Genomic DNA, 57671 nt, shown 5'->3' on the forward strand with positions numbered 1-57671 from the left:
TGCGTGCTGGGGACGGGCTCTTACCTCCCCGATCGCGTGGTGACCAACGAGGAGCTGGCCGCTCGTGTTCCGGGCGTCTCGGCGGACTGGCTCGCCGACCGCACCGCGATCCTCGAGCGGCGGTACGCCGCGCCCGGCGAAGCGGCGTCGGACCTGGCGGTCCACGCCGCCCGGCGAGCACTCGGCCAGGCCGGGATGACCGCCGAAGAGCTGGACTTCGTCATCGTGTCGACCACGACCGGTGACGCGCCGATCCCGTCGACCGCGTCCTTGGTCCAGCACGCGCTCGGTGCGCGGCGGGCCGCCTGCTTCGACATCAACATCGCCTGCACGGGCTTCGTCACCGCGTTGTCGATCGTCGAGGCGTACGGGGCGCTTCGCGCGGACGTCAAGGCGCTGGTGATCGGCACCGACGTCTGGACGCGGTTCCTCGACTTCGAGGACCGTGCGACCAGCGTGCTGTTCGGGGACGGGGCCGGGGCGGTGGTGCTCGGCGTCGTGCCCGAGCCGCACCGGAACGCGGGATACGGACTGCTCGGCGCGGACCTGGTCAGCCGCGGCGATTGCCACGAGCTGATCAGCCTGCCCGCGGGCGGAAGCCGGCAGCCGTCCTCGGCGGCCACGGTGGCGGCGGGCGGGCACCACCTCCGGATGCAGGGCCGCGCGGTACGGGACTTCGTGCTGGACAACGTGCCCGCGCTGCTTTCCAACCTGGTCAAGCGGTGCGGTTACGAGCTGTCGGACGTCGGCCACTTCGTTTCCCACCAGGCGAACGGGAGGCTGGTCGAGCAGCTCGCGGACGCGAGCGGACTCGGCCGGGCGCGGACGCACCTGCCCCTGACGCACTCCGGCAACATCGGGTCCGCGTCGGTACCCGTCGCGCTCGACGCCGCCCGGCGCTCGGGAACCCTGCGCGACGGCGACTTGGTCCTGCTCACCGGTTTCGGCGCGGGAATGGCCGCCGGGGCCGCGCTGATGCGCTGGTTTCCCGGTTCATGACGCCATTTCGCGCCCATTCACCGAGCCCGTGCGAAAGGTCCTGTCCGGGCGTGGGAAAACCGGTTCCACGATGACCTGAACGGGTGATGGTGGGGCGCGGTAATGTGCGGGGGAAAGGTGATCATCGGCGGTGCCGGGCTTTCGCGCGCGGCGCGGTTTCGGTCCCGCGAACCGAGAGGGGTGGAGAAATCAGCGAGGAGCGCGAGACAACCCGGTCCGTGGTGGGAAAGCCCTGGTACACCGTCGCGGTCCTCTGCGTCTGTGTCCTGATCCTGAACCTGGACATCACCATCATCAACGTCGCGCTGGGCACGCTGGCGCAGTCGTTGAACGCGACGACGACGGACCTGCAGTGGATCACGGCGGTCTACCTGCTGGCCGCGTCGGCGTTCATCGTCGTCACGGGCATCGTCGCCGACCGGCTCGGCCGGAAGCTGTTGCTCCTGCTGGGGCTTGCCGTGTTCACGATCTCGTCGGCGATGGCGGCGTGGGCGAGCTCCGTCGCGCTGCTCGTCGCCGGCCGGGCGTTGATGGGGCTGGGGAGCGCGGCCATCCTGACCGCCAGCGTCTCGATCATCACGACGATGTTCACCGGCGCCGCCATGCGGCGCGCGCTGGCCTCGTGGTCGACGGCGGCGGCGCTGGGCCTGCCGCTGGGGCCGGTGATCGGCGGATACCTGCTCGACACGTTCTGGTGGGGTTCGATCTTCCTGATCAACGTCTTCATCTGCGCGGCCGCCGCGGTGTGCGTGTGGTTCCTCGTTCCCGAGACCCGCCGGGGAACCGGCGCGAAAGTGGATGCTCTGAGCGTCGGGCTGCTTTCGCTGGCTTCCCTGCTGCTCACCTATGCGTTGATCGGGCTCGACGGCAGCCGCGTCGACGTGCTCGACCTGGTGGTGCTGGTGGTCAGCGTCGTGCTGTTCGCGTTGTTCTTCTTTCGGCAGCGCGGCCTCGCGCATCCGTTGCTCGACCTCGCGGTCGTCCGGAAGCTCAGCTTCGCGGCGCCGATGCTGACCCTGGTCACCATCTTCTTCGCGATGGCGGGTGTGCTGTTCATCGTTCCCGTGTACCTGCAATACGCCCAGCGGCTGGACGTGCTGGCGGTGGGCCTCCGGATCGTGCCGCTCGCGGCCGGTGTCGCGGTGGCGTCGCTGCTCAACGAGCGGCTGCTGAAGATCGCCACTCCGGTCAAGCTGATGGCCGCCGGGCTGGTCTGCCTGGCCGGCGGGTTGCTGCTGCTCACCGGGATGGATCCGGACGTGTCCGTCGTCCGGCTCGGCGCGGCGTTGATGCTGATCGGCTTGGGGATCGGGCTCGCCCAGCCGAGCGCGCTGGGCAGCTGCATCCGGTCGTTCCCCGTCGAACAGCACGGGGTGGCCTCCGGTGTCGTCAACTCGTTCCGGCTGCTGGCCGGGACCCTGGGAGTCGCCGTCACCGCGACGGTCGTGTCCGCGCTCTACGCCCGCAGCATCGCCGCCACCGGCAACGCCGCGGCGGTCTCCGCGGTCGACCGCAACGACCTCACGGCCGGCGCGGGCATCGCCTGCGGCGCCGGCCGGGGTGGCGCGGACCGGCAGGACGTCTCCCACCTGGTGTGCGGCTCGTACACCGAAAGCGTGGGCTGGGTGTTCGGTGGCTGCGCGGTGGTCGCGCTGCTCGCCGTCGGGCTGATCGCGCTCTCGAGCCGCAAGCGCAAGGACGCGTACGTCTGAGGAACCGGGTCGCCGGCATGGTGAGGAGCTTTCGTGGAGCACCACAACTTCCTGTACATCGACGGCGCCTGGCAGAGCCCGGACGGCGGTGACCTGATCCCGGTCGAGAACCCGGCGACGGAGGAACGCCTGGCGGCGGTTCCCGCGGGGACGGCGACGGACGTGGCCCGCGCGGTCGCGGCGGCCCGCCGCGCCTTTCCCGGCTGGGCGGCGACCTCCCGTGCCGAGCGCGCGGAGCACCTTCGGCGGCTCGGTGCGGGACTGGCCAAGCGGGCCGATGCGATCGCGCGAACCATCGTCGAAGACGTGGGCACGCCCCTGCGCATCGCGACCCGCATCCAGGCCACGATCCCGCAGACCGACGTCGCGACCGGCGTCGACCTGCTGCGAGCGGAGGCGCCGGAGGAGCGAATCGGCAACTCCCTGGTCGTGCGCGAACCCGCCGGTGTGGTCGCGGCCATCACACCGTGGAACTACCCGCTGCACCAGATCACCTGCAAGGTGGTCCCGGCGCTCGCGGCGGGCTGCACGGTCGTCGTGAAACCGAGTGAGGTCGCGCCGCTCAGCGCCTATTCGCTCTTCGAAGCGATCGACGAGGCCGGGTTCCCGCCGGGCGTGCTCAACCTAGTCACCGGATACGGCCCGGTGGTGGGCGAGGCGCTGGCCACCCACCCGGACGTCGACGTCGTCTCGTTCACCGGTTCCGTGCGGGCCGGGACCCGGGTGGCCGAGCTGGCCGCGCGGTCGGTGAAACGGGTGACCCTGGAGCTCGGTGGCAAGTCCGCGAACGTCGTCCTCGACGACGCGGACCTGGCGACGGCGGTGAAGGTGGGCGTCTCCAACGCCTACCTCAACGGCGGCCAGACGTGCACGGCGTGGACGCGGATGCTGGTCCCGGCCACCCGCCAGGAGGAGGCCGTCGAGCTGGCCCGCGCCTGCGCGGAGGGTTTTGTCCCCGGCGATCCGATGGACCCGAAGACGAAGCTCGGCCCGCTCGTGTCCGAGGCCCAGCGCCGGCGGGTCCGGGCGTTCGTTCGTGCCGGTGTCAAGGAGGGCGCTCGCCTGGTCACCGGCGGCGCCGACGTGCCCGGCGGGTGCGACCGGGGCCACTTCGTCCTGCCGACCGTGTTCGCCGGCGTCGATCCCGGCGCGGCCATCGCCCAGGAGGAGATCTTCGGGCCGGTCTTGTCGATCATCCCGTTCCAGGGCGAAGAAGAGGCGGTGCGCATCGCGAACAACTCCCGGTTCGGCCTGCACGGCGCCGTCTGGTCGGCGGACCGCGACCGTGCGCTGCGCTTCGCGCGCAGGATCCGCACGGGCCAGATCGACATCAACGGCGCCGCCTACAACCCGTTGGCGCCGTTCGGCGGCTACAAACAGTCCGGCAACGGGCGGGAGATGGGGCACCGGGCTCTCGACGAGTTCACCGAGATCAAGTCGATCCAGCTGTAGGCCTTCCGGCGCCGCTCAGAACAGCGTCGCGGGTTCGATCGGCTCCGGTTCGGGCAGCGCTTCGAGGCCGGGTACCAGCGCCCGCACGTCGTCGTGGAAGCGGCGGGCCAGCGCCGGCGCGTCGTTGTTGTCGGGGGTGTGCAGGAAGACCGTCGGCGTCCGGCCTTCGCGCAGCCAGCCGGCGACGACCTCGGTCCACGGCCGCCAGCCCTCGACCGTCTCCTCGACCGAGTCCCGGCCCAGGTAGCGGACGACCGGCTGGCCGGTCAGCGCGCGCGTCCGCCGTGGCAGCCGGGGTTTCTTGCCCCAGGCGTCCTGCTCGGCCTCGCTCACCGCGGGCTTTCCGAAGAACACGGTGGTGTCGAACGGCACCCACTCGGCGTCCGCGGCGGTCAGAGTTCGCTCCAGCAGTGACGTCGCACCGGCGTCGGTGAAGAAGGAAGGGTGCCGCACTTCCACGGCGCGCCGCCGGTCGGCGGGGAGCCGGCGCAGGAAGCGGCCGAGCGCGTCGACGTCCGAGGGGGCGAACGAGCCGGGCAGCTGGGTCCACAGGACGGCCCGGTCCCCGAGCGGTTCGATCGCGTTCAGGAACGCCCGCATCTCGGCCTCGACCCCGGCGAACCGCCGTTCGTGCGTGACAACCTTGGGCACCTTGACGACGAACCGGAAGCCGTCGCCGGTCTGCCGTGCCCAGGTCATGACGGTGTCGCGGGCGGGAGTTGCGTAGAATGTGGTGTTGCCCTCGACGGCGTTGCACCAGCCGGCGTAGGCCCGCAGCCGTTCCCCGGCGGGCAGCGACTGCGGCAGGAACCGCCCGGGCCACACTTTGTGGGTCCACATCGCGCAGCCGACGTGAAGACGTGCCATGGTCAGCTCCCCTCGATCACGAGCGAACCTACTACCTGCGAAGACCTTCGTGCCTGGGCGGGCGCCCGAGAGAGAAGTCGCATGTGATGCCTGCCTCCTGCGCTAAGCTTCGCGGCGCTGAGTAAGGAGCCGGATTGAGCACTTTTCACGTCAAGCAGATCGAAACCCACATCAGGTCGCTGTATCAGGCGACGTTGTGGAAGCCAGGGATCGACGACGTCGCGAATCTCTCCCGTCTCCTCGCCTACCACGCTGTCCAGCTGGTCCTCGGGACGGCGGATGACGCGGAACGTCTGGTCGACATCACCGATGGTGAACTCGACGAGGGGATTGACGCCGTCGGCGTCGACCCGGCCGCGAAAGTCGTTGTCCTCGTTCAGTCGAAGTGGCGACAGGACGGCACCGGCTCGATGAAGCAGGGGGACGTCCTGAAGTTCCTCCAGGGCGTCAAATCGATACTGGGGATGAAGGGGGACGGTAAACCTGCCCATGCGTCGGAGGAAACGCGCGCCGCGGTCGGTGCGCTGCTGACCAAGCCGGGGGCCAAAATCCGCATTGTCACGGCTACCACGGCGAGTGAGCCGCTGGCCGACCCCGTCAAAGCCCCCATCGTCGAGCTGCTCGGGCAACTCGACGACCTCGAGGACACCGAGCCTCTGGCCGCGCACGTCCATCTCGCGCAGGCAGACTTCTTCAGGTCGATCGCCGAGCGGCCACGGACTTCGATCAGCCTCGACGTGCAGATGCTCGACTGGGGCAAGGGCGCGGAGCCGCACCGGATCTTCTACGGCCGGGTCAGTGCCGTCGACATCGCGTCCTGGTTTGCCGACCACGGCAGCGACCTGTTCGCCGACAACATCCGAGTCGTGATCCCCCGATCGGACATCAACGACGGCATTTTGCAGACCGTCAAAGACGCCCCACAGCTGTTCGCGTACTACAACAACGGAATCACCATCCTCGCCGAGACGATCACCGTCGGTCTCGGCGGCACCCTTAACCGCGACGTCGGGTACTTCACGCTGGCCGGCGCGAGCGTCGTCAACGGAGCGCAAACGGTGTCCACCCTCGGCGCGGCCAAGGGAACCGACTTCGAACAGAACCTCGGCCAGGCCTTCGTGCTCGTACGGTGCATCGAGGTTCCGAAGGACCAGGACGGGCTTGCCCAGCAGATCACCCGCTTCGCCAATACGCAAAACGAGGTCTCGAGCCAGGATTTCGCGTTCCTCGACAAGGAACAGCACCGGCTGGTTCGTGAGCTGCACGTTCTGGGCTACGAATATATTCTTCGCTCGGCCGAGATCCCCAGGTCCAAAGCGACGCAGCGCGTCATCGACCTCCGGCAGGCCGCGGTCGCCCTCGCGTGCGCATCGGGAATCGGCCACGCGGTGCTCGCCAAGCGGGAAGTCTCGCGCCTGTTCACCGACCAGTCCGTCTACCGAGCCCTCTTCAACCCGCGAACGGACCCGGTCCGGCTCAGCCATGCTGTGATGATCGTCCGCAGCGTCGACCAGATTCTCGACTACTCGGCCCATGTTTACGAGGGTGTGCGAGCCGGAATTGCGGTGCACGGCCGCCGGGTGATCGCTCACCTGATCATGCGTGATCTCGGTGACAAGGTCCTCAACGATCCGGACACCGACTTTTCCGACGTGCTGAAAGGCGTTCTCGGCCAGGCGAGAGACTATGTCAACGCCTTCGCGCGTGTCTTCCCGTCGAACGCTTACCCGGGCAATGTGTTCAAGAACCAGAAGCGAGTCACGGAACTGGTCACTCTCCTCGCGAAGAGCCAGGTGAAGTGACCATGGGTGTTGCCGGCAGTTGAGCGCCGTGTCGCGTTTCCCGGTCGGGATGCTCAGCAGGGCCAGCGGCGGAACAGGCGTCATGCCGGACCGCGCGGCCAGGGAGCGCACGATCTGATTCCGTCGCCGGGTTCGCACGGCGGCGTTGTGCATGCGAAGGGACCGCAGTTCGCCGATAAGCGAGCCGGAGAACCAGTAGGCGCCTCCCGTGAAAGCGGTTAACGGGTTCAACCGTCGGCGATCCGCCATGCCGGAGCAGGGCCGCGAACGATGTGATTGGTGTCGGATTCATGGGCGGTGTGGCTGCACCGAGTCCGTCTGCGATGGTTTGTCTAGCATATTTGCCCGAAAGTATATTCCCGGCGCAAGTCAGCGGCGGCAAGACCGTTGCCCCGTGAAGGAAAGTCCTGTTGATCTGTGGCCGTGCGAGACGAGCGGCACCGGGCATCGCGTCGAAGAGAGACCACGGTGAAAGGCGAGGCGTCCGACGCCGTCTGGGAAACATCCGCGGCAAGCAACGAGGGTGACCTCGTCATCTGCATTGCTCGTCCCTGTCGAGGACCTGGGGAGGTGATTGGGTTGCCGGATTGGTGTGGCTCGACGGGTTCGTGCGGCGATGACGCGATGCGCAGCTTCGTGCTCATGACACTCCTCCTAGATCCGTGAATGACCTTTACTATTACGGTAGGACGCTTCGGTGGCCGATGCAAGGTAAATGAAAATTCACGGTTGAAGAGTGGTGTGCCTGACATTGCTTAGGAGGTCGGCGCGGTAAAGTGAAAGAAGATTCACTTGAGAAGGGGACCGACGGACGTGCCGAAGATCAGCGCGGAGCGCCGAGAGTCGAACCGCACGGTGATCATCGCTGCCGCGGCCAGGTGCTTCGCGCGCGACGGGTTCCACCAGACTTCGATGCCCGGCATCGCTGCCGAAGCGGGAGTGTCGACCGGCGCTTCTTACCGGTACTTCTCCGGCAAGGAGGACTTGATCGTCGAGGTCGCCGTGCTGGCCTTCGGAGCGCTTTTCCAGCCCCTCGACGAGCTGATGGACCGGCCCGAGCCCCCGACGATCGCGGATCTCGCAGAAACTGTCGCGACTTTCACCCCGTCGGACGTGTCCGCCTCGGAAACGGGAACCGTGTCCGAGGAGGAGCTGCCCCGGTGTGCCGTCCAGTCGTGGGTCGAGCTCCTGCGCAATCCGGATCTCCACGGCCGGGCGATCCGGGGAGTCGAAGGCAGCCTCCAGCGCATCGGTGAAGCACTCCAGCGGTCCCGGATGGCCGGCCTGGTCGGCCCGGGCTACGACACCGCCACGGGGACCCGAATCGTCCTCGCGCTCCTGCACGGATTCATGCTCCAGCGCATCGCGTTCGGGCTCGCCGACGTCGACGGCTTCACTCGCGATGTGCGGGCAGCATTCAACGGCTGAGAACGATGACTGCTTGATTTCCCAGGGAGAAACGATGTTCGCACGTGTGATCACGGCCCAGGCCGGGACCGGCGGAATCGACGACACGATCCGGCTCGCCGAGCGGCAGCTGCCTGGCGCTCGTAAGATGCCCGGATACCAGGGCTACTACCTGCTGACGGACCCCGGATACCGGAAAGGTCCTGATCATCTCGCTGTGGGAGAGCCGCGAGCAGATGGACGCCGTCATGAATGCCGCCGGGACCACCGGCATCCGGGACGAAGGCGTTTCAGCGACCGGCCTTGCGTCCTTGCGGCTGGAGACCTACGAGGTCGCGCTGAAGGACCAAGCCTGACGGCTCGCTCTTCCAGCATGGACGACCGCAACTGCCACTCCCTGGCCTTGCCCGATCCACCGTCGCCTGCCGCAGCTCTTCGTCACGGCTCTGCTGTGCGGACGCGATTGTGGCGTTGAGCCTGCGGTTAGTTCTCGTCGGCATCGGCGTTGATCCTGGTTTCTGTGACGCGCCGTTGGCGTTCCGCGTACCTCGTCAACCGGGAGTCGTCCCCGCGCAACGCGGCCGTCAACGCCGTGGTGAGGGCGTCCTGGATGCCCGCGTTCATGCCGAACCCGCCGATGGGGTTGTTAGAGCGACACGCTTTCACCGGGACATCCGTGCGCTCGAGCAGGCGCCGGAGCCGATCGTTCACCGATGCGGCCGACTCCGGTATCTTCTCCTCGGGCGGTACCCGGAAGACCAGTCGCGCGCGATCCGGGAGGTGCATGGCGACCACCCATTCGCGCGGGTCGAAGACGTAGGCGACCGGCCCCATCCCCGGGAACACCTCCGACGTCCGGGTCTCGGCTCCCACCAGGAGGGATCGGTCGGGATACGTGGTTTCCGAAAGGCGTACGCCCCGCGCCTTCCGCACCGTGCTGTCGCGCCGTCGGTGCCCACAAGGTACCGGCCGCGGATAGTGCCCGCCGAGAGCGCGTAGCTTCGGAAGCAGGATCCGGGTGACCGTGCTTTGCGGACACTGCAGGCGAAACAGCGTAGTGGTGTCCGCGGCGATGAGCTCGTAGGAGAACTCCACCACCAGCCGACGGTCGCGGTGCTCCCAGAACTGGATGCGGTCGGTCACCCGTCCGCGCTCGAGGGCGTCGTCGAGTGCGTCCCATTCCGCCAGCATCTCCAGCGACGGTGGGTGGAACGTGCTCGCCCGCTACTCGGTGCCGAGCTCGTCGAGCTGTTCCAGCAGCAGCAAAGAAATCCCCTGTGCGGACGGCGCCATCGCCAAACACATGCCGACCGGTCCCGCATGCTCCGGCACTCGTCGATCAAGATAGCGGTAGACCTCTACACCAACGTTGCCACGGGAAGTCGCCGACGGCGGTCCCGGAAGGTGGCCGGGGGCGATCCCGCAGAAGGCGTTGCACCCGGCGTGCGCTCTCGGGCTCCCTCGGACCGGCAGAAGACCACAATGGACAGAGAGACAGTGCCGGGATAGGCCGACAAGTTTATGCCCCTGGACGCTTTGCGAGGACTTGCGCAGCTACGACGACCGCGGGCGGTCGGTTATTCTGGTCTGCCGCGCGACGTTGATGTGTCGCTGTTTGGCTGATTCCAATGAAGAGGCGTTCGAGCGCGTGAGTGGCGAGGCCGATCCTGGGATCAGCCTCACCCGTTCGCGACCGCAAGTCCGCTTCGCGAATGCGTTGGGGATGCCTGGGGCCAGTGCCTGCACGGGGACGGCGACGACGCACCGCCGAAGGCCGCGCAGCATGTCCGGGCCGGGCCCGCCTGCGCGGACATGACAAGTCCCAGGTCGAGACGGTTCAGATCGACGCGAGTCCAGTCCCGCTTTGGCGAGGAGGACGGTCACAAAGGCCTGCGGGAGCAGACCGCTACCGGAGCTCGGAAACGTCGCGATTATCGGCGCTGCGGACGACCGACGCATCACGGTCAGAGTTCTTCGGCCTCGAATCGAAGCGCGCGTTCGGCGCTGTCGACCAGGTCGGCGAACGTGATCACCTGGACCCGGCTCAGGTGGGCATTGTACGAGCGGATCGTCTGCTCGACCTGCTCTCGCGTGGTGCCGTCGGTCTCGGCGAGCTCGGGGTGTCCGATGACCACCGTCCCCCGGGCTCGTCGGTAGTCGTACTCCAGTCCGAGCTCGTTGCGGTGGTACGTCTCCATGGCCGCGCCCAGTTCGTCGATGCCGCGGAGGTAGTTCATACATTGTCCTACAGCTTCGTGGACGTCGTTCGAAACGATCAGATGGTTGCGCTGCGCCTTGACCAACCGGTGCCCCGGCCGTTTCAGCTCGATGATGTGGATGCTGCGGTCGGCGCAGACCAGCGGGATGTCGTGCTGGTCGAGAGCGAAGCCGTCGCGCCGTTCCAGGACGCCGGTGTACTGGCCGCCGAAGAGCCAGTATTTCCGGCCGATCATCTTCTGGATTTCCTTCTCCGTCGTGACCGGATTCAGGACCAGGTCGCGGAGTTCGGCGACGGTTCGGCGGCGACGGTGAATGACGTCGAGGTCCACTGCGACACGGCCGGCGTCGGTTGCGCTCAAACCGGCGACGACGACACGCAGATCGTCGCGCTCGGCAAGTTTGCGCCCGAGCTCCGCCGCTTGGACGTTGCCTTGGCTGCGAGCGTTTCGGATGGCTTCGACGCGCTCCGCGATGTGTGTTGCAAAGATCGCGAACGCCATCGTCGGATCCGGCTCACGAACGGTCACGTCGGGAGGCCTCGTCGAAGTCAGGAAGCAGATCGCGTCGTACAACTCGTCGTGTAACAGCCGCCGGAAGAAGTCGCGGAGCATGCGCACGGGGGACTCAGGCGGTCCAGTTGGAGCGAAGGTGCTGAGCGCGCTTTCCCGGGGCTGGACGAGCTTCGTCGTCTCCGGGCGTTCTTCGAGCAGGAACAGGTGTCCGAGTGCGGGCTTCAAAGCCCGCAGGTTCTCCTGGTTGTACGCTCTGGCGACATTGGTGCCCTCGGCCAGCAGGTCTGCCATCCTGTTCCGGATGTTGTTCCTGAAACTTGGTCCCAGCATCTGCTTGACTTCGATCGCGGCTACCGGCATGTCCGCTTCGAGCACAAGGATGTCCCAGCACCTGCCGGTGTTCTGGTACGCACCGGGGATCGGGAGCGGGTGATCGATGTGGATGGTGAGGCGGTCGATGCCGGCGCGGACAAGCTCTGCGACGAGTGCCTCGATCAAGGGTTTGCGGCGGGTCCCCCTCAAGCGCCCGGCGCCACAGCTGGGATCGGCTGCCCTTTCCCAGTGGTCTCGAATGGCGTCCTCCGCAGGATGCGTCGGCACAGGTCCCCCCTTGGCGTAGCCCACGTTGATCGAACCCAGGCAATTTTGCCGGAAACGCGTGGGCTGCTGAGGCTGGGGTCAGCCGGCCCGTCGATGCGGGGTGGTGCGGCGGCTAAGGCGACTGTGCGTGCCGGCTCTGCTCGAGTCGGTCGGCGGCTTGGATGAGCATGGGGTGTGGTCGACTCGGCGGGCGAAGCCGCCGAGCGGCCGCGCATTCCTTGCCGTGGACCGTCTGGTGGACTGGCCGCATGGCGACGACGACGTTGGCCGGTGCTCAGACCTGGCCGATGCCGCCCATGCGATCGAGGGTAAGCAGCACTCGGGGCAGCGGCTGGCGAGCTCGTGCGCGGTACGGCGCCAGCCGGTCCACCAGATGCTCGAACGGGAGGGGCTGGTGGGCATGCGCGGCCAGATCGCTACCGCGTGGGCGGGCCAAGAGCTCGACGAAAGCCAGGTCGCCCGACAAGTTTTTGCACAGTAAGAGATTGGTCACGAAGAAGTCGGCCAGGTCGTCGACCGCCGCTCGATCCGGCCGACACCCAGCGTGCAGAACCCGCCGCGATATCGGCACACACGCACCACGACATTTCTCGCGCTTCTGCGACAAGGTTCGGCAACGTCAGATACCTGGCGTCGGCTGTACTCACTCGTCCGGGCCGCAGGGCTCGACACCGCCAGAGCGCGGCCGGTGTCGCGCGAGATGGGTGCGCCGGCCCACTACGATTTCCAGGCCGCGATGCTGGGCGACGTGACGAACCGGCGCAGCAGCTTCGGATGACTAACGTAGGCGCCAAAGTTGAGCGGGATCACCGGGGTCAGCTTCGGTCAAAGAAGGGCTCGATGAAGATCTCTCCGGAGAGACCGCCGACAGCGGGCATTTTACGTGGAGTCCCGTTTGATCCAAAGACTTCTGATGTGTCTCTGGACAGTTGCCGCTTCGAGCGGATCGTCATTGGTGGCGACGACAGGCGGATGATCCAGCAGGACGTTCAGAAGCACGTCGTGCTCCTGGTAGACGGCCCGCCCGCGGTCGGTCAAAGCGGCGACCAGTTCGCGAGGGGTCTCCTCGGGCAGCGGACCGAGCGGCACCTCGGACGGGGCGGCATTCGCTTTGGTGACTGTGGCGTGGTCCATTGCCAGGATCTTCGCTCCGTACAGCTTTTGCACCTGGACGGCGATGATGAGGCCGTCTCGGTCGATGTCACCCGCGTAGCTCAATCGCACCCCGCAGTCGATCGCGCGGCGCAGGAACGCGTGGTCGACCGCTCGCAGGTGTCCGCTGGTGCACGCGATCGGGCCGGTATACCCCGCGGCCAGCGCCGCTTCGATCACCGATGGATTCTCGACGACCAGGACAGCCTCGTCAGCCAGGGTCGGTGGGTTGACGGTGAGGTCGAACAGCGTCAGCGGCACCGGGCCGCCGCCCAACCTGAGCCGCTCGTCGACGACGCCGTGGCCCGAAGCCTGCAGGTTCAGCACCACGACTGAGGACGACAGCCGGTCCGCGAGCACCCCCGACCGCGCCAGCAGCGCTCGGGATTCGTCGGGCCGGGACACCATCGGCTCGCCGGCCCGCTCGGCGACGGCTTCGACCAGGCGCCGGCCGATGAGCTTGTCCAGATCGAAGCCGTGGGGATCGCCGGTGCAGTCATGAGCCAGTTTGGCCAGCGTCACCGGGGGAGTGTCCGGTCGGCGGAGCCGATCGATCTTTGCCACAGCCGCTGCGAGGTGTCGTGACTCGGTTCGGACCGAGTCGATGTCGGTGTCCGCAACGCCGGCGGCGCGGATCCGCTGCGCGAGCAGCGGCACCGCAGCCAGGGTGCGCTCGACTTCGGTCCAGAGCGCCGCGCGTGCGGCCGCGCCCGCTGCTCGTCCGGCCGCGTGGTTCACCACCGGCCGCCCCGTCGCCAGCTCGGCGATTGCCGGTAGATGTTCGGCGGCAACACCGAGCCTGGCCAGCAGCTCGCGCACCGGTACTTTGGCCACGCCGTTGGCGGGTGAGATCGCCGACTTCCCGCGACGCCGCCGAGCGTTGGTGTCGAGCCAGCTGCGCAGGAACGCGACGCCGGCCGCGGACAGCCCGGTGATCGAGACCGTGGCGAGCTCGGCGGGGTCGTCCACCTGGCACAGCCGCTGGTGGACCGCCTGCCACAGCGGAGCGAGATCCGTGTCTTCGGCCAGAGCGCGTGCGGCTGCCGGGAGTTCCGCCGCGGTCATGGCCGGGCCTGGGCGTTGCCGAAGCGGTCGGCGACGAGGACCGGCTGCCCGGAGCCGGTCCACAGCCAGGGCGTGGACACTCCGACCGAGCCCGACTGGGTGACCTGCGCGATCATCACCCGGCCCGCCTCGGCCTTCAGCAGTGCGCTCATCTCCGGGGCGGTGGAGAGGACGTCGAAGTTCCACTCGCGCAGCAACCCCAGGAGCTTCCGCACGTTCTGCGGGTCGAACGCGGCGTTCATCTCGTCCACGAAGAGCAACCGCGGGCCTGCGTAACCCGGGGCTTCGTACATGGACCACGCTGCCGCCAGCAGCGGCAGCATCGTCGCGAGACGCATTTCCCCGGTGCTGAAGGAGGCGAGCGGGTTCGACCGGGGAGTCAGGGTCCGGAACGTTTCCGTTTTGCCGTCGCCGAACGACGCGTGGGTGACCTTGATGACCCACTCGTGCCACGCCCGGTAGTCGAAGGTGTGCGCGACACGCGCCTCCCAGGTCTCGCCGTTCGCGTCCTCGAGCCGTTGCCGTAGTACCTCGTACATCTGCTCGAACGTTTCGTCGGAGGGCAGCGCCTTCACCAGGTCGATCATGCGTTCCGCGTCGGGGTCTTTCTTGACCTTCCAGTCGACCTCGACGCCGACCCGCGCGACTCCCGTGCGCACGTCATCGAGGGTGGCGCGAATCTGCCGGACGAGGTCTTCCGCGGCGGTCCGCCGCGTAGCGATTTCCCGGCGCAGTGCGGTGAACATGCTGGTCTTGAGTGTGGACTTGACATCGCCGCGGAGATCGTTCTCCAGTTGTTCCGCCGTCTGGCGCAAGGTCAGAACCGTAGTGTGCAGGTCTTCTCCGCTGAGGGCATCCGGTGCGGCGACGACCGCGCGACGCCAGTCGGTGCCGGGAATCGTCTGCACCGTGACCTGCCGGTCGAACCGGGTCAGCGCCGCGCTGACCTTCCTCGCTTCGCCCTCCAGCCGCAGGCGCCGGTTCTCGAGCAGCTTGGTGAGCTCCTCCCGGCTGTGCCCGCGCGGTTCCGCGGCCAGCAGAGCGGATCCCCAGGCGAGCGCGGCCGTGAGGTTCGTCGGCCGGCCGTCGTCGTCGACGGCGATGTTCCCGGCCACGGGCACGACCGATTCGTCGACCAGCCGGTACATGCGGTCGAGGCAGCGTTCCCGCGTGTCTCCGGCCTGCTGACGTTGCGGTGCGACCCCCTCAAGGGTGCTTTTTGCCCCGGCTGCGGCGACTTCGGCCCGCGTGATCTTGTCCTTGATCCGGTCGACCTCCTCCCGCGCACCCTGATGGGCGTGCGCCATCTCTTCGTGAGCTCGGCGAAGTTCTTCATAAGCCGCGCCGTAGAGCTCGCGCAGTCGTTCCACCTCCGCTTTCGCGCTCACCGCGGCCGCTTTGGCTTTCGCTGCCTCGGCTTGGGCCGTGCGGCTTCGGCGGCGCTGGTCGGCCGCGGTCTCCGACGTGCGTCTGGCTTGGGTGCGCAGCCGCTGTGTCCGGTCGACAATTTCCGTCCACGAGCGGATCTGGACGGCCAAGTGGTTCACCTCGTCCGCGAATGCCTCCAGTGCCTGGCGTTCGGCGGGCAAGGACAGGCCGCCACCGAGATCCACCGCCTCGTTCAGGGTCTTCAGTGCTTTCCGGGTCTCCAGCCGGTGGTACTCGAGCTGCTCGGCCGTGCGCACGACGTTCCGCTGAGCGCCTTGCAGCCGGTTCGTGGCTTCGTCTTCGTCGTCCCGTGCGGTGACGAGCGCAGTGAGGGGTGGAAACCCGGCGCGTTGCTCGTCCGCGCTCGCTTGGTCGCGGACCGCGTCCTGCCAGGCGGCCGTGGCTTGTGCCGCGGCCTCGTCGCACTGGGCGAGATGCTCCGCAGCGGCCTCCGCTGCCTCGGACGCCGCCTCGGCTTTCGCCACCGCGGCGGCGACTCCGGCCAGGATGTCGCTCAGCACCCGGTTCCGAGCAGCTTCGTTCTCCCGCAGCCGGTCCAGGACCGCTCGCCGCGCCGATTCCGCCTTGGCGAGCCGATCCGTGGCGTCGCTGTCGGCTCGGCCGGCGTTGAGCCGAGCGGTCTGTGCTCGGGTGCGAGCCTCCCGCCACGGCCGTGATGACGGCAGGCTGTCCCGTTCGTCGACCGCTTCGGCGAGCACGGCTTGCCGGCGCGTGACGTCAAGTTCCGCGGTCTCACGGCGTTGCATCAATTCGGCTTGCTGGGCTTCGAGCCCGGCGACGCGCTCGGCCCGCGCTCGTTCCCGCGCGGTCGCGCCGATGTGGCGGCTGATGTATCCCGCGGGCGGGGCGGCGGTCAGCGCCCCGGTCTGCACAGTGGTGAGGCCGGCGTCTGTCTCGTCGAGCGAAACGCTCCGGAGGAGGGCGTTCAGCTGGCCGGGGGCTACCGGCGACTCCGGCTCCGGAGACAGGACGTCGGCCAGCGTCGGGCCAGTCGGCTGCTCCCGTCCGGACAGGACGACGTCGCCCACGCGTGCCCGGCCGTCGGAGGTGACGACGGCATCGAGCAGCCCCGCCACCAGTAGCGCACCCTCACACGCGTTCCGCCGCTGCGTGCCGACCTCGGGCCGGAAATCGACCAGCGTCCACAATGGATGGCCGTCGACGCGGGTGCGCCAGAGGGGAACCGGTGGTGGCGCCGGTTTCTGCCGCGCCTGCTCGAGTTCGGCGGCGACAGCGCTCAGGTCGTCGTTCAGCGCGGCGACGACGGCCTCTGCCTGGGCTATTTGCCCGTCGATCCGCCTGATTGCGACCTGACCCGCGTCACCCGCCGCCGTCCGCAACGCTTGGTCGTCGAATCCTGTGAGCAGCTCGAGAGCCTGTTCGGACACCTGTACCGGCACCGCGATCCGCGTGAGCTGTTCACCGGTTCGGTCGATGCGCAGCTGTGAGATCGCATCGATCGCGGGCAAGGCGCCCGCCAGTGAAGTCGGGTCGAGGTGCTGCAACGTCGATCGCCACCGGTCGACGCCGGAATGCCAGTCGCGCAGCTCGCCCAGGGCCGACTCGGTCGAGTCGAGCTGGTCGGCGAAGTGCTCGTGACGGTACAGCTGGGCGGCTTCGGCCTTGCGGGCGTGCTCCGCCCGGGCATCCCGGGCGCTCTCGGCATCCTGCGCCGCCGCCACGTCCGACTCCCGCAAATGTGCTGCTTCCCGCGCGCGCTGCGTCTCGACCTCACCCGCAGTACGGTCCAGGATCGAACGCGTGGTTGCCGCGTCCCGGACAGCCTGGTTCCGCAGCTGCTCGGCGGTGATCTTGAGTGTTTCGTGTCCAGCGGCGTCGACCCGCTGCCTGATCGACGAGGCCTGCTGATCGGCCCAGCCCACAAGCCGGTCCGGGACGACCCGGCCGTCGACCGGGTCCGGGTCGAACAACTCATCGGGCACGGCAGGGAAGTGCGTCGCCGACTTCTGCCAAGCGAGGACGGCGGCTTCGAGGCGTCGTTCGGCTTCTTCTCGCGAAGCCGCGCACTCGTTCAGCGTGTCCCGGTGGCCGTCCGCCTCCTCCTCCGCCTTGCGGTGCTGCTCGGCGGCGGCCACTGCGATGCCATTGGCCATCTCGACTCCGGTCAAAGCCGTGGCTACCGCCTTGACCTTCAGCTTCCGGTTTTCCGTCCAGGCCAACGGAGTCTCGGCGAGGGTTTCGGCCGCGACGTCGACCGCGGCGGTCTCCGGATCCAGCTGGCCGGCCTTCGCAAGCTCGACAGCGGCGCCGCCCAGGTTCGTCACGGCGCCCTCCGCCCGGATCTTCGCCGCGGTGGTGGTGAGTTCCTGCGTGATCTTGGTCAAGCTCCGCTGGGCGGCGACGGCGTCCTGTACGGCGGTAGCGGCGTCCTGTACCGCCGCCGCCACGTCCAATGCTGCCTGGCTCGCGCGGTCTTTCGCGGCATCGGCGCTGCCTGCGAGGCTGCGGGCTCGTTCCTCCTTGTGCGGCAGCTCCGCGCCTGCGTGGTCGCGGACCGCGGTTTCCGCGGCCCGGTGGTCGCCTTCGCGCAGCTGCAGGTTGTGGTTGGCTTCGTCGAGCGCCGACTGTGCCTGCTCGATCGCGGCGTTCGCGTCCTCGAGCTTCTTCTCGGCCGCGCGTTCCGACCGGGTGAGGTTGTCGAACTCCGTGTTGGCCGAGCGCAGAGCGGCGGCCACGGCGAGCGCGACCGCTTGCCGGTAGAGCTCGTAGACGCGGTCGGTGTCGGCTAGTTTCTTCGCTTGTTCCCTGGTGTCGGCGAGCTGGGTTTCCAGCGTGGCGATCCGCTGCATCGCCGACGCGATCTCGGTCAACCGCGTCTGGTCGAGCGCCGGCAGCGCGCCGGTGAGCACGGTGAGCATGTCCTTGGCGGAGATCTTTTCCGCGGTCCGGACGCTGCGGAGGGTCCGCAGGACGCTTAGCAGGGCGTCGTACTGGATCTCGTCGAGCGGCGCGAAGATCCGCGTCCGGACCGCCGTCCGGTAGTCGGCTTCGCTGCCGACGGTGCCCAGGTGCGCGGCTGCCTTGGGCTTGAGCCGCGGCGCGTCGGTGAACACCTCACCGTCGTGGGCCGCGAGCTGTTCGGCCACGCTGTCGATGCCTGCCGGGTTGCGGTCGAAGTGCAGGGTGAGCTCGTGCCCGACCCGGCCGGGGACGAGGAAGAACGCGCGCAGCAGTGCCTGGCCGCACGAGCGCAGCCACAAGCCTGTCGTCAGGTACTCCGTCCGGCCGGTCTGCGGCTCGGTCCGGCCGTATTCGAGCCACCAGACCCCGGTCTTGTCCTCGCGGTCTCGGTTGTCGGTGTGCCGGCTCAGCAGCGTGCCGGCGGCTCGCCCGGAGACGCTCAGTGCCGTTTGGGAGGTGTCGCCGTCCAGCAGGACGGTCACCAATTGCGACGCAGTGAGTGACTTGCCTGATCCGTTGCGGCCGATGAACGCGAGCCAGCCGTCGGCGAAGTGGAACTCTTCGTCTGCCCACTTCCAGCTGTTGAGAACGCCGGCGCGGGTCGGCTGCCACCGTCCGGTCACCGCCGGCGCGCCGTGGTCGGTCTGCGGTGCGGTGGGCATCAGGCGGTTCCTTCCAGGACGTCGAAAAGGGTGGGTGTCTCGGTTCTCTGCTCGCGGTTCGCTCCGGCGGTGGCGTGGAGCCTGACCCGCCACATCCGCACTGCCGGAGTGGGCCGCCATCGCGGTTCCGGGACATCGCCGGCCGGCTCGATGACGAGGAAACCCGCGTCGACGAGTCCGTTCGCCGCTGCCTTGGCCAGCGCCCGGAGCTGCCCGCCGTAGGCCGCCGCCCACCGTGGCAAGTCCGCCCTGACCTGTTCGAACAACGCGACGATCTCCTCGATCGCCACGACGCGCTCGCGTCCGTCGAGTGTCGGATCGCGGGTGCTCAGGTGCTGGAGCAGGGCAAGCGCGGCTTGCCGTTCGTTGCGCCTGCCGTACGGGAAGTCGAGCGTGCTGCCCAGCTGGGACGGGTCGCTGACCTGCCACCAGTCATGGCGCACGGTGGCCACCAGGCCGAGGGCGTGCAGCACGGTGAGTGCGCGGTTGCGGCCGGTGGACGACTGCAGGTAGTCGTCGGCCACCGGGTCGGTGCCGGGGTCGTCCACCAGCCGCCGCATCGCCCGCAGCCGACGCCGGGTGGTCTCGCTCCGCGCGGCGCGCCGGGCCTCGGGGCCATCGGCGAGATGGGGTTCGTCCTGGTCGTCGGGGAGTTCGTCGTCTTCGGTGATCCGGTCCGTGGCCAAGGCCGCAGCGTGCCGGTGGGGTGGCAGTTGCGCCAGGTTGAGCAGTGACGGCGAAAGCGAAGAGAATTTTGAGGTCAAGCGGTCCCGGGACGCGGATACCACCGCGTCACCGCCGTCACCGGCCGCCTGGTCGAGCGACCGGTCGACGGCGATGGTCCCGTCGGCCTGCAGCAGGCGCAGCGCATCGACGAGACTGTGCCGGTTGCGGTGTGCCTCCTGCTTGCTCACCCCGTCACCGGGCACGACGGGAAACCGCGGGAGCAGGTTGCTCTCGCAGTCGGTCGCGCAGACCTGCGCGACCGACTGCAGCAGGTCGTTCAGCGTCATCCGGGGACGTCGCCAAAGCTGCTCGCAGGCGAGGGCGGACAGCACCAGCACCAGCTGTGACGCCGGCACCGGGTCCGGTCCCTCGCGGCGGATCCGCAGGCCGCGTGCGCCCGGAACGTCCTCCCGGCGCTTGTGCAGCCGGATCAAGTCCGCGGCCTCGAGCACTTCCAGCGTCCAGCCGAGTTCGGTGTGGAAGAACCTGGCGAGCTCGGCGCGGCCACGGCTCGCGCTCCGGTACAGCTCCGGCTCCCGCTCGGCAAGCAGCCTGCCCCGCGCGATCAGGACCCGCGCGCTCTCGGCGAGATCCGGGTGCAGCAGGGTGTTGTGCCTCATGCGACTCTCCTGGGCCGACCCGTGGCCGGCGGTTCCGGGCTCGGCATCGCGGCCCCGGCCGGGACCACCGTGACGAGCAGGCGCGGCCCGGTCAGATCGCCTTCAGCCAGCGGCACGGTGACCTGTTCGCCTCGGCCGGCCGCCAGTCGCACGCTCACCAGCACCCCGGCCTCGTCCGCTTCGGCCTGCCCGACTCCTGTTCCCGGCTCCACCATGTCCAAGGCGAGCTGGATCGCGTCGAAGAGCACTGCCGCCGTCTCACCGTCGAGGCCGGCGAAGTGCTCGAGCCCGACCTCTCCCGGAGTCAGCAGGGCTGCGGCACAGCGCCGCCGGTGTTCGGCCTGGTCGGCGGCATTCGCCAAGGCCGCTTCCCGCTGCGCACCGGCATCCACGACCTTGCGCGGGCGGCCACCCGCCGGGCCGTGCCGCTCGTGTTCGCGGAGGGTCAGATCCACGCCGAATGGGGCCTGGCCGGCCGCGGCGCTGGTGGCGTGTTCGACGTCCTCCTCGGCCGGACCGGACACCACGTGCCACGCGGGCCAATCCCCGAATGCCGCCGCATACACCTGCCGGGCTGCGTCATCGTCCGGCTGCCGGTGCAAGGACTGGGCGAGCAGCCGGAAGTCCACCGCGAGATCCGAGCCGCGCAACCGCGCGTTGTACCGCCTGTCGACCGCGTTGAGCAGCGTGTTCACCGCCCCGTAGGCCGATTCGACCAGCCGGTGCACACTGCCGCCGGGCACGAACCACGCCTCCAGCGCGGAGAGCAGGGCGACCCGGTCGGTCACCCAATGCTGCTGCGCGGCCGGATCGAGCAGCCCGGCGTGCTTCACGGCGCATTGCACGACGTGCTGGTGGCCGACTTGCCGCAGCGCCTCGAGGGCGGAACCAACGCGTACGAGCGCTCGGTCGTATTCGCGAGCGAACTGCCGCAGCGCTTCCACCACCCGGTCGCGGTTGCCGTCGAAGACGTCGTCCTTCGTCACGTCGGACTGGACGAGCTGACCGAGGGCGTCGTAGAAGTCGGCCGTGACGCGCTGGAGTTCCGCGATGCGGGTCTCGACGTTGCCCAGGTCAGCGTCGAGCAGCCCGTGCTCGTCCTGGTTCCCGGCGTGCCCGAGCAACGTCCGTATCGTGTCTTCGACGCTGTCCAGCAGTCGGCTCGGCAGCTGGAGGGCGCGATCGGCGGACAGCACTGCCGTGCGGACGGCCGCGACGATTGCGCGGCCGCGGCGAGTCAGCGCCCAGGCCTCCTGTCGGCTGATGACGCCATGGAGGTTTCGTAGAGGGGCGGCGAAGTCGCGAAACGGCTTCGCGAACTCCCACTGGGCGAGCTGGTCCAGCAGACCGCGCAGCTCGGCGTCGGTCAGCGGATCGTGGAACCCGACCGCACGCAGCCTCTCCCCGATCTCGCTCAGCGTCGACTGGGGACCGCGGGTGCTCAGCTCCTCGAGCGCGGCGAGCAACGCGGAATACCGCTCACGAACCAGGTCGTTGTGCTGCGAAAAAGCCACCCAATCGCTCGCGGTGACCTGCCGCCACCACTGTGGCGGCCGGTCCGGTGAAGCGTTCGAAATGGTCACAGGGCCTCCCCGCCTGGACAGTCGCCGAGGGTATTCCGGTTGCAACAGTGCCAGTATGGGACCGGCCACCGACAAAAACGGGGCGCTGCCGTCGCTGAAGGAGCATCGGAGCGCCGTGGGCTCCGGCGAATTTCTACTGGTAGGTGCTGCGGTGCTCGGCTAAACGGGTGATCTTGCGAGCGCGGTCGAACGGTTCACTGGACAAAAACACGTCATTTTCCGGGCATCGGTTCCGATCCGGCTCGTGCGCGGCCAGCCTGTGAATCAGGAACCCTGTTGCGGAGCCCTGCAAATGGTTCCGCAGCCTGGGAGGTGGGGGAGTTCGGTGGCCGGCCGGCGTCGCGCGAACCGGGCTGTTGAACCCCGCGACTTCGTTCGCGGCCCGCGTTTCCACTCCGGATAGCGCAGAAGCGGGGGCATGGGCAGAACACCTCCGAAAAAACTTTCGTCCGGATTGAAACACCGCGGAGCCGCCGAGCGATCAGGGGGTGACTGTGGAGGGCCGCAACCCCGCGGCCGCACCGTATGCGGTGATGCGTGCCGCGAACGGTGGCTGATCGAGGGAGTCGTCTTGAGCGCTGGCACCGAGCCCGGCACCGACAAGCAGCTTGCCGAGCGTGGTGCTGTCCTCGCCGAGGACGAGCGGCAAAGCCTCCGGCGGGCTCGGATCGCGAAGTCGGCCGCTGCCGCTGTCAGCCAGGCCGACCTCGTCGGGGAGATCCCGAAGCTCGACAGCCGCCAGACGACCAGCCTCCACCAGCATCTCAAGCTCCGCGCCGGGGCGTCGCTCGCCAACGTGGCCTTGACCGTCCGGTCGACGCTTGCCCGCGCCGATGACGAACACGCGGCGCTGGTTCTCCGCGACTGCTTCCGCCGGCCTGTACTGGCGACCGCCGCAACGGGTGAGCTGTCGGAGAGCCAGCTCGCCGCGATTCTCGGCGCGGATGCAGACGAACTCGGCGAGCTTTTCGGATCCCTCCACAAAAGCAGGCTGTACGAAGATCTGCTCGACCTCGAGCACTTCGGGTCGACACCGACGGTGCGGGCGGCGGCTTGGTCGTCGATGGTCGGGGCCGGGCGCGTCGGGGCAGTGGCCGCCCTGGGATGGCTGCTTGCCGATCCGCCCGTGTTCTGGAACGCGGCCCAGGCCGAAACCGCTCGGCAGGTCTGGCGGACCGTTCGCGAACGGCATCCGCTGCTGCCGGAAGCTCCGGCGCCACTGGCCACCCTCGTCGACGTGGTTTCCGTGCTGGACGAAGAGAACGACCTCGACGCTGTTACTCAGGAAACAACAACTCCGGAGGGCGCCGCAACGCCCCGGGAACGTTCCGGCAGGAGCGGGCCGACTACGCTGGCCGAGCTCGCCACCGAAGTAGAGCGAATCGAGCAGGAACGGCAAGCGATCGCCGACGACGTCCTTCCTGCGTTGGTTCGTGCGGTTGCGGATGGCGTCCCGGCCGACAAGTCCTGCGTGACCCGCGTCGCGGAGTTCTTCTCGAACCTGACCGAGTTGCTCGCGGCTGCGGCGGCCGCCGGTGGTGATGAGCCGGTCACGAGCTTGCGGACTGCCGACCAGGCCTTGCAACGCGCGCGAAAGGCTGCCGCCGAGATGGATGCGGCCTCCTCGCGAATCGGACGAGTCCGGCTGCTCACGACGTTGAACGGGCCGAAGGTCGTCGCAGCCGACATCGCGCGGATTCGATCCCTGGCGAGCGATGTGACCGTGGACAGCGAAGCCGAGACGGTCGCCGGCTTGGCCGCGCTGGTCGAACTGGTCGAACTCGCCGGTAGGGATCCGCAACGGGCCGTTGAACTCGTCCGGACGGTCAGCTCGACGGTCCCGGTGGCGAATCCGCTGTTCATGTTCATCAACGATCCCGGCAGTTTCACGCTCGGCGGCCTGGCCGGGCCCCAGACGACAGATGGTCCGGAGGAGACCGTGGACGTCGTGAGGGTCGTGGCCGACCCCGAATCGGCGCCCATCGACGACAGCGAGAGCGGCGTTTCCGGCGAAGAAGAGGCGACTGTGGAGCAGCAGGCCGCTCAGCGCCCCGACCCGAGGCTCGAAGATGTTCTCGCACAACTGAACCTCACCGTGCCCCTGCCGCGCCCGACCGCCGGTGCTGTCCCGGACGAGTCTGTCGTCTCCGCTGATCCGGTCATGCCGGGCGAGTCCGGTTCAGTCGCGCTCCACAGCGAACTTCTGCGTTGCGGCGAGTTGTCTCTTGCGTACTGGCTGACCGTCGCCGAGAACTTCGGCGCACCGTTGCAGATCGCACACCGGCTCGCCGCACTGGCCGGTGCGATCAAGACGTCCGCCGGATCCAACGCAGCGGCGTTCGCGTCGACGGTGGCCGGCCTCGAACCGAGCGATCTCAAGGACCAACCTGGCGCACAGATGCTCGTGTACGGCGCATCCGTGCGAGCCGGCTTGCTTTCCCCCATCGCAGGTGCGTCCGATCCGCTGCGGGACGCGACCACCAGTGTGGTGCGGTCCGGCGGTGCTGTCGGTGAACTGACCGAGTTGCTGCTGAACGCCATCTACGCCGGGGTCCACCTGACTTCGCACAACGCCGGCAAGGTCGTCGAGGCAGCCGAAGCCGCGTCCGAACACGATGCGCTTGCCCGAGATGCCGCCGCCAGACTGAAAAACGCGCCGAACCGCACCATCAAATACGGCCCGGCAACCGACCTGTGGCAGATGTGGATGGTGCCCGAGGACGGCTACCTGGGCAAACCTTTGAGTATCGTCGCTTCGGGGTCGCGGTCACCGGGCGACCTGACCTTCATCCGCAACCGGATTGCCGAGCTGCGCTCACCCCGCGATCTCGAGCAGAAGCTCGACAGGTCCACGTCGAGCATCCGCAGTGGCAAGCGCGCGGCCAAGCGGATCGAAGCCCGGGCACGGACCACTCTGCTCGACTGGACCGGCGAAGTCACCGAACTGCTTTCGGAGTGGGTCACCGTAACGGAACCGCTGGCCCCTTCCGACGACGGGACGTGGATGAGCGACCCGATCGCCGACCTGCAGGCGAAAGTCGCCGCCGTCCGCGAGCAGGCGCTGCTCGAGCTGGAGCAGCTGCGCGAGAGCGGCGACAAAGTCCGTGATGCCGCGGCTGACGCCGGGCTGGCGCTGCTGAACGACGCGCTGGACCTGCTGATGGGGACTGAGCTGGTCGTCGGGCCGGAGGTCCCGTGCGAACGAGTCCTCGGCGGACCGCTCACCCTCGCCCCTGAGGTCGAGCTCACCCAGTCGATGACGCCGCGCCGCGGGATCGAGGTGGAAAACATTGTGGTCGCGTTCGACGCGCTCCGCGCCGGAGAGGAGGGCTGGAGCAACGCGTTCCACGCGCGCGCCGAGCGGCACGACCAGGTGGGTACTCAACTGCTCATCGAAACGCTGCGACCGCGGAACGCCCGGCTGGCTCAGCGGCTGTCCGCCACGCGTGACAAGGCGATCGACGCCTCTGTCGCCCAACTCGACGACCGCACCGCCGCGCTCACCGCCCAAGTCGACTCCGACCGGCTGTTCGGCCGGTTGACCGTCGATCAGTGGACCGATCTGACGACCAGGGCGAGCGCCTACCAGCCCGGGCGCCGCGGCACTCGTACCGACTTCGACATCATGCTCCACGACCTCGACACAATCGAAGCGGAGCGGGCCGACGCGGTGACCGCGGCCATCGCCGAGGCCCGGGACACGTTCGTCACCACCGGCATGCCCGCCGAGGCTGTCGAACGAATCGGACGGCGGATCGACGACGGTGACCTGACCACCGCGGCGGAGTACGTCGAAACGATCCGTTCGGGTGGCCTGCTGCCCAGTCCACGAGGAGACGTCGATCACCTTTCGCTCTTCTCGAAGTCGTTCCCCGACGCGTTCGCGGCCACTCGCCCTGGGATCGGCGCCGGTGTCCACCCGATGTTGACTCGGCTGCGCCAGGCGCTGGATGCGGGAACGCCGACCGCCGGCATCTCCGCCGGTGAGCTCGCCGAGTCGCTGGCCACCGCCGAGATCAAACTGGAGAACGTCGGCCGGGGAGCGACGTCCGCGGCCCGGATCGAACAGTGGACGCTGCTGGCGGAGGCCCGTTCGTTCGATGCCCGGGTCAGCAGCGTGAAGTCGGTTGTGGAACAGATCGGGTTCGCGTTCGACAAGTCCACCAACCCACCGGCCCGGCGCGGGCACGCCGGCGGCCGCGCTTCATGGCTGGACCTGCACGGTGTCCGGGCCACCTCCGGCAAGGCCCTGGTGCCCGCGTTCGGTTCGGGGATGAGCCCTTCGGGTGATTCGTTGCGGTTGCTGGGTACCTGGCGCGGCCCGACCCCGCGCGAGCTCGTGGAGATGCTGCGCGACGAGCCGAGCGACAACTCCATCGTGGTCCTGTACTTCGGCACACTCGATGCGGTTGCGCGCCGCGAGCTGGCGAGCCTGTTCCGCGGTGACCGGCGGCTGCCGGCGACGATCGTGATCGACGACGCCGCGTTCGCGTACCTGTCGTGTCAGCCGGAACCGAGCCGCGAGATCACCATGTCGACGTTGCTGCCGTTCACGGCGTCTTCACCGTTCACCCCGGACGTACCGGGTGCGAGCATCCGGCAGGAGATGTTCTACGGGCGCAGCGACGAGCGCGCGAAGATCATTGACATGATGGGCCCGTGCATCGTCTACGGCGGTCGGCAGCTTGGCAAGTCGGCGCTGCTGCTGGAGGCGGCGCGGAAGTTCGACGACAAGCACAACCGGCACGCGATCTACGAGTCGATTTTCAAGATCGGCCTCGCCGTCCCGGTCGATGCGGTGTGGACGACCCTGTGGCCCTTGCTGGCCGCGCGGGAGATCGTGCCGCAGGACATCCCGGCGGGCGACGTCGCCGGTGCACTCACCCGGCACGTCGAGAGCTGGATCTCCGCCCGGCCTGGCCGGCAGCTGCTGCTTCTGCTGGACGAGTCCGACAAGTTCCTCGACGGTGACGCCGAAGCGGTGAACGGGATGTTCACACACGTCACGCACTTCAAGGAACTGATGGAGCGAACCGGTCGCGCGGTGAAGGTGGTGTTCGCCGGGCTGCACCAGACGGCCAGGTTCGACCGGCTTGCGAATCACCCGCTGGCGCACTTCGGCGAACCCATCTGCGTCGGTCCGCTCGCCCCGCAGGCCGCTTACGACCTGCTGACCCGGCCACTGCACGCGCTCGGGTACCACTTCGACGACCACGATCACGCCGCGCGGGTGCTTGCGCTGGCGAACAACCAGCCCGCCCTCATCCAGCTGTTCGCGGCTCAGCTGCTGCGCAATCTGCAGGCCGCCAAGATGCCCGCCACCGCGCCACCGCAATCCGTGCACGCCGAGGACATCGAGCGCGTCTGGGCCGATGCCGGCCTGCGGACTTCGTTCCGCAGGCGGTTCGACTGGACCCTCGAACTGGACCCGAGGTACAAGATCATCGCTTACAGCGTCGCACTGCACGCCCACGCCGACGGGATCGAGACGACGATGACCCCGAGCGAGCTGCGGGCCGAGTGCGAGACGTGGTGGCCGGCCGGCTTCTCCGCCGAGGATGTTCGCACCGGTGAGTTCCGGGCGTTGCTCGACGAATGCGTGGATCTCGGCGTGCTTTCCTACACCAACCGCGGGTACCGGCTGCGAACGCCGAACGTGCTCGACCTGCTCGGTACCCAGGAAGAGGTCGAAGCGGTCCTGGACCAGGCAGAGTCGATCGAGCTGCCGGAAAGCTTCGACGGCAGCATGATGCGGCCGGTGTTCGGCGACGGCCCGACCCGGGGGCCCTTGACGTCGCAGCAGATCGCGGATCTGCTCGCGGCACGCAGCCAGGTCCGCCTGGTCGTCGGTTCGCATGCCTTGACCATCGAGCGGTGCCTGAAGGCGCTGCAGGATGAGAACGGGCACGCGGTGTCCGGTCACCGGGAAAGCGTCATGCGGAACGTGACCCCGGCTACGCTGGCCAAAGTGTGCCGGCAGGTGATGCTCACGACCGCCGGCCGCCACGTGATCGTGATGGTGGACCTGAGGAGTGCTACCCCGGGGACGGCTTCGGCGACGTGGAAGCTGGCACGGGAGCTGATCGCGACCCATTCCGGGGGCACTCTCGGGATCGTGCTCGTGTCCGGTCCGGAGCTGGCGGCCACCTGGCCGGTCGCGGCGCGAGAGGCGGACACGTCTTCCGGACTGACCGAGCTGCACCGCTACGATCGCACGGACCTGCGGCTGTGGTTGACCGACACGACTCTGCCTTTCCAGGACAACGCCGCACGTGAGGAGCTGCTCACGATCACCGGCGGCTGGCCGATCCTGCTGAACACGGTCGCCGAAGACCTCACCAGGAACGATTCCGGCTTGCGGTCCGACCCCCTGCGCGCGGTCCGGCCGGACTCGATGGACGTCAGGCGTTCCCGGGAACTTGTCGAAGCGTCCGGTGTACGCAGCGGTACCACGCTTATGCAGGCGTGGAACTTCCTCGTGCGAACCGTTGCGGACGAGGTGACGGACTTGGACACCCTGGCGGATTACCTCACTCTGCACGGAGACAGCGGTGAAGCCGGTTCGGATGCGCTGACCGCGGCTGCGCTGGCTGGCGCCGGATACACCGGCATGGCGGACGTGCTTGAAGTGCTGCGCGTCCTGGGGGTGGTCATCGGGCTGCCCGCCGAAGGCGACTTCAAGCTCGAGCCCGTCATGGTGGCCGCGACCAAGCGTGGGTACGAATGAGCCAGACCCCCGCGCAGCTGCTCGATGCGGTGATCCTGGACGCGGCCCGAGCAGCCGCGGAATCCTCGATGTACGCCGATGGGCAGGTCGACGTACCCAGCCTCGCCAAGGCGAACCGGGACAAGCTGCTGGACCTCATCGCCGGAGTGCCCGCACTGCGAGCGGAGCTTGCGCGGAAGTATCTTGACGAGCTGGCCGGCACCCATCCGCGGCTGGTGGCACTGCTCGGTGCGGATGCGGAGAGCAGTGCCGCAGCGGCGAAGGCGCTGCGGGGCCCGAAGCCGCTTCGAACGCCTCGCGGCCGAACGAAGGCTCGGGTTGGCGGTGGGCTGCCGGCTGATAACGGGGATGGACAGCGGTCACCGGATCCGGTTGCGATTCGGCGGTCTGAACGGTTCGGAAGGCGCCTGGCCGAAGTGCGAGCAGCTCGCGACCAGGCGAGGGCACAACGCGACTACGCCCGGTCGGAAACCGACCGAGTGCGTCGTGTTCTCGAAGCCGCAGAGCAGGATCGAGACGAGTCGCTCGCCATCAGCGAAGCGCTACGGGCGGAGTTGACCGCCGAACGTGCCAGAGCGGAGAACCTGGCCACCGACGTTCTGGCGGCGGCGGCCGTGTTGCGAGCCGCGCTCGTGCCGTCTCCGGCTTCGGTCGTCGATGTGGACATCGACCCGCGCGAACGAGAAGCCGAAAGAGCCGCCGGTGCCACGCAGCCGGCCGAGACCAGCGTTGATCCGCGGATTTCCGCGGCGCTCGCCAAGACCGAAGTGACGTCGGAACTGCTGCTGGAGATCCTGGACGAGGTGCTGGCACCGCCGGCACCGGCCGAGCCGGTCTGGATCGGCGAGCCGCGCGAGATCACGTTGACGCCGCTGGGCGGCGGCACCCACATCGGCGGTTCTTGCATGCTGGTGAGCGCTGGTGACGTCCGGCTCCTCGTGGATGCGGGGATGCGGCCCAAGAACCGCATGGATGACGCCGGACCGGAACACATCGACGTGGCTCTGGCCGGGCGGATCGACGCGATCGTGATCACGCACGCACACAACGACCACGCCGGCTACGTGCCGGCGTTGACTGCGCGTTACCCGGACCTGTCGGTGATCTGCACCCCGGAAACGGCCGCGCTCCTGCCGACGATGTGGAACGACTCGGTACGGGTGTTCGAGCGAGCCCGTGACGACTGCGCTCAACGCGATGAACCCCGCGCGGAGCCTCCCTACGGACAGCCGCACGTGCTCGCCGCCCAGCACCGCATCCGGGAGGTTCGGTGCGGACGGGTCGTCGAGATCGCCGACGGTGTCACGATCACGCTGTTCCCGGCCGGGCACATCCTCGGTGCGGCCGGGGTGGTGGTGTCAGCCGGTCCGAACCGCATCACGGTCACCGGAGATGTGTCGGACCTCGAGCAGGCGAGCGTGCCCGGTCTGGTCGTACCGGCGGTGGCCCGCCGGTCGGACCTGCTGGTGATCGAATCGACGTACTGCGGGCACCAGGGCTCGAACCGCGAGGCCGAGGTCGAGAAGTTCGTGCGGATGGTGGCCGAAACCGTCGGCGACTCGGCGGCGACCGGCGGGCGGGTGCTCGTGCCGGCTTTCGCTCTCGGAAGGGCGCAAGAAGTCGCGTTGACGCTGCGCAACCGCCTGCCGGACGTCCCGGTCCTCATCGACGGGATGGCCAAGGAGATCGCGACGATCTACGAGCAGCAGACCGCCGGGACCGCACGACCGTTGGAGATCTACGGCGATCAGGTGTCGGCGGTGCGGCCGGGTGATCGTCAGCAGCTGCTGCGCACGTTCCGGCGCGGAGTCGTGGTGACGACGTCGGGAATGCTGACGGCCGGTCCCGCGGTGACGTGGGCTCGGTCGGTCCTGCCGGACCCGGATGCGGCGTTGCTGATCGCCGGCTACCAGGACGAGGACTCGCCGGGGTTCGAACTGCTCGAGCTGGCCGAAGGCGACCGGCGGGGCACATTCGCACTCGGCCGCGATGAGCTCGAAGTGAATGCCCGGGTTGCTAAATTCGGGTTGTCTGCACACGCTGACCGGCGCGGCCTTTCGTCGATCATCACTGACGTCAGTGCGCGTGAAGTGATGCTCGTTCACGGAATCGCGCCGAAACAACGTGATTTCGCGGATAATCTGACTCGCCGGGGATTTTCCGTCGTGCCCACACGGCGCTGGCAGCTCAGCGGATGAACCGACCCGACCACGACGGCCGCCGAACGGACTCGCGGCGACGTCGCGGTCGGCTGTGAAGTCAGCCGGCGACGCGGTGCTCGGTGAGCTTGGCCAGCACGACCTGGTTGGCTTCCCAGCCGTCCGGGAACTTCGCCGGCACCGACAGGTGGACGGCGTCCGTCGATGGGTGGCTGTCCAGCAGGTCGATGATTCCTTCGCGGGCGACGACGATGCAGGCCTGCGGGTGGCGGGCACGCACAACCGCACGGTCTCCAGGTGGAACGCGGTCGCGTCCCGGTGGCCCGACAGCGGGTGGACAACGATCGCGAGCTCGAACTCGCGGCCCTGCCGACTGTTGGCGGTGCCGACGGCGACGCCCGCCGCGTGCGGGCGACCCGAGCGCGGTCCGGACGAGAGCGGCCTGGTCGCGGTGGGCGACGCCGATCGCGATGTCGCCGGCGTCCAGGGCCCGGCCGCCGGGGTGGCGTTCGCAGGTGGCGACCGTGCCGCGGTCCAGTGTCCGGACAGCGAGGTTCGCGGCTGTCGGTGTCGGTGCGCGGGACGTGGCGGCGGGGGAGCTCGTGCAACGCCCAGCCGCCGGCGAATGCGAACGCCAGGGTCTCGTCCAAGGCGGTGCGGCCGAATGCCGCGGTGCCGAACTCGATCACGCGGACGCCTTCGCCGGTGCCCGCGCTGAAGCCGGCGAACGGTAGAAGGCCCGGGACACAGTCGGCGCTGCGGTGGCCGGAAGCCGCCAGGACACGGGCGGCCGGTGCACGGGAGTCCCGGGGTTGTGCTTCACCATCACGGTGACGCCGTTGCTGGTCGGGTCGTAAGGAAGCCCGATCAACCGTTCCGCGTCCGTCAGGGTGAAGGGGTCCAGTTGTCCGGGGATCCCGACGAACAGGCCGCGCTCGAACCGGTCGACGATCTGGAACAGCAGGTCCGACCGCATCTGGTACGACTCGTCCAGGATCCCCCACTCGAAGATCTCGTCGCGGACGGTTGCCCACTTGGCGGCGGTGCCGACGACGATCCGGCAGGCGGCCACGGCCGCCACCCGGGTGGCGACGACGGTGTTCGGGAAGGGGTCGACGGTGCGAAGTAGCCGGTCGCGCTCAGCCGGCCGATCGTGGTGTCAGGGTGAGCGGTGGCCAGGCGGATCACCAGGTCGTCGACCTGGTTGTTGGTCGGGGCTCCTGCCGGCGCCGGGCGGCGAGTCGACGACGACCGCTCGGTGGTCGGAGTTCGCGAGGTCGGCCAGGATCACGGTGGTCGCCGCGCCGGCGGCTGCGGCCGGGGCGAAGCCGGTGTGGTCGGCAGTTGTCATCGCCCCACTCCTCGGTGGCGTCCTGGTCGGCTGTGATGGGATCGACTGACTCGGAGTCCTCCGGGGCACCGGCGTGCGTCCACGGGATGTGGTCGTGGTCCGGGAACACCGGGGTCGGACGCCAGCCGAGGTCGAGCAGGTAGGCGATGAGCTGCCCGACCGCGGGTACGTCATGATCAACTTGCCTGTGCGGACCAGCTGGTCACCGAACGAGACTGGACCAGCGGAGCTCGTGTGCTGCGGACTCGAGCAGATCATTGACAACCCAGTTGCGAAAGCCTGCGAGCCACTCCGACCGGCACGACGATCGCCCTCGCCGCCACCCGCGGGCCCAATGGCGACGTACTGCGGACCCAGTATGTTGCCGGTCCGCGCATCGCCGTCGACCGACTCCAACGAAGAGACCTCGTCTTCTTCGGCGCAAGCCCGAGCCACGTCAACCCACGTGGGGCTCGTTCTTTCGGGAAGCTCGATGATCAAAGCGCCGGACTTCGGGAAAGCCGGTTCAAGTTGACAACACAGGAAGCGTGCGGTGTCAGCCGGTCTGCGCGATGAACGATTTACACACACCCGGGTCAGGTCCTTGATTGCCTGAGACTTCGTCTCGGGTCGCCGAGACGACGCCCATCGGAGGTTCGCAGCTTCGGGTGTAACTGAACCAGCAGGCGAAGCGACTCTTCAGCCAGGCTCCCCTGGGGAGGGAGTAGGTGCGCTTCGAGAGGATAAGGATGAAGAAGCTCGTGATACCGGGAATCTTCACGCTCGTTGCCGCCGTGATCGCCGGCATCTTCGGTCTGGTTCAGGCGAACATCAACAAGCCCCCCTCACCCGCGTCGCAGCCGGCCAGCCCAACTCCGCCGGCACCGGTGAATTCCAGTCTCGTTCCGACGCCAGCATGCGTCAAGCAGGTGGCCATCACCACGCCGTCGACCGGAGCGGAGATCGACGGAATCCAGGGTGTCAAGGTCGGAGGAACGGTCTGCGGTCTCGCCACCCAAGAGACGGGCTGGCTGTTCGACTACGATCCATACGACCAGAACTACTACCTCGTATACGACCCTGACGTCGGGCCGCAGCCGGTGGCGAACTCCAACGACTCCGAATTCACCATACTGGATCAACCAATCGGCGATCCCGGAGACCAGCGAAAGACTTCCACCCCTTGCCGCTGGGCTGCGCGATCGCGGACCAACGTCAAATCTTTGAAACTCAGCGGTAATACGGCAATGACTTGCGAACGGCGTTACGTGCACAGGACTGCGGCGAACATGGCCTGCCTTACCTCGTGGCAGAAACAATGGTTGGCGTAGCCGTGGCGTCGACGAGCCGCAAGCTGGCGATCGTTGGCCCCTGCGACGGCAGCGCGTTCGCATCAGCCGACCAAAACACTTATCTCCTGGTCAGAACCGATTCTGGCCTCGCACTCAATGCTGACATGTTCCCCGGCGCGCGTGGCCGCCAGGCCATGCTGGAGAACAGCGCGCCGAAGGTGCTCCGTCTGGGTGACCTGCTGCGAGCGGCGCGTTCTGGTGGGCGACGGCCGCTGCGGTCGCGATTCTGATCGCGGTCTTCGTCCTCCGCCGGCACCTTCGTTCCCACCACCTCCGCTCCGTGTCCGGTTCGAACTCCTGCCGACCGCCGGCTTCGACCCATCGCCTCAGGCGGTGCTCGCCCTCGCGCATCACCCGGGCGCGTGCGGCCCCGTGCACGGATGGGTGCCGAAGTCGGTGGTCAGGGGTGCGGTTGCGGTTCAGCGCGGACCCGCATCTCGGGGAATTGATGATGAGCGTGGAAGCGACGCGAGTCGATGACCGGTGCGCTGAACAAGCTCGTCTACCCCAACGTCGACACCCGGCGTGCGATGTCCGAAGGCGAAGTGTCCTCGGTCGGCGGCGAGGGTGATGCCTCCTCGGCCCCCGCGGGACGGTCGTAGGCCTGTCACCCGGAACTCGAATCCGATGGAAATGCACATGCAGTTGCTCGTGCGTGTCCGATTCTGTTGACACTACGCGTTCTCCGCTACGGGCCGCCGAAGCTGTCAACATTTTGTCCAATCCCGGTAAGCGGCGTCGTAAGCGGTCGAAGAATGCATCACCGACCTGGGTGATCTGTCCACCGAGCAATCTGTCTACCCTCCTTCTGGGTGATCAAGAAAGCGTCGAACGGTCAGGGAAACGCCTGGTTCGCCTGCGCAGGTTGTAATTGATGGGTTACGGTTACCCGTGCGGCTGACTCGTCGGGCCGATCACTCTTGATCAGTCCGACAAGCCGGCTCGGCCGATCGCCGGCTATCGGAAGCGGGCGGTCGAGGGCACGCAGCGCTGAGCGGGAGGGGTTCACGCGGCCGTGGCACAACCACACACAGACACCGATCCGTGGCTGGCGGGTGTCGACGTACAAGTCCAGGACAACACCGGCGCTCATGGAGCGACTGCGTCGGGAGCGGGTTTCAGCTTGTCGCCGGGCGAGGCGAAGACGATTCTTGCGCAGGCACTCAACGCGTGCGAAGAGCTTGAAAAGCTCCGACGGCAGACCCAAAGGTTGAAGCAGGTCAGACCCGCGGCACACGATCCCGCCAGTATCGCCTACAACGCCCGGCTGGCGAGCGGGCACGGCGTCTTCGACGCGGCCGGCGACCACGTCGACGCCGAGGCCAGGTATCTGCACGAACTAATTGCGAAGATCCAGGTTGCCCTGCGCCGGCTCGGCGATCGCGACGGCGAGGCCGCTCGTGAACTCACGCCGCCGAACGGGAGTGTGACGGGATGAATCGCTGGCGATACGGTGTCGTCGCGTTCAGTGTCGCCGGTCTGGCTTGCGGTTGTTCAGTGCCGGACAGCACCGAAGTCGCAGGGAACGCACTTCCGGCACCTGCGGGTCAGAACGCGTCGGCTCCCGGTCTGCCTTTTGCCGGTGCGCCCAGAGTCAGTGATCCTTTGCCGGTGTCGGTGCTTTCCGGCGATCCGTGCGTAGACGCTCTGACCCCGGAGCAAGTCGTCGCGGCCGTCGGAGTCAGCGTCGCGGGAAAACGTGAAGATCTGGCTCAGGTCGGTCCGGCTTGTGCGTGGTCGAATCACGGGACCGGAGGCGCTGTCGGAGTCGCCTACACCGTCAACACCCATGTCGGACTCAGCGGGGTCTACGCCAATACGCAACCTCAATCGGCCGTGTGGCGCGTGCTCCCGGACGTCCAAGGTTTCCCGGCGGTCGCCCACGCGGGAAACAAAGGTGGCGAAATACCCGCGGGTTTCTGTCAGGCGAGCATCGGTCTTGCCGACAGTATTTCGATCGACGTGAGCCTGACGTTGGGCGCGAGCAAGCGCGACACCGAAGACGCATGCAGCCTGATCCCTCAGATCGCTGACATGACAGTCACGACGCTGAGAGCGAAGGCGGGTTCCTGATGTTTCCCTTCGATCAACTGGGGACGGCCGCACACCACGCTTTCCGCGAAGCCGCGGATACAGGCACCGCGCTCGTGCAGAACGTGCAGGATGCCGTCGGATGGGCCGGCGACCTCTTCGCCGGCAACATCGGAGTCCAGGCGATGCCGGTTCCCGCGGTCGTCAGCCACGTCATGGCCGGCAACAGCTCCAGCTGGACCACGAGCGGAATCGGGTCCGGCGACGCCGCCGCGGCACACCACCAGATCGCCGCGGAACTGACCACGATGCTCAACAATCTCGAGCCGACCTGGACCGGCAAGGGCGCCGAAAGCGCGAAGCAACGGACTAAGGCGTTCAGCGATCTGGTCGAGCGCGCGGCGAAGACGCTGGGCTCCAACGGCAGCAACGTCACCGACGCGGCATACGGCTTCGAGCTGGCGAAACGCTCGATGGAACCGATGGGCGAACGTCCGGACAAGTCGTTCTTCGACGTCGCGACCCCCTGGGACACCGACACCGAGGACGCCATCGCGGCCTACAACGCGAAGGCGCAGAAGAACCTCGAGATCTACAACGCCTACGTCTCACATCTGGACGGGCAAGGGCAAGGCTTGTCCGGCGATTACGGCCAGCTCGACCCTGCGACGTCCGCCGTGCCGGAGGACACGACACCGACCGACACGCACCGCGCGACCGCCGCCCAGGACGAACGCCCGGCCGAACAACGGCGGGACGACGGCGATACCACTCCATCGGACCGGCAACTGCCTGTCGATGTCAGTCCGGGAACTACCGAGGAGCGCCGTGGAAGCGACGCCCACGCACCCGCCGGCACATCGGGACCCGAGACGCCACCCAACCCTTCGGAATCCGCAGACGTCACCAGGGCGGCCGGGGTGCGGGATGGGCGGACGCTCAGCGGTCTGCCATCGATGTCGCAGCCGGAACAGGCCGTCGGCAGTCCGCTGTCCGACTCGGACGGTCGGAGACCTGCCGGGTTCTCGTACTCGCCGCTCCCTTCGGCACCGAACGCGGGGACGCCACCACGAGCCGGCACAGGCGAGGTGGGCAGTGCGCCGTCTCGCAGGTCGCCGAGTGCCGGCGGGCGGGTAGCCGGCGCCGGACGGGCGGGCATGGGATCTGCCGGCGTCGGCCCTGCGGGCTACGCACGTCCCGCTGACGAAGACGAGAAACACGAGCGCAAGTACGTTCGGGACGACGGCAGCGTATTCGCCGACGTCGACGACGGGCTTGTCGATCCACGCACCGGCTTCGCGCCGGTCCCTCCGACCATCGGAACCTGACCCACTTCGGGTGGACCGGCATTGGCCTTCCCCGCCTGTCGTCCTGCATCACGGAGTGTGTGTCGTGGCCGTCATCGACCGACCCGTCGTCCTGCCCAAGCTTGCCTTCTTGACCGCGTGGAGCATGGTCGAGACGGGCGAGCTGCCGCCCGCGTTCGGTACCAGCCTGCACAACTGGGTCACCGCGGACGGTCGCCGCGAGCTCGAAATCCGGGCGATGGCGGCGTTGACCGATCTCGGCTTGGCCCGCAACAACCGGCTGAACGGGCTGTGGCGGTCGACGGCGGCCGTTCTCGCCGATGCAGGCCACGAGTACTACGCGTTCAGCAACTTCGCCGGCGGGCGCTCCTGCGCGGTTCTCCTGGCGGCCCGCGACGGCGACGCTCTCCGGGCGATCATTGACGACAACATCGTTTCCCTCGAGCCTGTGCGAAGCAAGTGGCTTGCGACGGCGCTGCTGGACACGTTGCCCGACGTGCCTGCCGCGAAGGTCGTGCCCACAGTTGTGACGAGCTCCGCGCGGAATGGCGACGGCGCACTGCCGGAGCACTCGAACGGCCAAGAAGCCGGCTACCTCGACGAGGTGATGCAGCGGCCGCGGCGTGCGGTCCACCAGATTTATGTCGCCCGCCGTGACTCTGCCGGCGAACGGTCCCGGAGCATGCCGATCACCGCGATCGATCTCGAGGAGCCGGGCCGAGTCCTCGTTTACCCTGACTCCGAAGACAACGTGGTCTTGATCCCGGCGACGGCAAGAGAGTTCGTCTCGACGCTGAACAAGACGTTTGCGGGCCTATGACGACGTCAGCGGCGTAAGGCTGTGAGCACTCCCTCGACGAGCTGCGTCGCCTTGGCGCAGGAAGCGGTGACCGGTTCGCCGTTCGGGCCGTTGTACAGCGTCGCCAAGCCTTGGCCGGGCGCGATATCGACGATCACTTGGCAGGAAGTGAAGCTGCCGTCCTCTCCTTTGCTGAGCACCCATTCCCCGGCCGGGTAGCCGGTCACGGTCGTGAGTTTGACTTGGCTGCCGGGGCCGGTGACGAGAGGTAGCGGGCGCGCTTTGGGGTAGAAGCGGACTTCGGCCGCTGCGGACAGCGGCGGTCCGCTGGACAGACGGCATTCTGATTGATCGCCTGCGCCGACGAGGACGGTCTCATGGGCATCGTTGCGCTGGGGCAGGCCGAGCTGCGTGGTGAGGTCGGTGGGCACCCCTGCGCATGGTTTGTCCAGGTGAGCGGTGACGTCCAGCGGGGTGGCCGTGATCGGAGGCATCGTCGCCGACGACGTCGGAGATGACGTGCCGGGCCCGGTGCAGGCGGTGGCAGTCACGGCGATCGCGACGCCGTACACCGCGGTTCGGCGGATCGTGTCAGCCATCGAGGCGCCTCTGGATCGGAGTGGCCGGGGCCGTAAGACCTGCCGGGCCGTGCTGGTCGATCAGCTTTCGGTGTTCCTGGTCGACTTTGGAGTCGAACTCCACGACCGGCCGGTCGGTGGAGGAGAAGTCTCCGTAGTGGAAGCTCGGTGAGGCCACTGTGATGCTCGGCGGCATCGGCGCGAACAGCTCGTTCTTCTCACCGAGCAGATCTCGTTCGGCGTCCTGCGCCTTGCCCAGCGCGGTGGTGACGATGTCCTGGTAGGTGGTCAGGACCTGGTCTTTGGCTGTTTTGTAGCCGGAGGCGACGTCGGCGAACTTGTCGCCGTCGACCGCCAGCTGCAGGCCTGCGGACGACGCACCGATGATGACGCCGGCGCTGGCGGTGAACCAGGCACCACCGGTGGCGACGCCCAAGACGGCCGAGACGACGCTCGCACCGACGGAGATCGCGATCTTCGTGTCGGCGTCGGCGTGCTGCTGCAGTGCCTTGGCGACGGCGGCGCTGGTGGCGTCGGCGGCCGCGATGTAGTCCCGCCGCGCCTGCACCGACGCGGCGAGCAGGATCGCGAGCGACTCGACGGTTTTGACGAGGTAGCCGGCCTGCTGGCCGAGGAATGCCTGGATCATCGAGACCTGGTGCCGGAAGGCGTTGGCGCCCCCGCCTTCCCAGTCCTGGACCGAATAGTCGATCGTGCGAAAGACGTCGATGATGTCGGTCGAGGTGTCCTGGTCCAGGGCGCGGCCGACCTTCTTCATCCGCTCGAACTCGTCGATGATCTTCTGCGGATCGAGGCTGACGACCTTGTCGGCGTCGTCGAGCAGCCCTCGAAGGAGGACTGCGCCGCCGCCGCTGGGGTAGGCCTCCGGTGAGCCGAGCCACTTGCCGTCGGGTTGCTCGTCATCGAAGAGATCGATGAGCCGCCGGGCGGCCCGGTCGGCGGCGGAGCGCACTTCGTCGTCGGTTTTCCAGTCCGCCACGGCTATCCCTGCCCGTCGGCGCGGCGGTAGAGCGCAACGATGGACTTGGCGGCCTCCGCGGTGGCATCGACGACTTCGGCGCCGTGTTTCTGCCTGGCGGCGATTTCGTCGGTGAAACGTGCATAGGCCAACTGAAAGTCGTTGACGGCACCGAAGGAGCCGGGCCCGGCGAGGCCTTCATGCGCGTTCAGCACCGGGAGTTGAGCTCCCATGATGTCCCGCAACGCAGGAAGAGCGCTGTCACCGACACGCTGCAGCTCGTCGAGCGCGACCTTGAAGCCATTCCCCACGGGGCCTCCCCACCCTCGAACAGGTCATGCCAACTCACCATAGCCGATCGACTACACACCGCAAGTGCCGTGCGTCACGTGTATCGGTATCCGGGCACCGATTCGCGCGATTTGATCAGGCATCAACGAAATGCGACACGTTCCCCGCTACAAATGACGGACAAGTAGGCCGAGCACGTGGGAGTCCGGTGAGCTTTTCTCAGGAAAGTGACCATCAACGACATCGGAAAACCGGCCGAGCGGGGCGTAACGGTGGCGGTCGGCGGAGCGAATCCTCGGGTGGCCTTTCGAAGCAGGGGGTAGCACTGCATGGCACCGGACGCGGACCGGCCGCCGAAGCTCGGCGTACTCCTGGCTGTCGCGATGGTGATCATCGGTGCCGTCGCGGGCCTGGTGACGAACGTGGCGTCGGGGCTGCCACCGTGGCCGTGGCCGCTCGACTACCTGCGCCGATACCCGTGGCCTTCCTTCGCGGTGCTCCTGGCCGGCACCACCGTCCTCACGGTGGTCAGTCTGTACGTCGACCGCAAGCGCAAGGCCCAGGCAGAGGCTGACAAGTTTCGGAAGAGCCGCGATGCGCTGCTGGCTCAGGTCCGCACCCGTCTGGGTGAACAGCTCGGACCGGCATATCGGGGCCAGGCGATCGATGTGCCGCTGTCACGACACCCCGAAAATCGTGGCGTGGTCAGGGTCGGCGGACTCGGTGACGTCGTCGAGAACGCGCGGGCCGGCTGCCGGCTGATCGTGGTCGGTGCCGAAGGCAGCGGGAAGAGCACGACCTTGTTGCAAGTCGCGATCAAGCTGACGACCAAGATCGGCGATAGCTCACCGATTCCCGTCCTGGTCAACCTCTCGACGCGCGACGTCGCCCAGCGACGCCGCACCTGGTGGCGGCGTCGCCGGATCGTCTTGGCCGACTCGAACGACCTGGTCGGCCATCACCGGGTGCTGCCACTGCTCGACGGCCTCGATGAGATTCCCGAAGAGTTGTGGGAGCTGGCCAAGGGAAAGCTGAACACCGCGCTCTTCGCCGAGGACCGCCAGTTCGCGCTGGCGTGCGCTGAGCGCGCGTTCCCAGACCTCATCCCTGTCGACGTGATCGCGGTACCCGGCACCCAGGTGGTTCAGATCGAGCCGGTGCCGATGATTGCCGCCGAAGAATACCTGCGCGAAACCGCGAGCGTGAAAAGCTGGAACAACGACTGGCCACCGCTGATAGCCGCGATGCAGGTGCCGGGGAGCCCGGTTGCCAGGGCCTTGGCCACGCCGCTCATGCTGTACTTGGCCCGTTTCGTGTACGAGCAGGGCAACCGCAAGCCGGCCGAGCTGCTGGCGCCGGAGCTGAAAACCAGCGAGGCGATCGAGGCCAAGCTCCTGGCGTCGTACCTTCCCGCCGCTTACGCGCCACTCGAGCACACCGACGAACTCGCGACAAGGTCCCGGGAAGGGTACCGCCAGGCGGATGCCGAGCGTTGGCTCGGCGGCTTGGCGAGGTACATGAACGAGCGTCATACGAGCGTGCTCCAGTGGTGGGACTTCGCCGCCGAGTCGGCTCCGGCACCCCGAAGGCTGGTGTCCCGCTGGGATTGGAGTGCGTGGTCGGCTGTCACCGCGCTGACCACCTTGGCCGGCAGTGTTCTTTTCGCCCTTCTCAGTGTCGTGTTGACCTTGCTCCTCTGGTTGGTGCTCAAGCTCATCGGTCTTGTTCCCTCGGTGGCCCAGGGCTCTCCGATGCACGATGCTCTCGACGCCGTTCACCTCTGGGCGGGCACGGTGGACGTGTGGGATCTCTGGTGGAGCGCCGCAACCACACCGGTTGTGCTGCTGGTCTACTTGACTCTCTGCCTGGTCGCCGGTCTCGGAATTGCTTCCTGGTACACGATGGAGGCAGACGATTCCGAGGTTTTCTCCGCTTCCGGCGCCCGGGAGAGCCTCAACGAGGACATGCGCATCACCCGCGTTCGGGCGATTCTCGCCTTCGGCTTGACGTCGACTCCGTTGTTCATGGTCAAGGAAGCCGTTTGGGGCTGGATCACCCACTCCGCCGCGCCGTGGATCGGTGAGGTGGCGACCGCAAAGGCCGAAGAGCTCGCGGCGCAGGGACAGGACACCTCCGGCGTGGCCGGTGTCGGGGCCATCGCGAAGTGGATCAGCGGCACGCAGAGCGGGATTTCGTGGTGGCCGGTCGGCCTCAGCGTGCTCGGTGGCCTGATTGCCGCGGCCGTCGTTGTCGCGCACAGCGCTTGGTGGCGTCTGCGGACCCGGCAAGGACGGTCCGCGGTGCTGGGGCAGCTGCCTCCCGACCTGCTCACGTTCCTGGACGACGCCGCCCGCCGAGGTTTACTGCGTCGGCACGGTCCGGTCTTCGAGTTCCGGCACCGGCGCGTGCAGCGCTTCCTCGCCGATCCCGAAAGTGCCGTGCGTCCGACCGGCGACCTGATCGCCGAAGCCCGGGCCCTGGCCGCCGACCACGACTTCAAGGGGGCGATCGAGCGGCTGACGAAGCTGGTCCCGCACGACGGCCGGGCGATCCCGGTGCTGGCCGACATCCACGAGGAATGGGCGGGCCGCCGACACTGGAACCCCTTCAACCGCGAGATCCGCAGGAATCGTCTCCAGGCGGCACAACGGTGGCGAGAGGCGTCGATCGTGGCCGGCCACCCCCAGTCGGCCTGGGAACTGGCCCTCTTCCACGAGCGGCGCTTGGACTCGTTTTCGGGTTCGCTCATCGGCGGACTGCGGTCCTACCGCACGCACAATGCCGCCGTGCGAACTTGGAAGCAGCTCGCGACGACCACTCCGTCACCCGAACGGGATCACATCGTGGCGCTCATGGAGCGCAGGTCCGAGGTGCCGCCACCCACCCGGTTTCACCGGCTCTTCACCCGTCGCATCAAGGTGGTGCTCGACGGGTTGCGAGCTGCCGGACCACCGCCCGTCGACGGGCTCGGGTGGTGGACGTCGACGCAGCTGGGCGACATTTCCGCGAGGGCATTGCAGCACGCCGCCTCGCACCATCCCGGTGTACTCCAGACCGGGATGGTGTTCGCCGCCCTGATGGACGCCGACCCCCGAGCCGGAGACTGGGCACGGTTCGCCCTGCACGCCGGCTCGCCTTCGGCCGACGACCTGCGCCGCGCAGTGGACACCCATCAGGACGCCGCGCACCAGACACTGCCCCTCGACGGTGCAGCCTGGACCATCACCGTGTCCGAGGACTTGATGAGCGGTCTGCGGCTCTTGCCGCGCATGACCGCGGAGTTCGGCATGACGCCCATCCCGCCGGGTGCGCTCGCGCTCGCGTTGTGAGCGTGTCGAGCGGTGGCGCCGCGCGGATGCTGCGCGCGTACAGCGGGATCGATGACGCCGAGCTGCGCCGGATCGTGAAGGAAGACCTCATCGGCCTTCCGGAGCTGCCCGACCTCGAGCAAGATCATTGATCTGCGCGTGAAGCAGCCGTCGTTCTCCCGGCGACGGCGAATCCGGGACTGCGTCGCTCGGGTTGCCGGCTACGCTTCGCCCCTCTGGTCGCGGTTCGGTTTTCAACGGTGCAGTCTCCAGCTGACGGTGTCCGGGCGGTCCAGCCAGATCCGGTGCGAGCCGTCCTGCGGCACGGTGAGGCCGAGCCGGTCCCAGGTGGGGCGGCCGAGCTCGATCCAGGTCGTGGCGGCGGCTTCGACGCGGTCCCAGATGGACGTGGGACCACCTTGGCGGATCTCTCGTCGGCCGTCCTCGGCGGCTTGGGTTCCGATGGTGCACCATGAGCCGTCCGGTGCCGCGAACGTTGCCCATTCGGGGCCGGCAGTGGTCACGCCGCGCTAGCCGAAGCTGATCCCGGGCGGGAGGTCCGCCTGGGCGAGGAACCAGGGAATGAGGGGCATCAGTCGTTGATCCAGCCCTCGGCGCTGGGACCGTCCTCACCGTCGACGGTCGAGGTGGTGGGCGCGGTCGGCGCCCCATCCGGGGCAACTCGATCAAGGCCGTCCGGTCCTGTCGACCGCTTTCTGTGTCTGCGGGTCGTAGCGCCAGGCCGGCAGTGTGGTCCAGGGGCTGTCCGGGGTGGCACGCCGCAGGCCGAAGGGGCGAACTCCGACTGGGGACGCGACGTCGTTACGACGCTCGGTGAAGCTTGTCCCGCTCAGCGCGAACTGGGCGCTGGCCGGGGCGAGCCGGTTGGTGCCGATCGCGTGGCTCACGAGACCTCCACGGTGGCTTGGAGTGGAGAAGGCCGCCAAGAGCGGGATCTACGAATAAGCAGTGACGCTGGTCAAGGCCACCTTGCGGGTATCCACTGCGCGAGGTGGCCTTGGCGCTTCATGCGGGTCCTTCCTGCGGTTCGGGGATCGCTTCGAGCGGCCGTCCTTCGCTCTTTAGTACGCGGAGTGCCATGACCGCACCATCACCATCCATGGTTATGATTCCCGTCCAGTCCCGCTGTACCGCCGCCCAGTGCCTCCGGCACTGGGCGACCACCTCCGGCATCTTCTCCGCGTAGGCCCGGGCGCCGTCACCCGTCTTGAGGATCTCGTGCAGTTCTTTCGGCATCGCCGAGAAGACTTCGACTCGTTCACGTGCGAACCGGAAGACGTGGTCGGTGCCGACGAACGCGATCCCGCCGAGTTGGACGCGGACGTCACATTCCGCGTTGACCGCCTGCGGAGAGTGATCGACGCCCAGCCGCCGTTGCTGCCGCGCGGTCAGGTACTTGTACGCGTTGTCGCGATCGCCGACGAAAGTCAGGAGCGCTGCGGCGCTCGCGCGGACCAACACCCGGGAAAACCACTCGAACTTGTCCGAGGTGATGTGGAAACCGGGACGGCTCGAGATCTGGCCCTGTGCGTCGACGGTCTGGATGTCCGGGAAGAAGTTCTCCTCCTGCACAGGGCCGTACGGGTCGGGAGAGGGCTTGCCTGGTTCGGCGAGTACACCGCCGCCCACGGGATCGAGCAGGCGTATCTCGATCCCGCCTTCCGCGACGAAAGCCGTCGACATCAGCAGGCTCGGCAGCGGATCGGCGCTGCCGCGCCCATCGCCGAGTGCGATCACGTTGACCCGCTCGGCCGAGGCCATCAGCTGATTGTGCTGCGCACCGGGCTGGCCGTGTGACCCACGTCCGTCGACCAGCGCGATGCGCAAGGGCTCACCGGCTTTCCTGCCGACGAGAAAATGCCCAGGTCTGCTCCGTCGTGTGCCCTTCGCTTCCGCACCTTGACCCCGCAGTGCCCAGCCTGCGTCGAGTGCGAGATCCACGTCGACGGGCTCGAAGCGGTACCCAGAATGCCTTCGCTGTAAGATCTTCCGCGCCGCAGTCAGCGCGAATGCTGCACCGAGTTCCTGCGCTTGCACGCCCTTGCGGTGATACCTCGGGTCGTGTCCGTCGGGTGAGAGTGCCATCCGGCCGCCGTGAGCTTCCAGCGTCGTGAGGTAGCGCAGGCAGTTCCAATGCTGAGAGAGGCCGCGCGACGGGTTCTGCCCGGACAGCGTGGTCGCGCGGCCGAACGTCTGTAGCAACTCCCACGGCGTGATCTTAAAGCCGCCCTCGTGTTCGGCGGGAGGGACGGGCCCGATGTCGGGCTTGCGCAGCACCTCCGGTTTTTCGTCTTCGGAACGCTTCTCGTCTTGTTTCGCGATGTAGCGGGCTATGGCTCCGGACAGCTCTGCAGTGGAGTGAATCGCCACATGAGAGCTCTGCAAGAGCTTCTCCAACGCGTCTCTGAGCTCCATGGCCTACCCCGTCCCCTCGCGCGTCCACCCTGATGCACCGCCTTCCAACTCACCGGATTTCCCAGAGTTTGTCTGCCGCCTGAAGGATGACGATCCGCGCGGGCAGTTGACACTGCGTATGTCTTGTCTGGTGAACAGCGGAAACCGTCTGCTCGGCTGTCTTCCACACCACTCGTTCGGCCCAGCCGTGCTATTGACCCGAGTGAGTCCCTTGTAGGACGGCACGCGTCGGTGTGGGCCACGACCAGCTCGCAGATCGTCTGGTAGAGGTGGCGATCAGGGTCGGCCTTGTCGGGGATGCGCAGGGTCTGCAGCCCGCCGAGGGGCTGTTCGGCGAGGTGGGCATCGTCGAAGATGACCAGGTCGGCCGCCCCGACCCGTTGCCTGCTGTTGAAGTAGACCCAGTAGTTCATGGTTCCGACGGCTCGGGCTCGGTGGTAGTCGTCGAGCTTGGCGCCGCCGTAGTCCTGGGCGGCGAAGCGAACGACTTCGAGTCCCAGGTCTTCGGCGGGTAAGCGCGTGATCGGCTATCAGCAACGCCAGCAAGGTCTTGCCCTCGCCGGTGGGCATTTCGACGGCCAGGTCGGCGGTATCGAGGTGTTGGTCCGCGTACGCGGTGAGGACCTGGCGCTGACCGGGCTGAAGCTTGCTGAACTTGGCTGATCCGAAATCCACCAGGTTCTGTTCGAAGTCCGGCCCTGCCGTGTCTGTCACGGTGTTCACCACTCACCCCTAGGAGGTGAACTCTGCGGGCTCGGGGCGCTGATTCGGCCGCAATACTTCCGTTCATGCAGGCGGGTGGACGCTACGAGCTGGTACGACCCCTATACACGGCTTTCGATCACAGCCTGACTCGGCGCACGCGCAGGGCTCGGCAACTTGACGAGCGAGACGCTGCCCTGGAAGGCGCCCTTTGCGGGTGGCGCCCGCCCATCTTGTCTCTCCCCTCGGAGCCGGCTGCCACGCACTGTCTTGGCGGGAAGGCCGGACGCCTTGCAGCCAGTTGCTCTACCGACCTTCGGCGAATGGCAAGTCACCGCGAACGGCGGCTGAACGAAGCAGTGCGATTACTGCCGTGTGCCGCACTGCGGCTTGCGTCAGAGTCGGTTTGAATCCATCCTTACCGGGGGAGGTGTCGTGCTCGTCGTTGCACTCGCCGTGCTTGCCGCGGTGTCCACCGCCGCCGCGATCTTGTTCTACTTCCGCAGCAAAAGTGCGCCTGGAAAGATTCCAGACGCCGTCTACCAGCTGCTACGAACCACGCCGGTATTCCGTGAAGACCTTTCGGAACATGCAGCTGAACGCCTCACCGAGCAGCTTCATGAGCTGCTGGCTTGTGTCGCGGTCGGCATCGCCGACGCAGAGGGCAGCCTTCTGAGCTGGGCGGGCCGAGCACAACACCACTACGTCGACTTCGCCGACCACATCAACTCTGTCCGCCGCGGTCAACAACGGGCCACTGTGACGCACCGCGACCTGCCGAGCTCGTCTTGCCGCTCGTGCGACCTGGGTGTCGCGATGATCGTCCCGATGCTAGTCGACGGCCAGACCGAAGCCTTGCTCATCGTGGTCGTCAAGAGCAGAAGCCGACAGCTGAGCATGATGGTCGACGCTTTAGCCCAATTCGTCTGCATCCAGTTCGAATTAGCTCGCCTCGATTTGTCGAAACATGCACTGCAGGAAGCGGAAATCAAGGCGCTTCGCGCGCAAATTTCACCGCATTTTGTCTACAATGCCCTCAATGCGATATCAACGCTGATCCGCACGGACCCGGAGGAGGCTCGAGAGCTGTTGCAGGATTTTGCTGACTTCATCAGGTACTCTTTCCGTGCTTCCGGTATGTTCACATCGCTGGCCGAGGAACTACGCAACATCGACCGGTACTTGACGATCGAGTCGGCGCTCTACTCCGGGCGACTGGGCGTTCGTATGAAGATTGCGCCCGAGGTCCTCAGCGTCGTGCTTCCGGCCCTTGTTTTACAGCCGATAGTGGAGAACGCAGTCAAGCATGGACTGTCAGGCAAGCCGCGTGGCGGCACTGTCACCGTCATCGCCGAGGATTCTGGCGACAAAGCAATAATCACTGTCGAAGACGACGGCGTAGGCATGGATCCCGAGCGACTCAAGGATCTCAATGACGGCCACCGAGTCGGATCACACATCGGCCTCGGCAATGTCAACATGCGAATGCAGCAAATTTTCGGCGGCGACTATGCTCTTATGGTGGAGACTGCACCGGGGGCGGGCACAAAAGTCACTTTGCGACTGCCGAAGTTCATCCCGGCGGCGCGACCGAACTCGGAGGAACCGGAGTGAGGCGCGGATTGCGGGTACTCGCGGTAGACGACATGCCCACCGCGCTCGATGGAATCTGCCGTCTGCTACGTGAAAGCCCCCAAGTGTCCAACGTCAGTGCTGCCGAGGATCCGCTGAGCGCGCTGAACATGATCCGAGGTACGCGCTTCGACGCGGTCTTCGTCGACATATCGATGCCCGGTATGAGCGGCATCGACTTGGGTGGCCTCTTGACGAAGCTGACCGACCCGCCCGTGATCGTCTTCGTCACCGCTTATGACGAACACGCCGCCGACGCGTTCGAGCTCGGTGCGATCGACTATCTGCGTAAGCCGGTGAGCGCTGATCGGGTGTCGGCGGCCCTGCGGCGAGTGATCAAGATGCTGCCGTCGACCGACCGTGCACCTGCACCCGGTCCGGAGTCCTTGACGGCACTCCCGGTGGAGTCGAGGGGGCGCACCAGGTACATCAAGCGCCGCGAAGTCGTCTTTGTCGAGGCCAGCCGGGACACGGTCAACGTGCACACCTTCTCCGGAGTTTACCCGGTACGGACGTCCATCTCCAAGCTGGCCGAGCATTGGGAGGAAGCCGGTTTCGTGCGCACCCACCGCAGCTATCTCGTCGCCGTCGACGCGATCACCGAATTGCGCAGCGACCCCATCGGCGGCTTGGCGGCACACACCGGGCTCGGCGATGTGCCGGTGAGCAGGCGGCACGCGCGCAGCGTACGAGAGCGGCTGTTCCGGGCGGCGCGCGCGGAAGACCCGGAACACTGACAGTCGGTCCCACTCGCCCAGCAACCGCTCGTCGGTCCCTGCTTACCGCTGGTTGACCGCTCGTCGTGCTTTCAGGTTCAGAAATCGGCAAGGTTTCCCGCCGATGCACCGGTTTCCTAGCATGGTGTTCACCGGCAGCCGGCGATCCTCTGTCAACGGAAGGTCTGACAGCTGCCGCGACGCCGCAATCATCCGGCATGGTGGTGGCGTCCCAAACAACGCGCAGAGCCGGGCACCGGGCGGAACTGGGAGTGTCACATTTCTACAGCTATGATTGTTCTCGTGGTGGTCCTTTCCGTGTTCTGCCTCACCGCGCTGGCTCTCCATCTGATCAAGGGGGCCGCCGATGGATACTTGAAAGTCAAGTTCGGACCATTCTTGTTCGAGTACGGTGCACGTCCCAAGGCGAGCACTGATGAGCCAACCGTGGGCAAGAAGCAGTCCGATCCGGGCGAAGATCTACCGCCTGGCTCTTGCTGAGAGCGCGGCTATGGGATCGCACCCGCGTGCGGCGGGCTGGAGAGACTCGAGCAACGAGGCGCTACGTGCGGCGCCCGTGGAGCATTTCGGCGAGACCGGTATTCGGGTCGAAGGAAGGCCGGGTGGCTGCACGCCGCCCGCACATTAAAACTGAGGGCTGTCACACGTTATCGGGTTCCGCCTCGTTCACCTTATCTCGGACTGGGGTTCGCGGTGCTGGGTTCCTTCGCTTCGGTTCGTCATGTTGTCCAGGGTTGGAGAGTTGCTCGAGACGCGTGCATAGTTGGAGCACGATGGTCGCCGGTGGGGGTCGCGTTGTCCGCGGCTGGGCGAGCGTGGTCACGGGCGGCGGGATTTCGCGGTCGAGCTGGCGGACGGCCGAGACGGTGGTTGTCGTCGGGTCCAGCGCGGCGGGTTTTATCGCGAGCTACGGCGGAACGTGCGCGGGGTTCTGGCTGGGTGACGACGTGGATCCCGCGCGAGCCCTGGTGACGGTGGCCAGTGGCTGGATGTGTGGCTGACGAGGAGGAACACGCTGCGGCCGCGGTTGGGTGGGCTCGCGCTGTCGGAGCTGCCGATCGGGAAGGTGCAGGCGGCGTTCACAGCGTTGTTGCGAGCGAACGCGGTGCGGTCGCGGCCTCTGTCGCCGACCACGATGCAGCGAATTCGCGAGGTGCTGCGGGCCGCGCTCAATAGTGTGATCCGGCGTGGATTGATCACGCACAATCCGGCGCGGTGGGTGGAGTTGCCCTTGGCGCGTCGCCCACGGGCGGTGGTTTGGTCCGCGATCACCAGCTGTATCCGCTCTGTCACGTGGCAGCCCTGCTGGGGTTGAGCGAGGCGGTCGGTCTGCGATGGTGCGATGTCGACCTGGCGAACTGGACGCTGTCGGTCGTGCGGCAGCTGGTCGAATGCGATGGCCGGGGTGTGCCTGGCCGAAGACCTACGCGAGCGGCCGGATGGTCGCGCTGGATCGGGGGACGACTGCCCTGCTGCGCCGGCTCGCCCGAGAGGACCCGGCCGGTGCTTGGGTGTTCTCCATGACGGTGGCCGGGTGGAGCCCGAGCTACGTCTCCCGCACTTTCCGGGCCCTGGTGGACGAGGCGGGGTTGCCGCCGATCCGGTTCCACGACCTGCGACACGGTGCGGAGACTCTGCCGCTCGCGGCGGGCAACGAGCTGCGGGTAGTGCAGGCCCTGCTCGGGCATTCCAGCATCGTGCTGACTGCGGACACCTACACCAGCGTCCTGCCCTGCCTGGCGCAGCAGGCGGCGGACGCGACGGCGGCGCTGGTCCGGCGCGCGGGGGTACCAGCGCGGGGCCACGATCCACAAGGTGGCGGTACACCGGCAGCGCAGCGGGGCATCGCGGGCACGGCTGGTGACACCCAGTCACTGAACCGGGGCGACACGTCGGCTGCATCCGGGCTGCACATACGAGCAAAGCCCACCAACAGCGACCCTGCAAATTGCAGGGAAACCGTTGGTGGGCTTTGCTTTCCGACTGTGCGCCATCAGGGACTCGAACCCCGAACCCGCTGGTTAAGAGCCAGCTGCTCTGCCAATTGAGCTAATGGCGCCGGTGTCTGCCAGAGGTTTCCCTCGGCGACGTGGAAAAGATTAGCACCCCGTTCAGAGCCCGTTTCAGGGGGGTCCCCTTGTCCGGGTTGGGACGTTCCCGCCCCGGCGTCCCGGCTGGTCGGGCACACTGTAGTCGGACATCGACGGCGAAACAGGCGGGTGAGCATGCGGGGTACGAAGGCGCGGCTGCTGGTGGTCGCGGGGGTGATCGGCCTCACGGTGGCCGGGTGCAGCAGTAGTCCTTCGAGTGAACCGCCGAAGGAACCGGCGTCCTCGAGTGCTCCCAAGCCGGTGCTGAAGCCCGCCGTGGTCACCGTGAGTCCCGCGAAGGATGCCAAGGACGTCGCCCCCGGGGAGCCGGTCACCGTCTCCGTGGCCGACGGGAAGGTTGGTGAGGTCAAGCTGACCGGGACCGACGGGAAGGTCGTTGCCGGGAAGGCGCGGGCCGACGGCTCCGGGTGGGACTCCGCCGAGCCGCTCGGCTACAACAAGTCCTACACGCTGACAGCCACCGCGACCGGCGCCGACGGCAAGCCCGTCACCGCCGAGTCGGCCTTCAGCACCGCCAAGCCCGCCCGGCAGCTCGGGGTCTCGGTGAACCTCGTCGAGGGGGAGACCGTCGGGGTCGGGCTGCCGCTGATCTTCACCTTCACCGGCAACGTCGCCGACAAGGCCGCCGCCGAGAAGGCGCTGAAGATCACCGCGGAGCCGGCTACCGAGGGCGCTTTCCGCTGGTCCGGCGACAAGCAGGTGACCTGGCGGCCGAAGGACTACTGGAAGAGCGGCACCAAGATCAAGGTCGAGGCCGCCGTCTACGGCAAGCCGCTCGGCAACGGCAGCTACGGCCGCGAGCACAAGACCTTCACCGCGGCCGTCGGCGACAAGCTCGTCGCGGTCGCCGACGGCGGCACCCACCAGATGACCGTCTCGGTCAACGACCAGGTCGTCAAGACCATGCCGACGTCCATGGGCAAGCCCGGCCACAACACGCCCGCCGGCACCTACACCGTGATGAGCGAGCACAACGGCTACACGATGAACTCCGCCACCTACGGCGTCCCCGAGGACTCGCCGGGTGGGTACAGCACCTTCGTCCAGTACGCCGTGCGCCTGTCCTACAGCGGCATCTTCTACCACTCCGCGCCCTGGTCGGTGCGGCAGCAGGGCCGGTCCAACGTCAGCCACGGCTGCCTCAACCTCTCCACCGAGAACACGAAGTGGCTGATGGACACGTCCAAGAAGGGTGACGTCGTCACGGTCCAGAACAGCGGCGGCCCGAAGCTCGAGCCGACCGACGGCTGGAGCGTCTGGCAGCTGTCCTGGGACGAGTGGCGGACCGCCGCGAACTAGCGGTTGTCGTACGCCGTGCGCGCGGCGTCGATGTGCGGCAGGTGCTCGATGCTCCACGCCAGCAGCGGCGCCGTGGCCTCGCGCAGGGTCCGGCCCATCGGCGTCAGCTCGTAGCTGACGTGCGGGGGCATGACGGCGAAGACCGTGCGCGTCAGGATCCCGTCGCGCTCGAGGTCGCGCAGGGTCACCGTGAGCATGCGCTGGCTGATGCCGTCGATGGACCGCTTGAGCTCGGTGAAGCGCCGCGGCCCGTCCTTGAGCATGCGCACGACCAGCAGCGCCCACTTGTCCCCGACGATCCCGAGGACCTCGCGGGCCTTGCACGGGTCCTCCATGGTTACCTCCTGAGAACCGGGGCACCGGAAAGTGCCGTATTGCCGGGGGCGCGCCGAGTCGATCACGATGCTGTCATGTCCACTTTCCTGCTGGTACACGGCGCTTGGCACAGCGGACGCTGCTGGGACCGCGTGGTCCCGCTGCTCGAGTCCGCCGGCCACCGGGTGCTCGCGCCATCCTTGACCGGCTACGGCGACAAAGCCCACCTGCTGAACCCCGAAGTCGGGCTCGGCACCCACCTCGACGACGTCGCCGCCCTGCTCGAAGCCGAGCACGACGTCATCCTCGTCGGGCACAGCTACGCCGGGATGGTCATCTCCGGCGTCGCCGACCGGCTCCCGGAGCGGATCGCGCGCCTGGTGTTCCTCGACGCCATGGTCCCCGAAGACGGCGAGACCGCGGCCGACGTCATCCCCGTCACGAAACAGCTGGTCGACAACGCCGTCGACGGCTGGCGGGTGCCGCCGTTGGCCGGCTACTTCGGCGTCACCGATCCCGACGACGTCGCGTGGCTGCGCACGATGCTTTCCGACCAGCCGGTCCGGTGTCTCACCGAGCCGGTCCGGCTGGTCAACCCGGCGGCGAAGGCGATCCCGCGCACGCACATCCACTGCGTCGCCGGCCGGCCGGACGGCATCACCCGGCGTCCCGTTCCGCCGGGTGAGCCGGTTCACGAGCTGCCGACCGGCCACGACTGCATGATCACCATGCCCGCCGAGCTGGCGGGGCTCCTGCTCGCGGCGGCTTAGGACTTCGACTCGCGCACGAGCTCCCGGGCCTCCTCTTCGGTCGACACCGCGGGCCCCGAGCCCCAGAGCGGCTTGTTCGCCGTTTCGCGGCTGAAGAAGACCGCGACGGCGCCGATCGCGGCGGCCGCCATCATGTACCAGGCGGGCCAGTAGTCGTGGCCGGTCGACGAGATCAACGCCTGCATGACCAGCGGGGTCGTACCGCCGAAGAGCGACACCGAGATGTTGAACGCGATCGACAGCGCGCCGTAGCGGATCGCGGTCGGGAACAACGCGGGCAGCGCCGCGGGCATCGACACCTCGAAGCAGAGCAGCAACAGGCCCAGGCCCATCAACCCGAGGAAGGTGAGGACGAGGCCGCCGTCGTGCACCAGCAGCATCAGCGGCCATGACAGCACGAGGTACCCGATGCAGCCGGCCATCATGACCGGCTTGCGCCCGACCTTGTCGGTGATCCGCCCGCCGACCAGGATGATCAGCATCATCACGACCATCACGACGATGATCAGCAGCAGCCCGTGCGTGGCGTCGAGGTGCAGCTGCTCCGACAGGTACGTCGGCATGTACGACAGCAGCATGTAGTCGGTGACGTTGAACACGAGCACCAGGCCGACGCAGATCAGCAGCGCGGGCCAGTACTCGGTGAACATCTTCCAGAACGGCTCGCCGGAGCGGCCGCGCTTCTCGGCCTCTTCGGCGTGCTTCTGGAACGCCGGGGTCTCCTCGAGCTTGAGCCGCATGTAGAGGCCGATGATGCCGAGCGGGCCGGCGACCAGGAACGGCACCCGCCAGCCCCAGTCGAGCAGCGTCTCGTGCGGGACCCAGGCCTTCATGCCGGTGACGACGGACGCGCCGAGCACGTACCCCGAGAGCGTCCCGAACTCGAGCCAGGAGCCCATGAAGCCACGGCGTTTGTCGGGGGAGTACTCGGCGATGAACGTTGTCGCGCCGCCGTACTCGCCGCCGGTGGAGAAGCCCTGCACCATCCGCGCGAGCACGAGCAGGATCGGCGACCAGACGCCGATCGAGGAGTAGGACGGGATCAGCCCGATGCACAGGGTCCCGATGGCCATCATGATCATGGTGACGGCGAGGACCTTCTGCCGTCCGATCCGGTCGCCGAGCGGCCCGAAGACGAGCCCGCCGAGCGGCCGCATCAGGAAGGCGGCGGTGAAGGCGCCGAAGGTCCCGATCAGCCGCACGCCGGGCGACACGGTGGGCGGGAAGAACACCTCGGCGATGGTGTCGGCGATGTAGGCGTAAACGCCGAAGTCGAACCACTCCATGGCGTTGCCGAGGGCCGCGGCCCCGACCGCGCGCTTGAGCAGCGATTGGTCGACGACGGTGATGTCCTCGTACCGCAGTTTCTTCTTCCGCCTGATCTTCGGTGTTGAACGTGCCACCTGACCACCGTGCACCGGCGATCGGACGTTCGCACGCTGAGCCATCCGGTCGTGAGGGTTACCACCGGTGGCGGTACGCCGGGAACGCAAAAACCCCAGCCCGGATCTGAGATCCAAACTGGGGTGATGGGGTGAGCGACGGGTTTCGAACCCGCGACCTCCTGGACCACAACCAGGTGCTCTACCAGCTGAGCTACGCCCACCATCGCCGAGGGGATCCGCTTGCGATCACCTCGCTTGAAGTAATCGTAGCGGGTGCCCTCCCGCGGTTTTCAAGGGGCTACCCCTGGTGCTGTTCCTGCACTTCAGCGGCGACGGCCTTGGCTTCGTCGCTGGTCGGCCCGGGCTGCGGGACGAACGCGACCCGCCGGTAGTAGTCCAGCTCGCCGATGGACTCCTTGATGTCCGCGAGCGCGCGGTGGGCGAGGCCCTTTTCCGGCTTGGCGTAGTAGATCCGCGGGTACCAGCGGCGCACGAGCTCCTTGACCGACGACACGTCGACCATCCGGTAGTGCAGGTGGGCGTCGAGGGCCGGCATGTCGCGGGCGATGAAACCGCGGTCGGTGGCGATGGAGTTGCCGGCGAGCGGCGCGGTGCCGGATTCCGGGACGTGCTCGCGGATGTACTCGAGCACGCGGCGCTCGGCTTCTTCGAGGCTCACCGTGGAGCGCCGGACCTCTTCGGTGAGGCCGGAGTGGGCGTGCATCTCGCGGACGACGTCCGGCATCCCGGCGAGTTTGTCCTCGTCGGCGTGGATGACGATGTCGACTCCGTCGCCGAGCACGTTCAGCTCCGCGTCGGTGACGAGGGCGGCGATTTCGATCAACGCTTCCTTGCCGAGGTCGAGCCCCGTCATTTCGCAGTCGATCCAGACTAGGCGGTCGGTCACCTGGTGACCCTAACCCGACACGGGGATATCAGGGGCGTTACCTGCGCGTACGGCGCGTTACGCTCGCCGCTGTGGTCCAGGACACAAGATCGGGGAGCTGAGAGTGACCGAGCAGGGGTCGCCGGCGAGCGAGATCGCCGCTGGTTATGCGAGTGAGGGTGCCGCGCTGGAGCTGGGCGCGGTGGTGATCGACGGCCAGGCCGACGCAGCCGCCGCGGTGCGGCTGCCGTTGGCGACGCTGAACCGGCACGGGCTCGTCGCGGGGGCGACCGGCACGGGCAAGACGAAGACGTTGCAGCTGGTCGCGGAGCAGCTGTCGGCCGCCGGGGTGCCGGTGGTGCTCGCGGACGTCAAGGGTGACCTGTCCGGGCTCGCGGCGGCCGGCGAGGCGAACGACAAGGTGTCGAAACGCTCGCAGGAGCTGGGTGACGACTGGGCGGGCACGGCGTTCCCGGTGCAGTTCCTGTCGCTGGGGACCGGCGGCAAGGGCTCGCCGATCCGCGCGACGATCACGAGCTTCGGGCCGGTGCTGCTGTCGAAGGTGCTGGGCCTGAACGAGACGCAGGAGTCGACGCTCGGGCTGATCTTCCACTGGGCCGACCAGCGTGGCCTGGCGCTGTTCGACACGAAGGACCTCCGGTCGGTCATCACGCACCTGACCAGCGACGAGGGCAAGGCGGACCTCAAGGGCATCGGCGGGGTCTCGGCGGCGACGGCCGGGGTGATCCTGCGCGCGCTGTCCAACCTGGAGGCCCAGGGCGGTGAGGACTTCTTCGGCGAGCCCGAGCTGGACGTCCACGACCTGATGCGGCAGGCCGACGGCAAGGGCGTCGTCACGCTGCTCGAGCTGGACAACCTCCAGTCGAAGCCGGCGCTGTTCTCGACGTTCCTGATGTGGCTGCTGGCCGAGCTGTTCGAGGAGCTGCCGGAGGAGGGCGACCTCGACCAGCCGAAGCTCGTATTCTTCTTCGACGAGGCGCACCTGCTCTTCAACGACGCGTCGAAGGCGTTCCTCGAGCGCATCGAGCAGACCGTGAAGCTGATCCGGTCGAAGGGCGTCGGCGTGTTCTTCTGCACGCAGCTGCCCACGGACATCCCGAACAACGTGCTTTCGCAGCTCGGCGCGCGGATCCAGCACGCGCTGCGGGCGTTCACGCCGGACGACCAGGCGGCGCTGGCCAAGACGGTGAAGACTTACCCGAAGACGAAGTTCTACGAGCTCGACACGGCGTTGACGTCGCTGGGTATCGGCGAGGCGATCGTCACGGTGCTGTCGGAACGCGGTGCGCCGACGCCGGTCGCGTGGACGCGGCTGCGGGCGCCGCGGTCGAAGATGGGCTCGATCGGCGCGGACGCCGTCGCCGCTTCGGTTGCTTCGTCGGACCTGCACGCGAAGTACGCCGAGACGATCGACCGGGAGTCGGCTTACGAGAAGCTCGCCGCGAAGGTGGCTCCCGCTCCCGAAGCGGCTCCCGACGCGCCGCCCGCTCAGGCGCCCGCGCCGGCTCCGGCTCAGAAGGACGACCCGGGATTCATCGAGTCGGCGATGAAGAACCCCGCCGTGAAGTCGTTCATGCGGTCCGCGGCGAGCGCGCTGGGCCGGGAGATCACGCGCGGGCTGTTCGGCAACCGGAAGCGCTGAGGAAAGCCTGACGCATCCTGTCAGGTATCGCTGCGAAGCTGGTGTCCACAGCGAAGAGAGGGACTGCCATGACCAGCACCGCGACCGCGTCGTTCGTCCTCGACCAGTGGGAGCCGCAGGCGACCGACGAGGCCGCCGGCACCGAGTTCGCCCGAGTGTCCATCGCCAAGACGTTCACCGGGGCGGTCGAGGGGACCAGCACCGTCGAGATGCTGACGGCGTCCAACGCGACGTCGCGCGCGTACGTCGGCTTCGAGCGTCTCGCAGTCTCGGTTGACGGCCGCAAGGGCGCGTTCGTCCTGCACCACTCGGCCGACGACACCGGGCTGACGCTGAAGATCCTCACCGGCTCGGGCTCGGGTGAGCTGACCGGGATCTCCGGCTCCGCGAGCATCGAGATGGACGCGGAGCAGAACCACACCTTCACGCTCACCTACGAGCTGTAGACGGCGCGAAGGCCGTTTCGAGAGCCCCCGATTGACTCTCGAAACGGCCTTCGCCGGTTCCCCGCTCCCCGAAGCGGGTGGGACGGGCCGCCCCGACCACGACCCGTTCGCGTCCTAGTTGTTCACGATCTGGTCGACGATCTTCTTGGCGTCGTTGATCGGGATGGCGAAGCCGATCCCGACGCTGCCCGCCGAGCCGTTGGCCGAGGCCGTCGGGCTGTAGAGCGCCGAGTTGATGCCGATCACGTTGCCGTTCGCGTCGACCAGCGCGCCGCCGGAGTTGCCCTGGTTGATCGAGGCGTCCGTCTGGATCGCGGTGTAGCTGGGCGAGTCCGCGGTCTGGTTCGACGTCCGGTTGAACGGCGACTGCTGCTGCTCCTGGCCCTGCCCGATGTCCGACAGGTTCCGGTTCAGCGCGCTGACGATGCCGGTGGTGACCGTGTTCTGCAGCCCGCCGGGCGAGCCGATCGCGACCACTTCCTGGCCGACGGCGAGCTTGCTCGAGTCGCCGAGGGAGGCGGCGGTCAACCCGCCGGCACCCTGGGCCTGCACCACCGCGATGTCCGCCTTGGTGTCGGCGCCGACCACACTGGCCTGGTACTTCTTGCCGTCCGACGTCGTGATGACGACGTTCCGGGCACCGTCCACGACGTGCGCGTTGGTCAGGATCCGGCCGTC

Annotated in this window: 46 protein-coding genes, 2 tRNA genes and 1 pseudogene (2 of these 49 running past the window's edge); 27 read left to right on the forward strand and 22 right to left on the reverse strand. The window is 67.7% G+C overall.

What is annotated here, in order from left to right; genetic code table 11:
- The 3 genes from ACZ61C_RS07000 to ACZ61C_RS07010 all read left to right on the forward strand — a co-directional run.
- On the forward strand, nt 1–999 hold the 3' portion of the coding sequence (locus ACZ61C_RS07000) for a 3-oxoacyl-ACP synthase III family protein (RefSeq protein WP_465303734.1). Its footprint begins 39 nt before the window's first position; only the last 999 of its 1038 coding nucleotides appear in the window; its start codon lies off the left edge, out of view; it ends in the stop codon at nt 997–999.
- A 218-nt stretch (nt 1000–1217) separates the two neighbouring features.
- Nucleotides 1218–2711: an MFS transporter gene (locus tag ACZ61C_RS07005; RefSeq protein WP_465303736.1), complete on the forward strand. Its 1494-nt coding sequence runs from the start codon at nt 1218–1220 to the stop codon at nt 2709–2711.
- A 33-nt stretch (nt 2712–2744) separates the two neighbouring features.
- Nucleotides 2745–4163, forward strand: coding sequence for an aldehyde dehydrogenase family protein (locus ACZ61C_RS07010; protein WP_465303738.1), 1419 nt, complete (start codon nt 2745–2747; stop codon nt 4161–4163).
- 15 nt (nt 4164–4178) lie between these two features.
- Here ACZ61C_RS07010 and ACZ61C_RS07015 read toward each other — a convergent pair whose 3' ends face one another.
- A complete protein-coding gene (locus ACZ61C_RS07015) occupies nt 4179–5003 on the reverse strand; it encodes a DUF72 domain-containing protein (protein ID WP_465304220.1) in 825 nt (274 codons plus the stop codon).
- Nucleotides 5004–5164: 161 nt separating this feature from the next.
- Between ACZ61C_RS07015 and ACZ61C_RS07020 the strand changes: the two genes are divergently transcribed.
- Nucleotides 5165–6832 (forward strand): AIPR family protein, encoded by a 1668-nt coding sequence (locus tag ACZ61C_RS07020; protein ID WP_465303740.1) that lies wholly within the window; start codon nt 5165–5167, stop codon nt 6830–6832.
- Nucleotides 6833–7645: 813 nt separating this feature from the next.
- Nucleotides 7646–8260 (forward strand): TetR/AcrR family transcriptional regulator, encoded by a 615-nt coding sequence (locus tag ACZ61C_RS07025; protein WP_465303742.1) that lies wholly within the window; start codon nt 7646–7648, stop codon nt 8258–8260.
- Nucleotides 8261–8722: 462 nt separating this feature from the next.
- On the opposite strand, the gene ACZ61C_RS07030 is transcribed toward ACZ61C_RS07025, so the two are convergent.
- Together ACZ61C_RS07030 and ACZ61C_RS07035 are read right to left on the reverse strand one after the other, a co-directional pair.
- Nucleotides 8723–9430: an FAD-dependent monooxygenase gene (locus ACZ61C_RS07030; RefSeq protein ID WP_465303744.1), complete on the reverse strand. Its 708-nt coding sequence runs from the start codon at nt 9428–9430 to the stop codon at nt 8723–8725.
- Between the two features lie 773 nt (nt 9431–10203).
- Nucleotides 10204–11469: a Shedu anti-phage system protein SduA domain-containing protein gene (locus ACZ61C_RS07035; protein WP_465303746.1), complete on the reverse strand. Its 1266-nt coding sequence runs from the start codon at nt 11467–11469 to the stop codon at nt 10204–10206.
- 229 nt (nt 11470–11698) lie between these two features.
- Here ACZ61C_RS07035 and ACZ61C_RS07040 point away from each other — a divergent pair, with 229 nt between their 5' ends.
- Nucleotides 11699–12052 (forward strand): hypothetical protein, encoded by a 354-nt coding sequence (locus ACZ61C_RS07040; RefSeq protein WP_465303748.1) that lies wholly within the window; start codon nt 11699–11701, stop codon nt 12050–12052.
- 398 nt (nt 12053–12450) lie between these two features.
- Here ACZ61C_RS07040 and ACZ61C_RS07045 read toward each other — a convergent pair whose 3' ends face one another.
- Genes ACZ61C_RS07045 through ACZ61C_RS07060 form a run of 4 tightly spaced genes read right to left on the reverse strand, consistent with a single transcriptional unit; the run spans nt 12451 to nt 21819 of the window.
- Nucleotides 12451–13788, reverse strand: coding sequence for a TIGR02679 domain-containing protein (locus ACZ61C_RS07045; protein WP_465303750.1), 1338 nt, complete (start codon nt 13786–13788; stop codon nt 12451–12453).
- Nucleotides 13785–18821: an SbcC/MukB-like Walker B domain-containing protein gene (locus ACZ61C_RS07050; RefSeq protein ID WP_465303752.1), complete on the reverse strand. Its 5037-nt coding sequence runs from the start codon at nt 18819–18821 to the stop codon at nt 13785–13787. Before ACZ61C_RS07050 ends, ACZ61C_RS07045 begins: the two co-directional genes overlap by 4 nt.
- Entirely contained in the window at nt 18821–20167 is a 1347-nt protein-coding gene (locus tag ACZ61C_RS07055) for a DUF2398 family protein (protein ID WP_465303754.1), read from the reverse strand. The genes ACZ61C_RS07050 and ACZ61C_RS07055 overlap by 1 nt, the downstream gene beginning before the upstream one ends.
- On the reverse strand, nt 20164–21819 hold the full coding sequence (locus tag ACZ61C_RS07060; protein WP_465303756.1) for a DUF2397 family protein: 1656 nt from the start codon (nt 21817–21819) through the stop codon (nt 20164–20166). The genes ACZ61C_RS07055 and ACZ61C_RS07060 overlap by 4 nt, the downstream gene beginning before the upstream one ends.
- A gap of 502 nt (nt 21820–22321) precedes the next feature.
- On the opposite strand from ACZ61C_RS07060, the gene ACZ61C_RS07065 reads away from it, so the two are divergent.
- Both ACZ61C_RS07065 and ACZ61C_RS07070 read left to right on the forward strand, forming a co-directional pair.
- On the forward strand, nt 22322–28477 hold the full coding sequence (locus tag ACZ61C_RS07065; protein ID WP_465303758.1) for a hypothetical protein: 6156 nt from the start codon (nt 22322–22324) through the stop codon (nt 28475–28477).
- The gene (locus tag ACZ61C_RS07070) at nt 28474–30675 is read left to right on the forward strand and encodes an MBL fold metallo-hydrolase (RefSeq protein WP_465303760.1); all 2202 of its coding nucleotides are present in this window, start codon (nt 28474–28476) and stop codon (nt 30673–30675) included. The genes ACZ61C_RS07065 and ACZ61C_RS07070 overlap by 4 nt, the downstream gene beginning before the upstream one ends.
- Nucleotides 30676–30736: 61 nt before the next feature.
- Here the strand turns inward: ACZ61C_RS07070 and ACZ61C_RS07075 are convergent, their stop codons facing one another.
- From ACZ61C_RS07075 to ACZ61C_RS07085, 3 genes are all read right to left on the reverse strand, one after another.
- Entirely contained in the window at nt 30737–30916 is a 180-nt protein-coding gene (locus tag ACZ61C_RS07075) for a hypothetical protein (protein ID WP_465303762.1), read from the reverse strand.
- 405 nt (nt 30917–31321) lie between these two features.
- On the reverse strand, nt 31322–31717 hold the full coding sequence (locus ACZ61C_RS07080) for a hypothetical protein (RefSeq protein ID WP_465303764.1): 396 nt from the start codon (nt 31715–31717) through the stop codon (nt 31322–31324).
- Nucleotides 31718–31795: 78 nt separating this feature from the next.
- Nucleotides 31796–31987, reverse strand: a complete 192-nt coding sequence (locus tag ACZ61C_RS07085; RefSeq protein WP_465303766.1) for a hypothetical protein — start codon at nt 31985–31987, stop codon at nt 31796–31798.
- Between the two features lie 728 nt (nt 31988–32715).
- Here ACZ61C_RS07085 and ACZ61C_RS07090 point away from each other — a divergent pair.
- The 6 genes from ACZ61C_RS07090 to ACZ61C_RS07115 all read left to right on the forward strand — a co-directional run bounded on the left by ACZ61C_RS07090 (nt 32716) and on the right by ACZ61C_RS07115 (nt 37476).
- Entirely contained in the window at nt 32716–33297 is a 582-nt protein-coding gene (locus ACZ61C_RS07090; protein WP_465303768.1) for a hypothetical protein, read from the forward strand.
- Nucleotides 33298–33794: 497 nt separating this feature from the next.
- Nucleotides 33795–33920 carry a hypothetical protein gene (locus ACZ61C_RS07095; protein ID WP_465303770.1) on the forward strand — a complete coding sequence of 42 codons (126 nt, stop codon included), beginning with the start codon at nt 33795–33797 and terminating at the stop codon, nt 33918–33920.
- 413 nt (nt 33921–34333) lie between these two features.
- Complete coding sequence (locus tag ACZ61C_RS07100; protein WP_465303772.1) at nt 34334–34756, forward strand: hypothetical protein; 423 nt, start codon at nt 34334–34336, stop codon at nt 34754–34756.
- Complete coding sequence (locus ACZ61C_RS07105) at nt 34753–35391, forward strand: DUF3558 family protein (protein ID WP_465303774.1); 639 nt, start codon at nt 34753–34755, stop codon at nt 35389–35391. Before ACZ61C_RS07100 ends, ACZ61C_RS07105 begins: the two co-directional genes overlap by 4 nt.
- A complete protein-coding gene (locus ACZ61C_RS07110) occupies nt 35391–36677 on the forward strand; it encodes a hypothetical protein (protein WP_465303776.1) in 1287 nt (428 codons plus the stop codon). The genes ACZ61C_RS07105 and ACZ61C_RS07110 overlap by 1 nt, the downstream gene beginning before the upstream one ends.
- A gap of 64 nt (nt 36678–36741) precedes the next feature.
- Nucleotides 36742–37476, forward strand: coding sequence for an ESX secretion-associated protein EspG (locus ACZ61C_RS07115; protein WP_465303778.1), 735 nt, complete (start codon nt 36742–36744; stop codon nt 37474–37476).
- A 5-nt stretch (nt 37477–37481) separates the two neighbouring features.
- On the opposite strand, the gene ACZ61C_RS07120 is transcribed toward ACZ61C_RS07115, so the two are convergent.
- The 3 genes from ACZ61C_RS07120 to ACZ61C_RS07130 are packed head-to-tail and all read right to left on the reverse strand — an operon-like array spanning nt 37482 to nt 39323.
- On the reverse strand, nt 37482–38054 hold the full coding sequence (locus ACZ61C_RS07120; RefSeq protein WP_465303780.1) for a DUF3558 family protein: 573 nt from the start codon (nt 38052–38054) through the stop codon (nt 37482–37484).
- Nucleotides 38047–39033, reverse strand: coding sequence for a hypothetical protein (locus ACZ61C_RS07125; RefSeq protein ID WP_465303782.1), 987 nt, complete (start codon nt 39031–39033; stop codon nt 38047–38049). Before ACZ61C_RS07125 ends, ACZ61C_RS07120 begins: the two co-directional genes overlap by 8 nt.
- A gap of 2 nt (nt 39034–39035) precedes the next feature.
- A complete protein-coding gene (locus ACZ61C_RS07130) occupies nt 39036–39323 on the reverse strand; it encodes a hypothetical protein (protein ID WP_465303784.1) in 288 nt (95 codons plus the stop codon).
- A gap of 309 nt (nt 39324–39632) precedes the next feature.
- On the opposite strand from ACZ61C_RS07130, the gene ACZ61C_RS07135 reads away from it, so the two are divergent.
- Together ACZ61C_RS07135 and ACZ61C_RS07140 are read left to right on the forward strand one after the other, a co-directional pair.
- Nucleotides 39633–42632, forward strand: a complete 3000-nt coding sequence (locus tag ACZ61C_RS07135) for an NACHT domain-containing protein (protein ID WP_465303786.1) — start codon at nt 39633–39635, stop codon at nt 42630–42632.
- 2 nt (nt 42633–42634) lie between these two features.
- A complete protein-coding gene (locus tag ACZ61C_RS07140) occupies nt 42635–42763 on the forward strand; it encodes a hypothetical protein (RefSeq protein WP_465303788.1) in 129 nt (42 codons plus the stop codon).
- 102 nt (nt 42764–42865) lie between these two features.
- Here ACZ61C_RS07140 and ACZ61C_RS07145 read toward each other — a convergent pair whose 3' ends face one another.
- The 3 genes from ACZ61C_RS07145 to ACZ61C_RS07155 form a co-directional block, all read right to left on the reverse strand.
- A complete protein-coding gene (locus ACZ61C_RS07145; protein ID WP_465303790.1) occupies nt 42866–43135 on the reverse strand; it encodes a hypothetical protein in 270 nt (89 codons plus the stop codon).
- A gap of 162 nt (nt 43136–43297) precedes the next feature.
- On the reverse strand, nt 43298–43519 hold the full coding sequence (gene tgmA / locus ACZ61C_RS07150) for a putative ATP-grasp-modified RiPP (protein WP_465303792.1): 222 nt from the start codon (nt 43517–43519) through the stop codon (nt 43298–43300).
- A gap of 118 nt (nt 43520–43637) precedes the next feature.
- Complete coding sequence (locus ACZ61C_RS07155; RefSeq protein WP_465303794.1) at nt 43638–45047, reverse strand: hypothetical protein; 1410 nt, start codon at nt 45045–45047, stop codon at nt 43638–43640.
- A gap of 233 nt (nt 45048–45280) precedes the next feature.
- Between ACZ61C_RS07155 and ACZ61C_RS07160 the strand changes: the two genes are divergently transcribed.
- From ACZ61C_RS07160 to ACZ61C_RS07190, 7 genes and pseudogenes are all read left to right on the forward strand, one after another.
- Nucleotides 45281–45562, forward strand: a complete 282-nt coding sequence (locus tag ACZ61C_RS07160) for a hypothetical protein (RefSeq protein WP_465303796.1) — start codon at nt 45281–45283, stop codon at nt 45560–45562.
- A 4-nt stretch (nt 45563–45566) separates the two neighbouring features.
- Entirely contained in the window at nt 45567–45710 is a 144-nt protein-coding gene (locus ACZ61C_RS07165; RefSeq protein WP_465303798.1) for a hypothetical protein, read from the forward strand.
- A gap of 474 nt (nt 45711–46184) precedes the next feature.
- Entirely contained in the window at nt 46185–47363 is a 1179-nt protein-coding gene (locus ACZ61C_RS07170; protein ID WP_465303800.1) for a sensor histidine kinase, read from the forward strand.
- Nucleotides 47360–48118 carry a LytR/AlgR family response regulator transcription factor gene (locus ACZ61C_RS07175; protein WP_465303802.1) on the forward strand — a complete coding sequence of 253 codons (759 nt, stop codon included), beginning with the start codon at nt 47360–47362 and terminating at the stop codon, nt 48116–48118. The genes ACZ61C_RS07170 and ACZ61C_RS07175 overlap by 4 nt, the downstream gene beginning before the upstream one ends.
- 282 nt (nt 48119–48400) lie before the next feature.
- A complete protein-coding gene (locus ACZ61C_RS07180; protein ID WP_465303804.1) occupies nt 48401–48598 on the forward strand; it encodes a hypothetical protein in 198 nt (65 codons plus the stop codon).
- Between the two features lie 293 nt (nt 48599–48891).
- On the forward strand, nt 48892–49119 hold the full coding sequence (locus ACZ61C_RS07185) for a hypothetical protein (RefSeq protein ID WP_465303806.1): 228 nt from the start codon (nt 48892–48894) through the stop codon (nt 49117–49119).
- 438 nt (nt 49120–49557) lie between these two features.
- Nucleotides 49558–49833, forward strand: a pseudogene (locus tag ACZ61C_RS07190) (tyrosine-type recombinase/integrase); the annotation flags it as partial.
- Nucleotides 49834–50104: 271 nt separating this feature from the next.
- Here the strand turns inward: ACZ61C_RS07190 and ACZ61C_RS07195 are convergent.
- Nucleotides 50105–50177, reverse strand: a tRNA-Lys gene (locus tag ACZ61C_RS07195).
- Nucleotides 50178–50343: 166 nt separating this feature from the next.
- Between ACZ61C_RS07195 and ACZ61C_RS07200 the strand changes: the two genes are divergently transcribed.
- A complete protein-coding gene (locus tag ACZ61C_RS07200; protein WP_465303808.1) occupies nt 50344–51528 on the forward strand; it encodes a L,D-transpeptidase in 1185 nt (394 codons plus the stop codon).
- On the opposite strand, the gene ACZ61C_RS07205 is transcribed toward ACZ61C_RS07200, so the two are convergent.
- Nucleotides 51525–51863, reverse strand: coding sequence for a winged helix-turn-helix transcriptional regulator (locus ACZ61C_RS07205; RefSeq protein WP_465303810.1), 339 nt, complete (start codon nt 51861–51863; stop codon nt 51525–51527). The genes ACZ61C_RS07200 and ACZ61C_RS07205 overlap by 4 nt on opposite strands.
- A 75-nt stretch (nt 51864–51938) precedes the next feature.
- Between ACZ61C_RS07205 and ACZ61C_RS07210 the strand changes: the two genes are divergently transcribed.
- Nucleotides 51939–52613, forward strand: a complete 675-nt coding sequence (locus tag ACZ61C_RS07210; protein ID WP_465303812.1) for an alpha/beta fold hydrolase — start codon at nt 51939–51941, stop codon at nt 52611–52613.
- On the opposite strand, the gene proP is transcribed toward ACZ61C_RS07210, so the two are convergent.
- From proP to orn, 3 genes are all read right to left on the reverse strand, one after another.
- Nucleotides 52610–54016, reverse strand: coding sequence for a glycine betaine/L-proline transporter ProP (gene proP / locus ACZ61C_RS07215; RefSeq protein WP_465303814.1), 1407 nt, complete (start codon nt 54014–54016; stop codon nt 52610–52612). The two genes, ACZ61C_RS07210 and proP, sit on opposite strands and share 4 nt — an antisense overlap.
- 127 nt (nt 54017–54143) lie before the next feature.
- Nucleotides 54144–54219: transfer RNA gene (locus ACZ61C_RS07220), tRNA-His, on the reverse strand.
- A 77-nt stretch (nt 54220–54296) separates the two neighbouring features.
- Nucleotides 54297–54905 carry an oligoribonuclease gene (gene orn, locus ACZ61C_RS07225; RefSeq protein ID WP_465303816.1) on the reverse strand — a complete coding sequence of 203 codons (609 nt, stop codon included), beginning with the start codon at nt 54903–54905 and terminating at the stop codon, nt 54297–54299.
- 103 nt (nt 54906–55008) lie between these two features.
- On the opposite strand from orn, the gene ACZ61C_RS07230 reads away from it, so the two are divergent.
- Both ACZ61C_RS07230 and ACZ61C_RS07235 read left to right on the forward strand, forming a co-directional pair.
- A complete protein-coding gene (locus tag ACZ61C_RS07230) occupies nt 55009–56547 on the forward strand; it encodes a helicase HerA-like domain-containing protein (RefSeq protein ID WP_465303818.1) in 1539 nt (512 codons plus the stop codon).
- A 68-nt stretch (nt 56548–56615) separates the two neighbouring features.
- Complete coding sequence (locus ACZ61C_RS07235) at nt 56616–56993, forward strand: DUF3224 domain-containing protein (RefSeq protein ID WP_465303820.1); 378 nt, start codon at nt 56616–56618, stop codon at nt 56991–56993.
- Between the two features lie 114 nt (nt 56994–57107).
- Here ACZ61C_RS07235 and ACZ61C_RS07240 read toward each other — a convergent pair whose 3' ends face one another.
- Nucleotides 57108–57671 carry the 3' portion of a S1C family serine protease gene (locus ACZ61C_RS07240; protein WP_465303822.1) on the reverse strand. Its footprint extends 459 nt past the window's final position, so only the last 564 of its 1023 coding nucleotides appear in the window; its start codon lies off the right edge, out of view; the stop codon is at nt 57108–57110.

Source organism: Amycolatopsis sp. NPDC104587 (assembly GCF_055583645.1).

Excerpts from the sequence above, each read along its gene's own strand:
- ACZ61C_RS07015 (WP_465304220.1), bottom strand. The coding sequence starts at position 5,003 with ATGTGGACCCACAAAGTGTGGCCCGGGCGGTTCCTGCCGCAGTCGCTG.
- ACZ61C_RS07030 (WP_465303744.1), bottom strand. The coding sequence starts at position 9,430 with ATGCTGGCGGAATGGGACGCACTCGACGACGCCCTCGAGCGCGGACGG.
- ACZ61C_RS07045 (WP_465303750.1), bottom strand. The coding sequence starts at position 13,788 with ATGACCGCGGCGGAACTCCCGGCAGCCGCACGCGCTCTGGCCGAAGAC.
- ACZ61C_RS07050 (WP_465303752.1), bottom strand. The coding sequence starts at position 18,821 with ATGCCCACCGCACCGCAGACCGACCACGGCGCGCCGGCGGTGACCGGA.
- ACZ61C_RS07055 (WP_465303754.1), bottom strand. The coding sequence starts at position 20,167 with ATGAGGCACAACACCCTGCTGCACCCGGATCTCGCCGAGAGCGCGCGG.
- ACZ61C_RS07070 (WP_465303760.1), top strand. The coding sequence starts at position 28,474 with ATGAGCCAGACCCCCGCGCAGCTGCTCGATGCGGTGATCCTGGACGCG.
- ACZ61C_RS07085 (WP_465303766.1), bottom strand. The coding sequence starts at position 31,987 with ATGACAACTGCCGACCACACCGGCTTCGCCCCGGCCGCAGCCGCCGGC.
- ACZ61C_RS07090 (WP_465303768.1), top strand. The coding sequence starts at position 32,716 with ATGAAGAAGCTCGTGATACCGGGAATCTTCACGCTCGTTGCCGCCGTG.
- ACZ61C_RS07095 (WP_465303770.1), top strand. The coding sequence starts at position 33,795 with ATGACCGGTGCGCTGAACAAGCTCGTCTACCCCAACGTCGACACCCGG.
- ACZ61C_RS07105 (WP_465303774.1), top strand. The coding sequence starts at position 34,753 with ATGAATCGCTGGCGATACGGTGTCGTCGCGTTCAGTGTCGCCGGTCTG.
- ACZ61C_RS07110 (WP_465303776.1), top strand. The coding sequence starts at position 35,391 with ATGTTTCCCTTCGATCAACTGGGGACGGCCGCACACCACGCTTTCCGC.
- ACZ61C_RS07120 (WP_465303780.1), bottom strand. The coding sequence starts at position 38,054 with ATGGCTGACACGATCCGCCGAACCGCGGTGTACGGCGTCGCGATCGCC.
- ACZ61C_RS07135 (WP_465303786.1), top strand. The coding sequence starts at position 39,633 with ATGGCACCGGACGCGGACCGGCCGCCGAAGCTCGGCGTACTCCTGGCT.
- ACZ61C_RS07155 (WP_465303794.1), bottom strand. The coding sequence starts at position 45,047 with ATGGAGCTCAGAGACGCGTTGGAGAAGCTCTTGCAGAGCTCTCATGTG.
- ACZ61C_RS07185 (WP_465303806.1), top strand. The coding sequence starts at position 48,892 with ATGGTCGCCGGTGGGGGTCGCGTTGTCCGCGGCTGGGCGAGCGTGGTC.
- ACZ61C_RS07200 (WP_465303808.1), top strand. The coding sequence starts at position 50,344 with ATGCGGGGTACGAAGGCGCGGCTGCTGGTGGTCGCGGGGGTGATCGGC.
- ACZ61C_RS07205 (WP_465303810.1), bottom strand. The coding sequence starts at position 51,863 with ATGGAGGACCCGTGCAAGGCCCGCGAGGTCCTCGGGATCGTCGGGGAC.
- ACZ61C_RS07210 (WP_465303812.1), top strand. The coding sequence starts at position 51,939 with ATGTCCACTTTCCTGCTGGTACACGGCGCTTGGCACAGCGGACGCTGC.
- ACZ61C_RS07235 (WP_465303820.1), top strand. The coding sequence starts at position 56,616 with ATGACCAGCACCGCGACCGCGTCGTTCGTCCTCGACCAGTGGGAGCCG.